The sequence below is a fragment of the Saccharopolyspora sp. ASAGF58 genome (assembly GCF_012277335.1).
Lineage (GTDB): Bacteria > Actinomycetota > Actinomycetes > Mycobacteriales > Pseudonocardiaceae > Saccharopolyspora > Saccharopolyspora hattusasensis.
In genome coordinates this window covers 1,905,496-1,961,232 of the sequence record NZ_CP040605.1, presented here as the reverse complement: position 1 = coordinate 1,961,232, position 55,737 = coordinate 1,905,496, and the positions used below count along the sequence as shown (strand labels likewise).

The 55,737-nt window shown below is 67.9% G+C and carries 60 protein-coding genes (2 of these 60 cut by a window edge); 48 read left to right on the top strand and 12 right to left on the bottom strand.

Translation table 11 applies throughout. The features are described from left to right. A protein-coding gene (locus tag FDZ84_RS09060; RefSeq protein ID WP_168585522.1) for a helix-turn-helix transcriptional regulator crosses the window boundary here: on the bottom strand, positions 1 to 481 show its 5' portion. 404 nt of this gene lie to the left of the window's left edge; only the first 481 of its 885 coding nucleotides appear in the window; the start codon lies at positions 479 to 481; its stop codon lies off the left edge, out of view. Positions 482 to 833: 352 nt separating this feature from the next. Between FDZ84_RS09060 and FDZ84_RS09055 the strand changes: the two genes are divergently transcribed. From FDZ84_RS09055 to FDZ84_RS09045, 3 genes are all read left to right on the top strand, one after another. Then, complete coding sequence (locus tag FDZ84_RS09055) at positions 834 to 1,052, top strand: zinc finger protein (RefSeq protein WP_168585521.1); 219 nt, start codon at positions 834 to 836, stop codon at positions 1,050 to 1,052. A gap of 31 nt (positions 1,053 to 1,083) precedes the next feature. Further along, entirely contained in the window at positions 1,084 to 1,425 is a 342-nt protein-coding gene (locus FDZ84_RS09050) for a hypothetical protein (protein WP_168585520.1), read from the top strand. A gap of 223 nt (positions 1,426 to 1,648) precedes the next feature. Next, a complete protein-coding gene (locus FDZ84_RS09045; RefSeq protein WP_168585519.1) occupies positions 1,649 to 2,422 on the top strand; it encodes a hypothetical protein in 774 nt (257 codons plus the stop codon). A 72-nt stretch (positions 2,423 to 2,494) separates the two neighbouring features. Here the strand turns inward: FDZ84_RS09045 and FDZ84_RS09040 are convergent, their stop codons facing one another. The 5 genes from FDZ84_RS09040 to FDZ84_RS09020 form a co-directional block, all read right to left on the bottom strand. Further along, a complete protein-coding gene (locus FDZ84_RS09040) occupies positions 2,495 to 3,721 on the bottom strand; it encodes a WXG100 family type VII secretion target (RefSeq protein ID WP_168585518.1) in 1,227 nt (408 codons plus the stop codon). After that, positions 3,718 to 4,071, bottom strand: a complete 354-nt coding sequence (locus tag FDZ84_RS09035) for a WXG100 family type VII secretion target (protein WP_168585517.1) — start codon at positions 4,069 to 4,071, stop codon at positions 3,718 to 3,720. Before FDZ84_RS09035 ends, FDZ84_RS09040 begins: the two co-directional genes overlap by 4 nt. Before the next feature lie 2 nt (positions 4,072 to 4,073). Further along, on the bottom strand, positions 4,074 to 4,514 hold the full coding sequence (locus FDZ84_RS09030) for a YbaB/EbfC family nucleoid-associated protein (RefSeq protein WP_168585516.1): 441 nt from the start codon (positions 4,512 to 4,514) through the stop codon (positions 4,074 to 4,076). A gap of 482 nt (positions 4,515 to 4,996) precedes the next feature. Further along, on the bottom strand, positions 4,997 to 5,488 hold the full coding sequence (locus tag FDZ84_RS09025; RefSeq protein WP_168585515.1) for a DUF6319 family protein: 492 nt from the start codon (positions 5,486 to 5,488) through the stop codon (positions 4,997 to 4,999). 102 nt (positions 5,489 to 5,590) lie between these two features. Then, positions 5,591 to 6,982: a PLP-dependent aminotransferase family protein gene (locus tag FDZ84_RS09020; RefSeq protein WP_168585514.1), complete on the bottom strand. Its 1,392-nt coding sequence runs from the start codon at positions 6,980 to 6,982 to the stop codon at positions 5,591 to 5,593. 296 nt (positions 6,983 to 7,278) lie between these two features. Between FDZ84_RS09020 and FDZ84_RS09015 the strand changes: the two genes are divergently transcribed. From FDZ84_RS09015 to map, 34 genes are all read left to right on the top strand, one after another. Beyond that, entirely contained in the window at positions 7,279 to 7,878 is a 600-nt protein-coding gene (locus tag FDZ84_RS09015) for a YbaB/EbfC family nucleoid-associated protein (protein ID WP_210435491.1), read from the top strand. Positions 7,879 to 7,911: 33 nt separating this feature from the next. Beyond that, on the top strand, positions 7,912 to 8,220 hold the full coding sequence (locus tag FDZ84_RS09010; protein WP_168585512.1) for an ESX-1 secretion-associated protein: 309 nt from the start codon (positions 7,912 to 7,914) through the stop codon (positions 8,218 to 8,220). Then, the gene (locus FDZ84_RS09005; protein ID WP_168585511.1) at positions 8,217 to 13,748 is read left to right on the top strand and encodes a hypothetical protein; all 5,532 of its coding nucleotides are present in this window, start codon (positions 8,217 to 8,219) and stop codon (positions 13,746 to 13,748) included. The genes FDZ84_RS09010 and FDZ84_RS09005 overlap by 4 nt, the downstream gene beginning before the upstream one ends. A gap of 152 nt (positions 13,749 to 13,900) precedes the next feature. Beyond that, on the top strand, positions 13,901 to 16,735 hold the full coding sequence (locus FDZ84_RS09000) for an ADP-ribosylglycohydrolase family protein (protein ID WP_246868892.1): 2,835 nt from the start codon (positions 13,901 to 13,903) through the stop codon (positions 16,733 to 16,735). A gap of 19 nt (positions 16,736 to 16,754) precedes the next feature. After that, complete coding sequence (locus FDZ84_RS08995) at positions 16,755 to 20,849, top strand: ADP-ribosylglycohydrolase family protein (RefSeq protein ID WP_168585510.1); 4,095 nt, start codon at positions 16,755 to 16,757, stop codon at positions 20,847 to 20,849. Then, on the top strand, positions 20,846 to 22,489 hold the full coding sequence (locus FDZ84_RS08990; protein WP_168585509.1) for a TNT domain-containing protein: 1,644 nt from the start codon (positions 20,846 to 20,848) through the stop codon (positions 22,487 to 22,489). Before FDZ84_RS08995 ends, FDZ84_RS08990 begins: the two co-directional genes overlap by 4 nt. Positions 22,490 to 23,102: 613 nt before the next feature. Beyond that, positions 23,103 to 23,477 (top strand): 30S ribosomal protein S12, encoded by a 375-nt coding sequence (gene rpsL / locus FDZ84_RS08985; RefSeq protein WP_009948619.1) that lies wholly within the window; start codon positions 23,103 to 23,105, stop codon positions 23,475 to 23,477. Further along, positions 23,477 to 23,947 (top strand): 30S ribosomal protein S7, encoded by a 471-nt coding sequence (gene rpsG / locus FDZ84_RS08980; protein ID WP_168585508.1) that lies wholly within the window; start codon positions 23,477 to 23,479, stop codon positions 23,945 to 23,947. Before rpsL ends, rpsG begins: the two co-directional genes overlap by 1 nt. A gap of 99 nt (positions 23,948 to 24,046) precedes the next feature. After that, positions 24,047 to 26,149: an elongation factor G gene (fusA, locus tag FDZ84_RS08975; protein ID WP_168585507.1), complete on the top strand. Its 2,103-nt coding sequence runs from the start codon at positions 24,047 to 24,049 to the stop codon at positions 26,147 to 26,149. 220 nt (positions 26,150 to 26,369) lie between these two features. Continuing rightward, a complete protein-coding gene (gene tuf, locus FDZ84_RS08970; RefSeq protein WP_168585506.1) occupies positions 26,370 to 27,563 on the top strand; it encodes an elongation factor Tu in 1,194 nt (397 codons plus the stop codon). Between the two features lie 595 nt (positions 27,564 to 28,158). Further along, positions 28,159 to 28,464 carry a 30S ribosomal protein S10 gene (rpsJ, locus tag FDZ84_RS08965; protein ID WP_009948626.1) on the top strand — a complete coding sequence of 102 codons (306 nt, stop codon included), beginning with the start codon at positions 28,159 to 28,161 and terminating at the stop codon, positions 28,462 to 28,464. A 35-nt stretch (positions 28,465 to 28,499) separates the two neighbouring features. After that, positions 28,500 to 29,150 carry a 50S ribosomal protein L3 gene (gene rplC / locus FDZ84_RS08960; protein ID WP_168585505.1) on the top strand — a complete coding sequence of 217 codons (651 nt, stop codon included), beginning with the start codon at positions 28,500 to 28,502 and terminating at the stop codon, positions 29,148 to 29,150. Next, positions 29,150 to 29,830, top strand: a complete 681-nt coding sequence (gene rplD / locus FDZ84_RS08955; RefSeq protein ID WP_168585504.1) for a 50S ribosomal protein L4 — start codon at positions 29,150 to 29,152, stop codon at positions 29,828 to 29,830. Before rplC ends, rplD begins: the two co-directional genes overlap by 1 nt. Before the next feature lie 76 nt (positions 29,831 to 29,906). Next, positions 29,907 to 30,206 carry a 50S ribosomal protein L23 gene (gene rplW, locus FDZ84_RS08950; protein ID WP_168585503.1) on the top strand — a complete coding sequence of 100 codons (300 nt, stop codon included), beginning with the start codon at positions 29,907 to 29,909 and terminating at the stop codon, positions 30,204 to 30,206. A 32-nt stretch (positions 30,207 to 30,238) separates the two neighbouring features. After that, entirely contained in the window at positions 30,239 to 31,072 is an 834-nt protein-coding gene (rplB, locus tag FDZ84_RS08945; RefSeq protein ID WP_010315421.1) for a 50S ribosomal protein L2, read from the top strand. Positions 31,073 to 31,090: 18 nt separating this feature from the next. After that, positions 31,091 to 31,372, top strand: coding sequence for a 30S ribosomal protein S19 (rpsS, locus tag FDZ84_RS08940; RefSeq protein WP_010315419.1), 282 nt, complete (start codon positions 31,091 to 31,093; stop codon positions 31,370 to 31,372). A gap of 42 nt (positions 31,373 to 31,414) precedes the next feature. Continuing rightward, positions 31,415 to 31,834, top strand: coding sequence for a 50S ribosomal protein L22 (rplV, locus tag FDZ84_RS08935; RefSeq protein WP_210435490.1), 420 nt, complete (start codon positions 31,415 to 31,417; stop codon positions 31,832 to 31,834). Then, positions 31,834 to 32,700: a 30S ribosomal protein S3 gene (gene rpsC / locus FDZ84_RS08930; RefSeq protein ID WP_168585502.1), complete on the top strand. Its 867-nt coding sequence runs from the start codon at positions 31,834 to 31,836 to the stop codon at positions 32,698 to 32,700. Before rplV ends, rpsC begins: the two co-directional genes overlap by 1 nt. 3 nt (positions 32,701 to 32,703) lie before the next feature. Next, entirely contained in the window at positions 32,704 to 33,123 is a 420-nt protein-coding gene (gene rplP, locus FDZ84_RS08925) for a 50S ribosomal protein L16 (protein ID WP_010315411.1), read from the top strand. After that, positions 33,123 to 33,365, top strand: a complete 243-nt coding sequence (rpmC, locus tag FDZ84_RS08920; protein WP_168585501.1) for a 50S ribosomal protein L29 — start codon at positions 33,123 to 33,125, stop codon at positions 33,363 to 33,365. The genes rplP and rpmC overlap by 1 nt, the downstream gene beginning before the upstream one ends. After that, the gene (gene rpsQ / locus FDZ84_RS08915) at positions 33,362 to 33,637 is read left to right on the top strand and encodes a 30S ribosomal protein S17 (RefSeq protein WP_168585500.1); all 276 of its coding nucleotides are present in this window, start codon (positions 33,362 to 33,364) and stop codon (positions 33,635 to 33,637) included. The genes rpmC and rpsQ overlap by 4 nt, the downstream gene beginning before the upstream one ends. 179 nt (positions 33,638 to 33,816) lie before the next feature. After that, the gene (gene rplN / locus FDZ84_RS08910; RefSeq protein WP_010315405.1) at positions 33,817 to 34,185 is read left to right on the top strand and encodes a 50S ribosomal protein L14; all 369 of its coding nucleotides are present in this window, start codon (positions 33,817 to 33,819) and stop codon (positions 34,183 to 34,185) included. Then, positions 34,185 to 34,499 (top strand): 50S ribosomal protein L24, encoded by a 315-nt coding sequence (gene rplX, locus FDZ84_RS08905; RefSeq protein WP_168585499.1) that lies wholly within the window; start codon positions 34,185 to 34,187, stop codon positions 34,497 to 34,499. Before rplN ends, rplX begins: the two co-directional genes overlap by 1 nt. A gap of 2 nt (positions 34,500 to 34,501) precedes the next feature. Then, the gene (rplE, locus tag FDZ84_RS08900; RefSeq protein WP_168585498.1) at positions 34,502 to 35,077 is read left to right on the top strand and encodes a 50S ribosomal protein L5; all 576 of its coding nucleotides are present in this window, start codon (positions 34,502 to 34,504) and stop codon (positions 35,075 to 35,077) included. Positions 35,078 to 35,080: 3 nt separating this feature from the next. Further along, entirely contained in the window at positions 35,081 to 35,266 is a 186-nt protein-coding gene (locus tag FDZ84_RS08895; RefSeq protein ID WP_010315398.1) for a type Z 30S ribosomal protein S14, read from the top strand. 231 nt (positions 35,267 to 35,497) lie between these two features. Then, the gene (gene rpsH / locus FDZ84_RS08890; RefSeq protein WP_010315396.1) at positions 35,498 to 35,896 is read left to right on the top strand and encodes a 30S ribosomal protein S8; all 399 of its coding nucleotides are present in this window, start codon (positions 35,498 to 35,500) and stop codon (positions 35,894 to 35,896) included. A gap of 16 nt (positions 35,897 to 35,912) precedes the next feature. After that, positions 35,913 to 36,452, top strand: a complete 540-nt coding sequence (rplF, locus tag FDZ84_RS08885; RefSeq protein WP_168585497.1) for a 50S ribosomal protein L6 — start codon at positions 35,913 to 35,915, stop codon at positions 36,450 to 36,452. Positions 36,453 to 36,454: 2 nt separating this feature from the next. Continuing rightward, positions 36,455 to 36,856: a 50S ribosomal protein L18 gene (gene rplR, locus FDZ84_RS08880; protein ID WP_168585496.1), complete on the top strand. Its 402-nt coding sequence runs from the start codon at positions 36,455 to 36,457 to the stop codon at positions 36,854 to 36,856. Positions 36,857 to 36,891: 35 nt separating this feature from the next. After that, positions 36,892 to 37,503: a 30S ribosomal protein S5 gene (rpsE, locus tag FDZ84_RS08875; protein WP_168585495.1), complete on the top strand. Its 612-nt coding sequence runs from the start codon at positions 36,892 to 36,894 to the stop codon at positions 37,501 to 37,503. 5 nt (positions 37,504 to 37,508) lie between these two features. Further along, positions 37,509 to 37,691 (top strand): 50S ribosomal protein L30, encoded by a 183-nt coding sequence (rpmD, locus tag FDZ84_RS08870; RefSeq protein ID WP_168585494.1) that lies wholly within the window; start codon positions 37,509 to 37,511, stop codon positions 37,689 to 37,691. A 1-nt stretch (position 37,692) separates the two neighbouring features. Next, positions 37,693 to 38,142: a 50S ribosomal protein L15 gene (gene rplO, locus FDZ84_RS08865; protein WP_168585493.1), complete on the top strand. Its 450-nt coding sequence runs from the start codon at positions 37,693 to 37,695 to the stop codon at positions 38,140 to 38,142. 437 nt (positions 38,143 to 38,579) lie between these two features. After that, the gene (gene secY, locus FDZ84_RS08860; RefSeq protein ID WP_168585492.1) at positions 38,580 to 39,893 is read left to right on the top strand and encodes a preprotein translocase subunit SecY; all 1,314 of its coding nucleotides are present in this window, start codon (positions 38,580 to 38,582) and stop codon (positions 39,891 to 39,893) included. A 175-nt stretch (positions 39,894 to 40,068) separates the two neighbouring features. Further along, positions 40,069 to 40,623: an adenylate kinase gene (locus FDZ84_RS08855; RefSeq protein ID WP_168585491.1), complete on the top strand. Its 555-nt coding sequence runs from the start codon at positions 40,069 to 40,071 to the stop codon at positions 40,621 to 40,623. A 70-nt stretch (positions 40,624 to 40,693) separates the two neighbouring features. Further along, entirely contained in the window at positions 40,694 to 41,485 is a 792-nt protein-coding gene (gene map, locus FDZ84_RS08850) for a type I methionyl aminopeptidase (RefSeq protein WP_168589915.1), read from the top strand. A gap of 162 nt (positions 41,486 to 41,647) precedes the next feature. On the opposite strand, the gene FDZ84_RS08845 is transcribed toward map, so the two are convergent. Together FDZ84_RS08845 and FDZ84_RS08840 are read right to left on the bottom strand one after the other, a co-directional pair. Next, the gene (locus FDZ84_RS08845) at positions 41,648 to 42,250 is read right to left on the bottom strand and encodes a class I SAM-dependent methyltransferase (RefSeq protein ID WP_168585490.1); all 603 of its coding nucleotides are present in this window, start codon (positions 42,248 to 42,250) and stop codon (positions 41,648 to 41,650) included. 255 nt (positions 42,251 to 42,505) lie between these two features. After that, positions 42,506 to 43,177: a class I SAM-dependent methyltransferase gene (locus tag FDZ84_RS08840; RefSeq protein WP_210435489.1), complete on the bottom strand. Its 672-nt coding sequence runs from the start codon at positions 43,175 to 43,177 to the stop codon at positions 42,506 to 42,508. 388 nt (positions 43,178 to 43,565) lie between these two features. Here FDZ84_RS08840 and infA point away from each other — a divergent pair, with 388 nt between their 5' ends. From infA to truA, 8 genes are all read left to right on the top strand, one after another. Then, the gene (gene infA, locus FDZ84_RS08835) at positions 43,566 to 43,787 is read left to right on the top strand and encodes a translation initiation factor IF-1 (RefSeq protein ID WP_009948665.1); all 222 of its coding nucleotides are present in this window, start codon (positions 43,566 to 43,568) and stop codon (positions 43,785 to 43,787) included. Positions 43,788 to 43,839: 52 nt separating this feature from the next. Further along, entirely contained in the window at positions 43,840 to 43,953 is a 114-nt protein-coding gene (gene rpmJ / locus FDZ84_RS08830; protein WP_010315372.1) for a 50S ribosomal protein L36, read from the top strand. Between the two features lie 152 nt (positions 43,954 to 44,105). Then, positions 44,106 to 44,486 carry a 30S ribosomal protein S13 gene (rpsM, locus tag FDZ84_RS08825; RefSeq protein ID WP_010315370.1) on the top strand — a complete coding sequence of 127 codons (381 nt, stop codon included), beginning with the start codon at positions 44,106 to 44,108 and terminating at the stop codon, positions 44,484 to 44,486. A gap of 25 nt (positions 44,487 to 44,511) precedes the next feature. Continuing rightward, positions 44,512 to 44,916: a 30S ribosomal protein S11 gene (gene rpsK / locus FDZ84_RS08820; protein ID WP_132493023.1), complete on the top strand. Its 405-nt coding sequence runs from the start codon at positions 44,512 to 44,514 to the stop codon at positions 44,914 to 44,916. A 23-nt stretch (positions 44,917 to 44,939) separates the two neighbouring features. Continuing rightward, a complete protein-coding gene (gene rpsD, locus FDZ84_RS08815; RefSeq protein ID WP_168585489.1) occupies positions 44,940 to 45,545 on the top strand; it encodes a 30S ribosomal protein S4 in 606 nt (201 codons plus the stop codon). A gap of 150 nt (positions 45,546 to 45,695) precedes the next feature. Beyond that, the gene (locus tag FDZ84_RS08810) at positions 45,696 to 46,775 is read left to right on the top strand and encodes a DNA-directed RNA polymerase subunit alpha (protein WP_010315355.1); all 1,080 of its coding nucleotides are present in this window, start codon (positions 45,696 to 45,698) and stop codon (positions 46,773 to 46,775) included. Positions 46,776 to 46,824: 49 nt separating this feature from the next. After that, positions 46,825 to 47,418, top strand: coding sequence for a 50S ribosomal protein L17 (gene rplQ, locus FDZ84_RS08805; RefSeq protein ID WP_168585488.1), 594 nt, complete (start codon positions 46,825 to 46,827; stop codon positions 47,416 to 47,418). Positions 47,419 to 47,438: 20 nt separating this feature from the next. After that, positions 47,439 to 48,320: a tRNA pseudouridine(38-40) synthase TruA gene (truA, locus tag FDZ84_RS08800; RefSeq protein WP_168585487.1), complete on the top strand. Its 882-nt coding sequence runs from the start codon at positions 47,439 to 47,441 to the stop codon at positions 48,318 to 48,320. Between the two features lie 88 nt (positions 48,321 to 48,408). On the opposite strand, the gene FDZ84_RS08795 is transcribed toward truA, so the two are convergent. The 3 genes from FDZ84_RS08795 to eccE all read right to left on the bottom strand — a co-directional run bounded on the left by FDZ84_RS08795 (position 48,409) and on the right by eccE (position 51,822). Beyond that, positions 48,409 to 49,284 (bottom strand): endonuclease domain-containing protein, encoded by an 876-nt coding sequence (locus FDZ84_RS08795; RefSeq protein ID WP_168585486.1) that lies wholly within the window; start codon positions 49,282 to 49,284, stop codon positions 48,409 to 48,411. 505 nt (positions 49,285 to 49,789) lie between these two features. After that, on the bottom strand, positions 49,790 to 50,521 hold the full coding sequence (locus tag FDZ84_RS08790; protein WP_010315349.1) for a hypothetical protein: 732 nt from the start codon (positions 50,519 to 50,521) through the stop codon (positions 49,790 to 49,792). After that, on the bottom strand, positions 50,518 to 51,822 hold the full coding sequence (gene eccE, locus FDZ84_RS08785) for a type VII secretion protein EccE (protein WP_246868891.1): 1,305 nt from the start codon (positions 51,820 to 51,822) through the stop codon (positions 50,518 to 50,520). The genes FDZ84_RS08790 and eccE overlap by 4 nt, the downstream gene beginning before the upstream one ends. A 175-nt stretch (positions 51,823 to 51,997) precedes the next feature. Between eccE and eccB the strand changes: the two genes are divergently transcribed. The 3 genes from eccB (at position 51,998) to FDZ84_RS08770 (ending at position 55,474) form a co-directional block, all read left to right on the top strand. Beyond that, positions 51,998 to 53,593, top strand: a complete 1,596-nt coding sequence (gene eccB, locus FDZ84_RS08780) for a type VII secretion protein EccB (protein ID WP_168585485.1) — start codon at positions 51,998 to 52,000, stop codon at positions 53,591 to 53,593. A 151-nt stretch (positions 53,594 to 53,744) separates the two neighbouring features. Next, positions 53,745 to 54,056 carry a hypothetical protein gene (locus FDZ84_RS08775; protein WP_168585484.1) on the top strand — a complete coding sequence of 104 codons (312 nt, stop codon included), beginning with the start codon at positions 53,745 to 53,747 and terminating at the stop codon, positions 54,054 to 54,056. A 2-nt stretch (positions 54,057 to 54,058) separates the two neighbouring features. Beyond that, the gene (locus tag FDZ84_RS08770; RefSeq protein ID WP_168585483.1) at positions 54,059 to 55,474 is read left to right on the top strand and encodes a WXG100 family type VII secretion target; all 1,416 of its coding nucleotides are present in this window, start codon (positions 54,059 to 54,061) and stop codon (positions 55,472 to 55,474) included. A gap of 241 nt (positions 55,475 to 55,715) precedes the next feature. Here FDZ84_RS08770 and FDZ84_RS08765 read toward each other — a convergent pair whose 3' ends face one another. Beyond that, positions 55,716 to 55,737, bottom strand: the 3' end of a protein-coding gene (locus FDZ84_RS08765; protein ID WP_210435488.1) for a hypothetical protein. Its footprint extends 305 nt past the window's final position; only the last 22 of its 327 coding nucleotides appear in the window; its start codon lies beyond the right edge, outside the window — the gene reads right to left on this strand; it ends in the stop codon at positions 55,716 to 55,718.

The window sequence follows — 55,737 nt, the reverse complement described above, 5'->3', positions numbered from 1 at the left end:
GCAGCTCTATCGACCGCTGCAATGTCAGCTCATCAGTGGTTGCCCCTGCTTCGAAGAACGCCTGCGCGTAGTCCGCGGTTTGCAGCAAGCCATCGACAACCAGGGGCGAGTAGTTCCACAGCTCGGCGGCGTCGGATTCCAGTCCGACGTACTTCTCGAACCAGTCGGGCATGTTGTCGGAGTACATCGCCCACCAGCCGCGTTCGTTCGACTCCTCGGCCTGGTGCACGAGGTGGTCGGACATCGGCGCCTCGACACCGTAGAACTGGCAGAGCAGGCGGACATTGCGAGGCAGGATGACCTGCTTGCCGCCTTCGATGCGATTGATCGTGGTGACGGTCAGGCCGGCGTATTTGGCTGCTTCGGCAACCTTCTTCCCGGCCTGTTCTCGCAACGCGCGCAGCTCGCGACCCAGTTCCCGGCGGCGCAGGTTCGGCCCCGGACCCTCGTCGTCCAACAGGGCATCGGTCAGGTCAGCCATCAAGTACTCCCTGGTAACGCGAATTCTTCGGTTGTTCCACACCCTGCCTGACAAGTGTTCACATTGGAGTCCCCTGATCAGGTAATTGATTACGTGTGTACACATGGATTAACTTGATCAATGTGCCGCCGGGTATGTGAGGCCTCGAATCCGGCAGCGCAGCCCGTCCCGCCGGTCTTGCAGGGACAGCAAATGGCGGGGCGGGCCTTCAAACCGGGCCGGTGTGGTGACTTTCCCCGACCTCCACCACGCCGGCCCACCCCTGGTGGCCGGGCGCGTGAACGCCCCCTCCCCCGTGCGCCCGGCCACCGGCCCCAAACAGAGCTGTGTTTTTCGGTAATGGAGGTTGTTTATGTCCGACTACCTGACTTACGTCTGGCGCCCGGTCACCGGAGGTCGTCACGCTTTCCCTATCGCAGCAACGAAAATCCCGGCAAGCGACCAGGTGGTGGCGTTTTGCGGTGCGGAAGCGAACGCGGCGGAGCTGCATGGCCGGTCCGAAGTGGACTGGATCCGCGAGGACACCTGCATAAACTGTTGGCACAGCCTCACGATTCGCCCCTGCCCTTGACGCACTCTCGCCCATCCGAAGGAGCACCACCGTGTTCTGGATCCAGTTCTGTACGTTCATCCTGTTCAGCCTGCTGATCTTCGCCATGCTCGCCCAGCACCTACCGGAATGGCGCATCGGGTTCGCGGCGGGTCAGCATGCCGGAGGCGGCGAAGGCGCCTACACCGTCTGGAATCTCATCGCCGACATCGAAGCCGAGAACGCCGAACCCAGCGTCGCCGGACAGCGCCGCGTCGACCACGAATTCCCCGAGGTACCACCGAGGTTCCCCGAATCCGACCCCGACGAATCCGCCTGTGCGGACGACCAGCCGGCCGGGCGACACCATCTCCGCGAGGAGCCTCCAGACGATCCCGTTCGCAGAATCTCGTAGCGCGGCATCAATGCCCACCAGTTCGGCGCATGTGGGAGTAGGCCCAGTTCCCTTTGGCATCCCTGCGGCTTTTCGAGGTGAGGGGGGCACCCTTGAGCGACTATGCCGTCGACTATGCCGCCCAAGGGTGCCCCCACTCACCCACCTGATCGGGCAAGGTTGTCGGGTGGTTGGATCGCGGGCGCTCGGCGGCTACGGTGTGCGACGGCGATGGGAGGCGGGGATGAACCAACCGGGACGACCGGGAGTGCCGGTCGTGGAGTGGGCACAACGGCTCGGCTGGCGGGTTGCTTGGAACGTGCCGGACAACGTGTTGAACCAGCTGCCCGGCTCGCCTTTTCACAAGTATCGGCGCAGGACCGTGCCGCTGCTGATGGCCGGGCTGTACCAGGGGATGCCCGCGTTGGCGGTGCACATCGACTACACGCGGAAGAATTCCAGTCCCGGCGATTCCTACTATTCGCCGGGCGTGGGCATGCACCTGAGCACTGCGTCGAAGACGACCAAGCGGGTGTTGACCTGCGGTGCGGTGGTCCTGGAAATGCCGTCACCGGTTCCGGAGCTGGTGCTGGACGAGAAGCGGGACAAGCTCTCCGACGTCGCCGACCTGTTCAGCTTCAACCGCTCCAAGAACGTCATCCAGGGCGACGGTGTCGACATCGGGCCGGCTGCGTTGAACATCTACCATGCCTCCGGGGCCCCGCCGGAGTACGTGCGCTCAGTGGTGACGATGGATCGCACGCGTTGGCTGTACAACGAGGGGCGCGGTCCGGGGACGAACACGGCGCTGGGCAAGGTGCACTTCCGGCTGTCCGGCCGAAAGCTCATCGTTTGGTGCGGCCGCAACTTCAAGGACGCTGCTGTGCTCAACGACCTCTTCGGAATCGCTCAGGAGATCCAACGCTGGATTCCGCCCGCCGCGTTCCAGGACCCCGCTGGCGCAGAGGCCGACCGCCAGCACGTCCCCTTGCCGCAGCTGCAACTTCCGTTCAGCTGATCTCTTCCGAGAGAAGGCACCTTTGGCATGGTCGGGCAAAGGTGCCCTTCACTCGTCACTGAATCAGCTGGTTCACCAGTTGAGGTCGCCGCTGATCGTTTCGTCCGGCGGGACGTTGGTGAAACCGCCTCCCTGGGCCTGCTTCTCCAGGGCATCAGCGGCGGAGCCGAGTCCGCTGGCCACCTGGTTGAAGCCGGACTTGGCGAAGTCCTTCGCGCCGTAGCTCGGCGAGGGTTTCTCCGACGTGACCGGGTTTCCGTCGGCATCGAGAACAGGCCTGCCGTTTTCGTCGAGCTTCGTGCGCGTTCCATCCTCCCCGACCGACGCCACGTCGCCGTCGCCGTCGACGGTGTAGCCGCGGTCTTCGGCTTCGGATTGGTAGCCCTTGCCGAGCTGGTCCACGACTTTGCGCTCGTCGGCGGTCTCCTTCGTCACGCCGCCGAGGATCTGGCTGCCGATGTCGGCCGGGCTCTTGCCGCCGTCTCCGCCCGGCTTCCCGTCGGTGATCTGCTTGACGCTCTCGTAGATGCGGATCGCGTCGAGGATCGCCTTGATAGCCGTGATCACGTCCATGATGTGGCCGATGATCTTGGTGATCTTCTGGATCTGCTGGGCGGCTCGGGCGCAGGTGATGCCCGCTTCGGCCGTGGTGACCGCGGTGGCCGCGGCGATGGAGCCGCCGAAAGTCGGGCCCGCCGAGGCCGTTGCCGTGATCCAGGTGGTGATCGCCCAGGTCAGGAAGTCGGCGAGGATGCCCTTGATGACGCCCTCGGCGGCTTCCATCATCGTGCCGCTCATCTGGAGCAGCTGCGAGAGGTTGTTGGCCTGGCCGCCGGTGGCCTTCACGCCGTCGATGAACTTGGCCATCTTCTTGCGCAGGGCGTCGGCGGCTTCGCCGTCCCAGCCGGTGAGCTCGCCGTCCAGCTTGTTCGTCAGGTTCTCGGCGAGCTTGTCGATTTCGCCCTGCACGCCGGCGAATGCTTCCGCGCCCTTGGCCAGGGCTTCGCTGTCGCCGGTGACCAGCTGGATCGCGTCCCGCACCGGGGCCACGAAGTTGATCACGAACTCGACGCCGGTGCCGATGAGGAAGCCCATCGGGTCCAGCGCGAAGCTGGTCGCGCTGGACAGGTAGCTCTCGATGTCGCCCTTGAGCGCCTCGACGTCGCCCTTGCCGGCGTCATCATTGGCCTTGATGATGTCCTTGACGAACGGCAGCTTCCCGAACGCCGAGGCGTCGACCCGCGAGGCGGCTGGGTTGAGCGCGCTGTTCTCGCTGATCGCTTCCGCGTTGCTGGTCACCAGGAACCACCTCCGCCACCGCCGCCAGCGGTCTTTCCGGTGTCACCGATGATCTTGCCGAGCATCTCCGCCATCGACTCGTCGGTGGCCTGGTAGTCCTTGCCGCACTCGGTCAGGTCCTCGCCGGCCTTGGTCAGCCCTTCGGCCATCTCGTCGAGGTGCTGCTTGAACTTGTCCAGCAGCTCGCGGTAGGAGTTGTAGGTGGTGGCCAGGCCGAGCAGGCCCCAGGAGACCTCCGGGACTTCCGCCCCGGCGGCCTTGTCCTTGATGGACTTTGCGTCGGCGTTCATCCCGCCGACATTGCCGCCGCAGCGCATGATCGCGTCGGCGGGAGCGTTGTACCCGGGCATGGTCACCGCCCGCCGTCGAGGAAGGAGTCCGGCACCTCGTCGTCGTCCACCGGCGCCTGCTGCGGCTGCTCGGCGTGGCTGCCGAACAGCTCGTCCTGGGTGCGCATCACGCGTTCGAGCACGTCGCTGTCCGGCACGTACTCCTGCACGACCTCGGCCTGCTTGCGGGCGGCTTCGGCGATCGCGAGCTGTAGGGTGCTCATGACGGTGCTGGATAGCTGCGCGGGGGACAGGCGCAGGGCGTCCTGGGTGAACTGGATGTCGGTGACGCCGCCGGGGCTGGCGGTGACGGTGACCGACCGGTCCGCGGACGTGGCAGCAGCCTGGAGCTCGCTGATCTGCTCGCGCATCCGGCTGAAGTCGCCCATCTGCTCTTCGGCTCGGCGTCCAGCTTCCTTCAGCGCGTCAAGCTTGCGTTGCAGATCGTCCAGATCCGCCGCCATGATTCGCCTCCTCGGCCCAGTGCTGATTGGTTCTGATCGGCTATCTTCGTCGATCAGTGGGCTAGGCGTGGCGAGTATTCGAAAAAACTCCGGAGTTCGCGCAGCCTTTCCGATCCAGGCGTATCGGCCGGTCATTGAGGCTGAAGATCGGTGCCTGATATGTGAAAGCTATTCACTGGCGTTGCGGCTGCCGTTTTCCGGACTGCTGCGCACAGTTCTCGGCCGACGGCACCGCATTTCGGTGCGACGGCCCACGGGCGGGCGTTCGTGCCCCGGGAGGCACCGGTCGTGGGGCGTAGCATTGGGGCCTGATCGACCGGTCGGAGCCGGAGTTGCGGCGCTTCTGCCGCGTCTGCGAGTCACCACCGCGCAGGTTACCCCGTCGTAGTTCGGTCGGCGACGGAGCCGACGAGGTCAGGGCTGCAGCGAGGCATGCCGTGTCGTCGAGGGGCCGGCACGGCATGCCCTGCTTCTCGCAGCTGTCAGGATTCGAGCTCGGCGAGGGCCTTGCGGACCCGCTCGACCTCGGCCTCGAGCTCGGCGAGCTTCGCCTCGTGCTGCTGGCGCGCCTCGTTCAGCACGCTCTCGATCGTGTCGGAGATGTCCTGGTGCAGCTCGGCGGCCGCCTTGGACACCGCGGCCGCCGAGACCGGCAGGCCCTGCACGATGCGCTTGCCCGCGTGCATCAGGTCGGCCTGCCACTCGCCATCGGCCGTGCCGGTGACCGTCAGCGTGAGCTCGACCGTGCGGGTCTTCTTGACGGTGCTCTGCTTGCGGGCGCGCGGCTTCTTCGCCGCCTCAGCGGGCGCGGCCTCGGGCTGGGCCGACTCGGGCTGCGACGGGGTCTCGGGCTGGGCCGACTCGGGCTGCGACTGGGTGTCGGGCTGCGTCGACTTGGGCTGCGTCGACTCGGCCTGGGCCTGCTCGGGCTGGACCGGCGCGGTCTGCTCGGTGCTGGTCTGCTCTTCGGTCAACTCTGTCTCCTGTGTGTCGCGGCGGGGAATCCAGAATAGAACAGGTGTTCCCCTTCCGGTGTGCGGACATGTCGGGCGACGCGGCGGTGGCGCCCGATCGGGTCACCGCTGCAGAACGGTGACCAATGCTTGCAGCGCGGGGCGGAAGGCATGCTCCGCGGGGGCGGCGTAGCCGATGACCACACCCGGCGGATGCTCACCGGGCGCGACCCAGTGCGGCCCGAGCACTTCGAGGTCCACCGAATGCTTCCGCGCCCGAGTCAGGACTTCTCGCTCAGTCGGTCCCTCCGGATCAAGCTGCAAGGTGATGTGCAGTCCGGCCGAGATCCCGGCCGGGTAAGGCCGGTGGTTCGCGCGCATACCGCTCAGCGCATCGAGGAGCTGCTCGCGTCGCCTCCGGTACACGGCGCGCGATCGGCGGACATGCTGATCGTAGGCTCCCGACCGGATCAGTTCCGCCATGGCCAGCTGTTCGAACAGCGGGGCGTGCAGCCCGCTGTGCTCTTTGAGCGTGCGCACCGGCGTCACCAGCTGCGGCGGCAGCGCCAGCCACGCGAGCCGCAGTGCGGGGGCGAGGGTCTTGCTGGCCGTGCCCGCGTAGGCGACATGGTTGGGTGCCATGCCCTGCAGCGATCCGATCGGCTGGCGGTCGAAGCGGAACTCGCCGTCGTAGTCGTCCTCGATGATCAGCCGGTCATCGGCCTTGGCGAGTTGCACGAGCTCCGTCCGCCGGGCCGAGCTCATGGTGGTGCCGAGCGGGAACTGGTGCGCCGGGGTGACCACGACGGCCCGGCTGAGCTGCTGCGCGACGTCGATGCCGTCGCTGTCGACCGGCACGCCGCGCACCGCCATGCCGAGGCCGGCCGGGATCGCGCGCAGCTGCGGCAGGGACGGGTCCTCGAAGTCGATCGAGTCCAGCCCTTGGTCGTTGAGGGCCTTGCTGAGCAGCGATAACGCCTGGGAGTAGCCGTTGCAGATGATGATCCGGTCCGGCGTGGTGGCCACCGCGCGGACCCGGACGAGGTAGTCGGTGAGGGCCGCGCGCAGCGCCGGATGGCCCTGCGGGTCGCCGTAGTCGAGGTCGCCGGCGGGGGTCGTCTGCAGGGCGCGGCGGCTGGCGGCCAGCCAGTCCCGGCGCGGGAAGGAGCTGAGGTTCGGCCGGCCGGGGCGGAAGTCCCAGTGCGACGCGGGGGTTTCCGGGCGGTGCGGGGCGGCGACGGGGTCCGGGCTCGCCAGCCGTTCGGCGACGGTGGTGGGCGCGCCCTGGCGGGACAGCAGGAAGCCCTCGGTGACCAGCTGGTCATAGGCGCGGGTGACGGTGCCGCGGGCGACGCCGAGATCGGCGGCAAGGGTGCGGGTGGAGGGGACGCGGCTGCCGGCCCGGAGGCGGCCGTCGCGGATCGCGGTGCGCAGCGCCTCGGCCAGTTTGCGGCTGTCGGGGCGGCCCACCCGATCGAGGTGCAGATCCAGCGACGTGGACCATCCGGCTGTCACAGCACCCGACCCTACCGAATCGCCGTGAGTGGTTTTGGGTGCTATAGCGCCGAAAACCGCTCACGGGCACTGACCAGCAGCGCTTCCGGAAATACGGGGCCGTGCTTCCCCGTCGTGATCGTTGTGACACGGGAATTCGGTAGATCCGGCGCTACCTCGTGCGTCCGGTTGATACGGTTCCCGCCGCAGGACGAGATCGAGAAGGAAAGCTGTGCCAGAGCTGGGGATCGCGCGCAGTCGCCGGATGGTGTCACAGCGTTCCCGCCGGTGCGCGGCGGAGCGAGTCGGGGGACGGGTTGCCTGAGGACTTCGGACGCGATATCGGCGCGGCTGAACGGATGGTTCGCGAGTGGCAGGAGCGGGCCACCGAGAAGGCCGAGAAGTTCGGCCGTATGCAGCAGGAGATCGAGCAGATCTCGGTCACGGAGACTTCTCGGGACGGCGCGATCGAGGTGACGATCAACTCCGCCGGCATCCTGCAGAACCTCCAGCTCTCCGAGAGCGCCAGCAACCGCCCGATGGCGAAGCTGGCCACCGAGATCATGCGCGCCGTCCAGACCGCGCAGGCGAAGGTTCCCGAGCTGATGCAGCAGGCAGTCGCCGGCACCGTCGGCCTCGAGGATTCCGCCGCGCAGCACGTGCTGGGGCAGGCCCGGAAATACTTCCCGGAGCCGCCGGAGGACGACGACGAGCCGCAGCAGCGCGGGTCCGGCCTGCAGGAGATGCGGTACAAGGTCGAGGACGACTACGAGGAACCGCAGCAGCGACGCCAGCCCCCGGCGCCCCCGCAGCCCCCGAAGGCCCCACAGCCCCCGGCTCCGCCGCAGCGGCCGCCGTCGCGGCGCGGCCCGGACGACTTCGACGAAGACTTCGGCAGCGGTTCCTTCCTGCGCTGACCGTGCCGTGCCTGACCTGAGGGGCCCTTTGGAATGCCGGACGAGATGAACGTCGTCATTGAGAACCTGCGCACCCATGCGTCCAAAGTGGACGGTGTGGTGGACCAGCTGAACGTCGCGGTGGACGCGTCGCAGCAGGTCTCGCTGGACAACGACGCGTACGGCATCCTGTGCCGCCCCTTCGCCTGGATGCTCGACCCGGTGGAGCAGCACGGCGTCGAGACCCTGCAGAAGGCCGTCGCGGCCATGAGGGAGGTCGCCGAGAACGTGCGCGGTGCAGCCGAGGACTACCAGGCGGCCGACGACTCGGGCAGCGACGTGATCGGCGGAATCGAGGTATGAGCAACCCGCTCGTCGCGCAGCAGAAGGAGAACCCGGACGGGCCCGGTCCGCTGACCGCGGGCACCGGTGACGCCGGGTGGGGCACCGGTATCGGCATCGCCGAGTCCATCAACGACGTCGCGTCGCTGAACGACGGTTCGAGCTGGGTCGAGTCCGGCCTGGCCTACGGCGGCCTGGTGATGGAAGCGGTCAGCATCGCCACCGACCCCATCGGCACCCTGCTGTCCTACGGCCTGTCGTGGCTGATCGAGCACGTCGAGCCGCTGAAGGAGGCGCTGGACTGGTTCGCCGGCGACCCGGACGGCGTCAAGGCATATGGGGAGACCTGGGCGAACGTCTCCAAGGCGGTGGGCGAGGCCGCCACCCAGTACAACGACGCGGTCAAGGCGGACACGGGCCAGTGGACCGGCGCGGCTGGCGACGCCTACCGGCAGCACGCCGTGGAGAAGGGCGAAGCCCTCGCCGGCGCATCGGAGCTCGCCAACACCATCAGCACCGTGGTGACCGTGATGGGTGAGGTCGTCTCGTTCGTCCGGGAATTCGTCCGCGACCTCGTCGCCGACTGCATCTCGCGGCTGATCACCTACGCGCTGGAAGCGCTGGCCCCGCCAGGAGTCTCGCTGGCCTGGGTGGTGCCGCAGGCGGTGTCCTTCATCGCCAGGACGGTCTCCAAGATCACCGAGATCGTCACCAAGCTAATCAAGACGATCAGCAACGTGGCGCCGAAGCTGGCCAAACTGGTCGAGGTCTTCGGCGACATCATGAAGGCCCTCGGCAAAATGGGGAAGCGAGCTGCCGAAGGCGTCGGCAAGGTCGCGGACAAGCTGGACGTCGCGGGCAAACTGGGCGACAAGCTGGCGGAGAAGACCTGGAAGAAGGTCGACGACGTCTTCGGCACCGACGTGGTCGGCAAGCACAATGCCAAGTTCGGCGGCCCGGACGCCCCCGGCGGCGGTTCGGACGGCCACGGCGGTTCGGGGAGCGACAGCGGCTCGGGGAGCGACGGCGGCTCCGGGAGCGGGGCCGGTAGTGGTTCCGGCTCTTCCGGCAACGGGTCGGGGACCGGTTCTTCCGGGACCGGCTCGGGTACGTCCGGCGACGGTGCGGGATCGGGGTCCGGCACGTCGGGTGACGGTGCGGGCTCGGGGTCCGGCACGTCGGGTGACGGTGCGGGCTCGTCGGGCAGCGGCTCGACTTCGGGTTCTGCGGGCGGCGGCTCGACTGGCTCAGGTTCCACGTCGACCAGCGGCAGCGGCAACGGCGGCTCTGGTTCTGGAGATTCCGGCCCCGGGGGTTCGGGTTCGCACGGCGGCTCCGGTTCCGGCGATGGTTCTGGTTCGCCGAGCAGCTCCGATTCCCCGCGGGCCAGTGCCGAATCCAGTTCGCACGCCCCGGGATCGTCCTCCGCTTCCGACCCGGGCTCGGCGGATACGGCGCGTGGCTCGTCCTCAATGGACAGTGGTTCGGCTGGCGGCTCGCAGCACGGCGGGCCGAGCGGCTCCCACGGCCCCGCTGCTCCGGAGGGCGGCCCGCGCGTCGCCTCGGCTCCGGACAGCGCTCCGGCGGGTGGTTCACATGCGGGAGGCGGACCGGCCTCCACCGGGAGTGGCTCTGCCGCGAACTTCGGTTCCGGCGGCGGATCGCCGCACGGTGGAGGCGGCTTCGGTTCGGGCAGCGGGCCGGCTCCCGGCGGTGGTGGTTTCGGCGCAGGTGGCGGACCGGCACCTACCAACGGCGGTTTCGGCGCTTCGGGTTCCCACGGCCCGGATGTTGCGAACCGTCCGCCGAGCACCCCGGCGAACACGTCGGCGGCCAGCGTCGACGCGCCGGCTCGACCGCCGGAAGCGGGCTTCGTCGCACCGCCCCCCAACGCCCCCTTGGCGCGGCCCGATCAGCCCGCGTCCGGCGGCGGAGCCGTCGGGGGCGCGGGCGCGCCAAGCGGAACCGGCGGGGCGTCCGTACCGGGAAGCGGCCGCCCGGGATCGGGTGGCGGCTGGACGGGAACCCCCGGCAGCCCCGGCGCAGCCGGGCGAAGCACGCCCAGCGGGCGCGGCCCGGAGGGCACCCCGGCGATCCGCGGACCGGCGAAGCCGGACACGCCGAGCCACCCAGGCGGAGCACGGCCCGGAGGACCGGGGAGGGTCGACGGCCCGGCAGGGCCGGCCCGTCCGGGCGGACCGGTAGGGACGCACGCGCCAGGGCATCCCAACGCCCCGGCGGGCCCGAACGGTCTCGCACGTCCCGACGCCCCGATGCGGCCGAACGGTCCAAGCGGTTCGGCGCACCCGGACGCCCCCTCCCGCCCGAACGGCCCGGTGAAGCCGGATTCCCCGAACGCCTCGGTGCGCCCGGATGCCTCGGCCCAGCCGAATGGTCCCGCTGGCCCCCACGGTTATGCGCGCCCCGATGCCCCTGGCTCGATGCGCCCGGATGGCCCAGGCCGCCCCAACGGGTCGACTCGTCCTGACAGCGCGAATGGCCCGGTCCGTCCGGATAGTCCGAACGGCCCGGCTCGTCCGGGCGCGCCGAACGCACCGGCTCACCCCGACGATCCTGTCCGAAATGGACGGTTCAACGGGTCGGAGATGCCGCGCCAACGACAGCCGGAAGCCCCGTCCCGCGTCAACGACCCGGCCAATCCGCGCCAGCACCCGACGCCGCAAGGTGTGTACCCCGGCACTCCGCACGCGCCCCGCTTCGCCGCTCCGCACGGCCTGGATGCGCCGCACGCGCCCCGCCTGGATGCGCCGCACGTGGATGCGCCGCGGGTGAACCACCCGCAAGCAGCGGTCCGGCACCCGGACACCGACCGCTACAAGTGGGCCGACGTCAAGCACGAGGATTTCGCGCACGTCAAGGGCGAGGGCTTCCGCCACTGGGGTCCGGGCTGGCAGCAGCGGGTGGCCGAGGACGCCCGGATCCGCGCGGAATCGCTCGGCTACCACCAGCCGGACCGACCGCACGCCCCGGAACCGGCCCCGGAAGCCCCGCCGCGCTCCACATCGGAGTCCATGGCAACCGAAAGGCCGCCGGAGAACCCGTTCGAGCACCGCTGGAACAACGGCATCCTCGAGCACAAGGGGGTGGACGTCTCCCCCGAGTTGCGGGAGAAACTCGGCGGGAAGTACACCGGGATCCGCAACACGGATTCCGGCCTCTCGATGATCCGGCACTCCCGCCAGGGCTACTACGGCAGCGCGGACTTCGCCCAGCGCATGCCGCGGCCGTCGGTGGACCCGAAGCGGTTCACCGTCGAGGTGCACGGCAGCCCGAACGGCGTGTCGTTCAACGGCAAGGAACTCTCGGCCAAGGAACTCGCCGAGATCATCAAGGGTGCGCCGGGCTACAAGGAAGGCGCACCGGTGCGCCTGCTGTCCTGCCAAACAGGCGCCGACCTGCCGGACGGCTCCCCAAACTTCGCCCAGCAGCTGTCGAAGGAACTGGGCGTAGAGGTCCTCGCGCCCAACAAGGACGCCTGGGTCGACAACTTCGGCAACATGTACGCGAGCGGCAGCCGAGCGGAGTTCCACCCGGACGCCTCCGGCACGCCGCAACCGCGCTTCGACGAGCCGGGCGAGTGGGTCAGCTTCAGCCCGGACGGCACGAAGGCGGTCCACGAAAGCCCGTTCCCCCCGGGCCACGAACCGGAATGGACCCGCTTCGGCCACCAAGCCGACGCAGCCCACCAACGCGGCCTCGGAGAGTTCCTCGGAAAGCTGTTCGGAGGCAAAGAAAAACCCGATTCGTTCGAGGCCGACCCGGTTACGGGCGAGACCTATGGCCCACCACACCGGGCGTACAGCCAGACGCCACAGAACTGGCAACAGCCAACCCATCAGTCGCCAGGAGGCCAACAGTCGCACTTGCCGCCCGAGTGGCGCCAGCCGCAGGCGCAGGCGACTCCGCAGTTGCAAATGCCGGGCCCACACGCCCAGCAGCCCTCCGGCTACCAACCCCACCATGCGCAGCCGCAAGGTGGTCATCCTCAGCAGCCTTCCCAACGCGGTCAGCAGCAGGGCCCGAACCACCCGCAGGGCACACCGCAACATCAGCAGGGCGGTCCCAACTACCCGCAGGGTGGGCCACAACATCCGCAGGGCGGTGGATACCCGCAGCACCCCCAGCAAGGCGGCATGCACCAGCAACCGCCCGGGCAACCACACCCTCCGGCGGCCCAACCCCCGCGTGGCCCGCAGCAGCTCGGCCCGAACCACTCACCGGCTGCTCAAACCGCACGCGGTCCGCAACAAACGCAGGGCATGCCCCACCAGGGCGGTCGCCCGACCTTTCACAGCCCAGGCCCCCAGGGGCCGCAAGCGCCACGAGCCCCGCACGCGCCTGGGCAACAGGCGCCGAGGCCGCACGACGTCTCAGGCCCACACCAAAACCCACCCGGCCCAACCCATCCGGCACCCCGGCCAAACGTCGGCGGTCCACGTCTGGACGGCCCACCACCACGCCAGGGCAACACCCCACCGCTCGACGTCAGCGGTCCGCGCCCGACGCCACCCACCGGCCGAACCGACGGCGGCTTCGGTCCAATCGGCTCCCAAGCCTTCGAACCACCGTCGCCGCGAACAAACTCGCCGGAACCAACGAGTGGGCCCGGCGCTTCACGCCAGAATGCTGAACTGCCCAGGTCGTCGCGGCGACCGCTGGATTGGGAAGTTTCGGATGACGGCGAGTTCGATTTGTTCGAACACGAGTCTCGTGGGCAGGTGCCTGGGGAACCGACGTTGTCACGTGATGCGTCACAGGATGTGGGTGATTCGACGTCGGCTTCTAATACACGTGATCCGGATCCTTCGGTGGCGGAACGTCGGCCGCATATGGATGACGTCAGCGATGCTGAGCGGTGCTTGCAAGAGAAAATTGCAGGCGAGCCATCCAAAATGGAGTCCGCGACCTTTGGAGGATCGATCGACATCGACCCGTACCACGTGGAATTCCCTAATGGCGCCGAGGGTCTGTACAAGATTTACTACGACGACCCGTATATGGACTGGCGGGATCAGCCGAGTCGTGAAATTGCCGCATCGAGACTGGCTGAGGTCTTAGGGTGGGATGATCTGGTTCCAACCGTTACTCCGTGGGAAGGTCCTAAAGGGGCGGGTTCTATCTCCGAATGGGTTAAGGACTCCCGGGATGGACACGAGAATGTTGCGGATTATGCGTTGGGCGAGCGTCAACGGGCCGCTATTTTCGATTACATTGTGGCGAATACGGACCGACACGGCGGTAACCACATTATAGCGCCAGATGGTCAGCTGAAGCTGATTGACCATGGCAACGCTTTTCCGGCTGATAATACACGCCCGATTAAATCGGAGTTCGTGTTGGAAAATCTGAACGTGGCTTTATCGGACGGTGTACTCTCTGGCTTGAGGGCGATTAATCTACAGTACGTTGCCGATCGGCTGCGTTCGGCTGGGCTCAGTGAAAAGGAGATTGGCGGTGCATTGTCGCGTCTCCTGGAGGTGCGGGACCAAGGAAAAATCACCGGAGAAACATGGGGTGGCAGGATATAGACTTGCGGCAACGGCACGTATTGCCAGCCCGCTCAGGGTGATTTGAGGAGATGATGGTGGTGCGAGACGTTCCTACTTTGGTTGCGCTGTACTCGGGCCCCCCGAGCAGGGCACTGAGAATTGCTGAGTTCCGGTGGAGCGTGGATACTGGGGTGGTTCTCAACGTGCTTGAGTCGGAACGAGGGAACGTTCCCCGCGGATTTTATAAAAAGGGTATTCAGTCGCGGGTGGAAGGACGCGACGTTTTTCCCGATGACGGACCTGTGTTTATGCAGGCGCTCCTTGAGCGCAGGCAGATGAGTTATTATAGCTTCGTTGACGAGAGTCCCGGGCGGACGGCGACTGCTGAAGGATCGACCAGTTCTGTGCCTGGAGACCTTTCTGAGACACCTCTGATCACTCCTGAGATGAGGGAAGCGGCTCGGCGGCGCGCTGGGGGATATCTTTACATTACCGACTCCGGGTTCGACGCGAGCGGCGATGTGTCGAAGCGCGCCACAAAGGGCGCTTTCAAAGTTGGCAAGGAAGGCGAGATCGGAGAGTACTACCCCAATCCGAATTACCGGCCTTCGCCGGTCGAGCGCGCGGGGCCGCCGGCGAATTGGATCGATCGAGGGATGCGCCGGGCGATGTCCGGTCGAATCGGCCAGTACAATTTCCTCCAGTTGATCGCCAAGGCGGTGTTGCCCGTCCTGGTAACGCCGGAGGGGCACCTGATGCTACTCAAAGCCCCGGATGGTCCTCGTCTGGTGGCTTACACCGCTTCCGGTCTGGTGCCCGAGGACGTGTACGCGAAGCCGATGTACCTGCCCAGGCTGTTGAAGGCGCTCCCGGCGGATGCAATCCTAGCGGTCAACGGGAGTGCTGAGTTGCAGGCGCAGTTCCCGGTTGCGGACTTGGTGGCTGCGTTGCGAGACAACGGCCTACTCGTGGACAACTCCACTGGCGGGCTCGATGTCGGCCCAGCATTTTGGGTACAGCAGAGTGCGCGGCTTGCCGAGTTGGTCGACGAGCCGACGTTCACGGCGATCGAGCAGGTGGTGGCCCAATGGGGAAAGCTCAGCGAGACCACACCCGAACGCGGTCGGGCCATTGAGCTTGGGATCACCGCCGTCGAAGTGCTGGTCAAGGGCGGGATCACCGATCCGGACGTCCTCGCGGCGGCGGCGGTTTTCAACGCCGCTGACCCCCTGTACAACGGCAGTGATCGCATCAGCATGATCATCGCGGCGGAGGCGGAAGGGACGCGGGTGCTGGCGCTCGTGCGGTCGGCGCTGAGCCCGCAGGTTCCGTCCGATGCGGACCCAGACCGTGCAGAGCTCGTGAATGGGCTCGTGTACCACCTCTATGTGGAGCACCTGCGCGCGATGCCCTTGCAGACGCGTGCGATCGTGCTCGCCAACCGAATTGCCGAAGCCATCACGCCGTGGGTGATGGCCGACCTGCGCGAGCACCGGCAGTACGACCTCCGTAGACCGCTGAGGTCGTGCGCGAGGGACTTTCCGGATGCTCTGCGAGCGCAGGTCGCCGAGCAGATCGGTATCGATCCGCGCAAGCCGTCGCCGTGGAAGCTGGATCCGGAGCCGCGGGCTTCCATCACTTCCCCGGCTCAGGCCATTGAATGCGCCCGTACCGCCATCGGCGAACTGGCCGACCCGGTTCACGCGGAGGACATCGGGCTGGCGTACCTCGTGCGCTCCGAGACCGACCCCGAGCACGTCCACTTCGTGCACAAGGTGTGGGAAACCGTCACCAGCGAGGTGGACAGCGAGTTCGCCATCGACGAATATCGCGCCAAGTACGACGTGTTCCCGTTTGAGCCGGAGCGGGAACACGTCGGGCAAGTGCCCCGGGCGCAGCAATCGCAGTCCACGTCTGGTCATCCTGCTCCGAAGCCAATCGACGCCCACGAGCGGTTCATCGGGTCGATGCTCGGTGGTGCGATGGGGGATGCGCTTGGGTATGCCATTGAGTTCAACGACATCGGAATGATTCGGCGGAATCACGGCGATTCCGGGCTCACCGCTCCGGTGCTTCGGGACGGTGTTGCGCAGATCTCCGATGACACGCAGATGATGCTCTTCACCCTCGAAGGGCTTATCCGGGCGCATGTTGCTCGGCGGATCAATCCGACCGACAACGATCCCGTTCCCGAAGTGCAGCACGCCTACCAGCGGTGGTTCCACACGCAGAACCAGCCGTGGGCGCAGGCAGGCGGCCCCTACGCGCGCCATCTGCAGCAGCCCGACGGGTGGTTGATCACGAACCCCGAGCTGTTCAGCCCGCGGGCTCCGGGTAGCACCTGCATGTCCGCCCTCGCGAAGTTCGCGCAGACTCATCAGCACGCCAACCCGCAGTTCAAGATCAACGACTCCAAGGGCTGCGGCGGTGTCATGCGCGCCGCCCCGGTCGCGGTGTGGTCCAACGATCCTGCCGAGGTCTTCTACGCCGCGGTCGGCACCGCCGCACTGACGCACAGCCACCCCAGCGGCTACCTCTCCGCCGGAGTGCTCGCGGTGATCGTTCACCAGCTCATCCGTGCCGTGCCGTTGCCGGAAAGCGTTCGGATGGCGCGGGATCTGCTGCTCCGGTGGCGGGGCCACGAGGAGCAGTTGCAGTTCCTCGACGCCGCCGTCGAGCTCGCCAAGAAGGGCGCCGTCACTCCCGAGGAGATCAAGGACACACTCGGTCAGGGCTGGGTCGGGGAAGAAGCTCTCGCGATCGGGCTCTACGCCGTGCTGGCCACGGATAACCTTCGGGACGCCTTGTTGCTGTCGGTGAACCACTCGGGGGACTCCGATTCCACGGGGATCGTGTGCGGCAACATTGCTGGGGCGCTTTACGGGGCACGGGCCGTTCCGCAGGAGTGGCTCGCGTCCCTGGAGCTGCGCGAGCTCGTCGAGACGCTGGCCAAGGATGCGCTGGTCGAGTTCAGCCCCGGGCCGCCGACCGATCCGGGGTGGACCCGGCGGTACCCCGCCTGGTGACCACGAGGGAGACATCGCGATGACCGACGCCCAATCTCCGCAGCTGTCGTGGGCCCAACGTTTCCGCGGCGCCATGCTCGGCGGGGCCGTCGGCGACGCGCTCGGGGCCGGCGTGCGGGGCACGAGCACCGCCGAGATCCAGCAGTGGTTCGGGCCGCAGGGCGTCGTCGACTACCTGCCCGTGTACGGGCGGCGCGGCGCGGTCACCGATCTGACCCAGCTCACCGTGTTCACCCTGGAAGCCCTGCTGCGCGCGAAGGCCGCCAACCCGGGCGGCAACGGGTGGTTGCCCACGGAGTTCGTCCTGACCAACTACCTGCGTTGGCTGCACACCCAGGGCGTTCCGTGGGACTACGCGATGTCGGCGTACCTGTCGGCGGAACCCGCGCCCACCAGCTGGCTGCTCGAACGGCCGGAGCTGTACTCGACCCGCAACCCGGACGGCGCGGCGATCGCCCTGCTCGGGCGGATGGCCCGGCGGTCCCCGCTGGGCGCCGACGGCCTGCTCCGGCCCCCGACCGGTGCGGACGGTTTGGCGGACTGCGTGGCCTGGGCGGCGCCGGCCATGGTGTGGTCGAACGTGCCGGAGGCCGTGTATTCGACCGGCGCTTCGACCGCGAACCTGTTCACCTCCGCGCCGAACACGATCAGCGCGGCCGGCCTGCACGGTGACGTGCTGGCTCAGTTGATCCGCGGGGTGCCGTTGTGGGACGCCGTGACCGCATCCGACCGCAACCGGCTCGGCAGCGCCTACCAGGTCCGCGAGGTTCCCGCCGACGTCCGGCGGACCGTGCACGCGGCGATGTTCGTCGGGCAGCGGGGCATTCGTCCCTCCCCATCGGACATCGACATTGAATTCGACACCGAGGACAAGCCCGGCGAACTCGGCATCGCGCTGGCCGCGGTGGGCAGCACCCGGAACTTCGCCGACGCGGTGCGGGTCGCCGTGAACCAGTCCAGCGACAGCGCCGTCACCGGTGCGCTGGCCGGGCAGCTCGCTGGAGCGATCTACGGGCCGAGCGGGATTCCCGCGCAGTGGGTGGGCGAACTCGAACTGCGCGATGTCATCGAGATCCTCTGCTCGGACGCCACCGAAGCCTTCGCGCCGCCACCGCCGCCGCAGTGGGCGCAGCGGTACTCGCCGAACCCGCGGCGGCTCGCCGGTCGCCGGGAACTCGCCGGCGGCTCGCCGAACACCGTCGAAGGCTCCGCCGAGCAGACCATGATCATGCCGGCGATCACGGCGTCGTCGGATGCCGCCGACACGCCCCCGCAGGGCATCCCGCCGCAGAGCACGCGCGCGGCGAACATCGGGGCGCCGACTTTCCCGGCGGCCCGGGCCGAAACGCCAGCGGAGCCGGTGGAATTCGCGGCGACCGACCCGTCGAGCACCGGGCCCATCCCGGTGCCGCACCTGCTGTCGGCCAAAGCGCCGGTCGAAGCCACCGCGGTATTCCCGACGATCGACGCTCCCGCAGAGGCGGTCGCCCCGGAGCAGTTCGAGGGGGAGCCGCAGATCGGGGCGTTCCCGCCGCTTGCCACCCCCAGCGCGGCGGCCGAGGTCGCGGCTCGGGCCGAGGGATTCACGGCGCCGGTCAAGCCCCGGGACGAGGCCCGCCCGGCATCGGTCGAAGAGCGGGAGCAGTCGGCTTCCGAGGAGCGGCCGCAGGCCGTTTCCGCAGCGGCTGAGCCGGATTTCAAGCCGATCCTCGTGCCTGGGGCCGACGACATCGCCGCCGCTACGGCGTTCGCGTCGCGCCCTGCCGACGACGAAGCCGAAGCAGCGCCCAGGGCGCCCGAAGACGCAGCCGCCGAACCGGGGTCTGCGGAGCGCGCTGCCGCCGGACCAGGAATCGCCGCGCCCGAGGAGTTCGCGGAGTTCGCGGAGTTCGCTGGCAGCGCGGTCGAAGAGGCCGTCGCGGAGCCGGAGATGTCCGCGCCGCTGGGACTCGTTGCGGAGGACGTCGTCCCGGCTCCCTCCGCCGAAGATCCACTCGACGCCGAGCCGCCCGCCGTTTCGCAGCCGGCGCCGGAGCGAGAGCCGGTCGATATGGAGCCGCCCGCGCGCGAACCGATCGACCTCGGACCAACCGAGTTCGAGACGGCCCCCAACGAGCTCGAAGCCGGGGCGGACCAGGTCGAATCCGACGCACCGGCAGGCATCACCGCCGAGGAGTACCGGCCGGAAGCCGCCGGATCGGTCCGGCCGGAAGCAGACGTGCTCGCCGCCTTGCAGAAGGTGAACGGAGCGGGTCTGCCGGTCGCGGAGACCGCGCCGGAGGACATCGGCGCGGCGGTCGAGCTCGCGGATGCCGCCGGGACCGAACCGGTGGCGGCGGTCGAGCGACCGAGTGCTGATGAGCCTGTGGCGGATGCGGACGCAGAGTCCGGGCTGTCGGAGGTCGATGACGACGGCGCGGGCCGCGTCGCGCGGGGGAGCGCTGACGTCGACTCGCCTGAGTCGGCCACCGCCGAAGCGGAGCCGGGGCAGGCCCCCCGGAGCACAGCGCCGTCGAACGTCGATCACATCGCTCGCCGCGTCGACCCGCTGGCGGCAGTCGCGGATGTCGAGCCGGTGCAGGCAACCGGGGCCGTCGAGTCCGGGCCCACGGGCGCTGCTGACGTCGGGGACCACATCCCGTCGAGGGCCATTGCCTCGTCAACGGCGGCCGAGCCGACTGGAACCGGAGAGATCGAGCCGGCCGAGGTCACCGGATCCGTGCAGTCGGACGCCGGGCGCCAGCAGCAGGAAGAATCCGCCGACGCAGAGCCGAAGTTTCCGGAAGCGGTGCCGGCGGTGGAAACGGTGCCGGCGGTGCCGCCGATCGTTCGCGGCGGGCACGCCAAGGCCGACCGCCCCGCCGACAGCGCTCCGTCCCTCACCGAGCGGGTGCTGGGATGCTTCCTCGGCGGGGCGCTCGGCGACGCCCTCGGCTCCGACCTGGAGTTCATCAGCGCCGAGGAGATCTCCAAGCGCTTCGGCCCCGACGGCCCGAGCGGGCTGCGCGAGGCGTACGGGGTGCACGGCGCGATCACCGACGACACCCAGATGACGCTGTTCACCGCCGAAGGCCTGATCCGCGGCAGCGTCGCCGACCGGATGCTCGGCTCCGAGGACCCGCTGCCCGAGGTGCAGCTCGCCTACCAGCGCTGGCTGCACACGCAGGGCGTCGACTGGGATGCCGCCGCCGGGCGGTTCCTCGGCGACTACCCGGCGCCGGACGGCTGGCTGATCGAGGTGCCCGGCCTGTTCAAGACCCGCGCCCCCGGCAAGACCGTGTGGCGTGCGCTGGCCCGGTTCGGCGACGGCCACCCGGCCGGCTCGTTCACCGAGAAGATCAACGATTCCAAGGGCTGCGGCGGCGTGATGCGCGCCGCCCCGGTCGCGCTGTGCTCCACCGATCCCGCCGAGGTGTTCCGGCTGGCGGCCCGCACCGCCGCGCTCACCCACAGCCACCCCGCCGGCTACCAGTCCGCCGGTGCGCTCGCGGTGATCGTCCAGCAGGCGCTGCTCGGCCGCGGCCTCGACGACGGGGTGTGGCTGGCCCTGCAGGTCCTGGAGATCTGGGAGGACCACGAAGAGACCAGTGCGATGCTGAAGGCCGCCGTGGGCCTGGCCGAGGCGGGCGTGCCGACGCCGCAGCAGGTCGCCGAAACCCTCGGCGGCGGCTGGGTCGGCGAGGAGGCGCTGGCCATCGCCGTGTGCGCGGCGCTGGCCGGCGGCGAGGACGTCGAGCTCGCGCTGCGGATCGCCGTGCACCACGACGGGGACAGCGACTCCACCGGCGCGATCTGCGGGAACATCGTCGGCGCGCTGCTCGGCGTCAGTGCGCTCCCGATCGACTGGCTGGCCGAGCTGGAACTGCGCGACGTCGTCGAGCAGATGGCGCTGGACTGCGTCGCCGAGTTCGGCCGGGGCGCGTTCCAGCCGGGCCCGGCCGCCATCGAGCCGCCGTCCGACGAGGATTGGAACGAGCGCTACCCGGTCCGTCCGCAGTGGTCGGCCGTGCCGGAACCCGCGCTGCCTGTCGCCGAGTTCCCGGCGCCCAAGCCCGCGCCCCGGCGAATCAGCGGTCGCGTCCACGCCGAAACGTTCGAGGGGGAGGACAAGTGATTCTCGGGACGCACATCTGGGGCACGTACTGCGCGGTCGGTGGCGAGCCGCGGTTGATGACCGAGTTGCTGGACGGCGCGGTGCGGGTCGACGGAAGCCCGGACCCGATCCCGGTCGAGCAGGTGACCGCGGTGTTCTTCGACCAGGAGGACGACGCCCACCCGGTGCGCCCGCAGTTCCCGGCGCCCGCCGCCTTCGGCCAGGTGCCGGACCGGGCCGCGCTGCAGCGGGACCTGGTCGGTGCGCTGCAGGACGCGGTCGCCGCCGCGCTGCCGGAAGGCTGGCGAGAGGCCCAGGTGAACTGCACGGCCCTGGGCACCCGGATCGAGATCACCGCGACGGTGACCACCGACGAACAGCACCAGTGGATCCCCGCGCAGGAGGTCGTCGACGCGCTGCGCCGGCTGCGCAACGTCGAGTACCGCCCGGAGACCGGCGCGTGGACCTCCGCGCGCCTCGCCATCAACGGCGACGGCGCCGACTACCGGACCGGGCACGACGCACCACAGTGGACTCGCGCGGGCGAGGACCGCCGCGGGTCCTACGACGAGCTGCGCTTCTTCCCTTGCACGACCGCGCCGGACTGGCTGCTCGAAGCCGCGTGGCGGCACCACGCGAACAACCGCGGCAACTCAGATCAGCCCGGCCCGGTGCGGATGGTCCAGGTCTTCGACGGCCGCGATGCCGACGACCGCCCGGTGGCGCACCGGCCCGCGCTGCCGTGGGCGGAGAAGCAGATGGTCCTCGACTATCTCTTCGGCGGCGAGATCCTCCTGTCGGCCCCCGGCACCTCGCCGGACGAGGTGGACCCGCAGCGCCCGCCGGAGGTGCCGAAGCAGTTCCACACCGACGGTGCCTGGGTGTGGCCGCTGGCGATGGCCTACTACCTGGAGGCGCACGACATCGCGCCGCCGCGCGACTTCCTCGAACACATCCGGCGCAACGGCCACCGGCCGCCGGAAGCCGTGGCCGAGCGCGCCGCGGCGGAGGCGAAGGCGCTGGTGCTGGGTGCCGACGCCGACACCCTGGAGAACGTCCCGCCGGCCGAGGCGATCGAGCTGGCCGGGGCGATCATCGGCGCGATGGGCATGAGCCGCCGGTTCTACAGCTTCGAGCAGCCCGTCGAGGGCGGCTGGGCCATGCTCCGCGAGCTCGACGGCTGGTGGTCGGTGTTCTGCGTCGACAACGGCGAGGTCAAGAACAAGTCCCGGTTCCCGGAGCCGTTCGGGGCCGCCGCGCACCTGGTCGGCGCGATGGCGCTGACCCGCGACCTGTTCCTGCGCGCGCCCGACGAGCCGCTGGCCGACTTCGAGTGCCCGATCCGGCCGCTGCCCGGCGAGCCGCCGCTGGACGCCTACGACGACAAATTCCTCGTCGACCTGCGCGCGGGCGACGAGGTCGACAGGTTCGGCGACCCGGCCGGCAACACGGTCTTCGTAGCGGGCACGACGCTGCCGCAGCGGTCGGCCCCGCCGCAGCAACCGGCCGGGGAGTACCGCCGGTACCGGGTTGTCACCGCGCTCCGGGCGGTCTCCGGGGTGGCCAAACCGGACTTCGGTCAGGTCGGTGGTGGCACCGCCTTCGTCCTCCCGGCCGACGTCCAGTCGCTGGTAGCGGAGGGCGTGCTCGCCGAGGTCTGAGAGCCTGTTGGTGAATGCCGTCCGCGCCTTTGGAAGCGGCGTAGCCGCTTGCATTCACCCTGCCACCACCCGGGGCCCGGCCGGCCGATCGGCCACGCCCCGCGCATCGTGGCGCGGCCCACCTGGGGCCACTCGATGTGATCCATCTCGCCGGGCGGGAAGGTCTTGTCGCCGTGGGTACAGTGTCAGGACGAGGAAGACGCGAGCTCGCACCCAGGGATGGGCGCCACCGCAGCGCCGGGTGATCGAGCAGGTCAAGGGGGACCCCGTTTTGACCCTCTGAGAACGGGGCAGGTATCTTTGTTTATCGGACCCGACACCCATCGGGTCGATCCGCATGCCCGTGCATGACGTGGTCGCCAGCCGCTGGTTGAGACCGCGCCAGCGCCGAGGATGTGTGGAACTCCTCTCGACAACCCTTTGGGGTCGTTCCCATTGGGGCGCATCGGCGCCGAAAGGCCGGGGAGTGGGCGACACGCCCGACCTCGTGGTGCGGGAGGAGTCCCGAAACACAGTGCCTGACAGGTGCTCGACGCCAGGGCACGCCGAAGCTCGAACGAGCGGCCGCTTGGTCGAGTACCAGAAGACGCGAACGCTGACAGAAAGCCGGTCCATGCCCACCATCCAGCAGCTGGTCCGTAAGGGCCGCCAGGACAAGGTCGCGAAGACCAAGACCGCGGCGCTCAAGGGGAGCCCGCAGCGGCGTGGCGTGTGCACCCGCGTGTACACGACCACCCCGAAGAAGCCCAACTCGGCACTGCGCAAGGTCGCTCGTGTCAAGCTGACCAGTGGCATCGAGGTCACGGCCTACATTCCGGGCGAGGGCCACAACCTGCAGGAGCACTCGATCGTGCTCGTTCGTGGCGGCCGTGTGAAGGACCTCCCCGGCGTGCGCTACAAGATCATCCGCGGTTCCGCTGACACCCAGGGTGTGAAGAACCGCAAGCAGGCTCGCAGCCGGTACGGCGCGAAGAAGGAGAAGAGCTGATGCCCCGCAAGGGTCCGGCCCCGAAGCGGCCGCTGCACGCCGATCCCGTGTACGGCGCGCCGCTGGTCACGCAGCTGGTGAACAAGGTCCTCGTGGACGGCAAGCGCTCGCTGGCCGAGCGGATCGTTTACGCGGCGCTGGAAGGCTGCCGGGAGAAGACCGGTACCGACCCGGTCGTCACGCTCAAGCGTGCCCTCGACAACGTGAAGCCGACCCTGGAGGTCCGCAGCCGCCGCGTTGGTGGCGCGACCTACCAGGTGCCGATCGAGGTGCGCGCCGGTCGCTCCACCACCCTCGCGCTGCGCTGGCTCGTCGGTTACTCCCGGCAGCGCCGCGAGAAGACCATGGTCGACCGCCTGATGAACGAGCTGCTGGACGCGAGCAACGGTCTCGGCGCGAGCGTCAAGAAGCGTGAAGACACGCACAAGATGGCGGAGTCCAACAAGGCCTTCGCGCACTACCGCTGGTGACGTCGGGTCGGCTCTTGCCCGCCTCGGCGCACCGATTCGACAGCTTTGCACCTGTCTAAGGACGTTGCACCAGCTGAACAGGGAACGGGGAAGAAACTCGTGGCACGCGACGTGCTGACAGACCTGACCAAGGTCCGCAACATCGGCATCATGGCCCACATCGATGCGGGCAAGACCACCACGACCGAGCGGATCCTCTACTACACGGGGATCACGTACAAGATCGGCGAGGTGCACGACGGCGCCGCGACGATGGACTGGATGGAAGAGGAGCAGAAGCGGGGTATCACCATTACCGCGGCTGCTACCACGACCTTCTGGGGCGACACCCAGATCAACATCATCGACACCCCGGGCCACGTCGACTTCACGGTCGAGGTGGAGCGGTCGCTGCGCGTCCTGGACGGCGCGGTCGCGGTGTTCGACGGTAAGGAAGGTGTCGAACCGCAGTCCGAGCAGGTCTGGCGTCAGGCGGACAAGTACGACGTCCCGCGTATCTGCTTCGTCAACAAGATGGACAAGCTGGGCGCGGACTTCTACTTCACGGTTCGGACGATCGAGGAACGCCTCCACGCCCGGCCGCTGGTGCTGCAGCTGCCGATCGGCGCCGAGTCCGACTTCCAGGGCGTCATCGACCTGGTCCGGATGAAGGCCCTGACCTGGCGCGGCGAGGTCCAGAAGGGTGAGGACTACGAGGTCGAGGACATCCCGGCCGACCTCGCCGAGCAGGCCGCGGAATACCGCGAGAAGCTGATCGAGGCCGTCGCGGAGTCCGACGACGCTCTGATGGAGGCCTACTTCGGTGGCGAGAAGCTGACCGAGGAGCAGATCAAGAGCGGCATCCGCAAGCTGACCAACAGCCGCGAGGCGTTCCCGGTGCTCTGCGGTACGGCGTTCAAGAACAAGGGTGTCCAGCCGATGCTGGACGCGGTGGTGGACTACCTGCCCTCGCCGCTGGACGTCCCGCCGGTGCAGGGCCTGCTGCCCGACGGTGTGACCCCGGCCGAGCGCAAGCCCAGCACCGACGAGCCGTTCGCCGCGCTGGTGTCCAAGATCGCCGTGCACCCGTTCTTCGGCAAGCTCACCTACGTCCGGGTCTACTCGGGCAAGGTCTCCGCGGGCACCCAGGTCATCAACTCGACCAAGGAGCGCAAGGAGCGCATCGGGAAGATGTTCCAGATGCACTCCAACAAGGAGAACCCGGTCGACGAGATCCAGGCGGGTCACATCTACGCGGTGATCGGCCTGAAGGACACCACCACCGGTGACACCCTCTGCGACCCGGCGAACCCGATCGTGCTGGAGTCGATGACCTTCCCGGCACCGGTGATCGAGGTGGCCATCGAGCCCAAGACGAAGGCCGACCAGGAGAAGCTGTCCACGGCGATCCAGAAGCTCGCCGAGGAAGACCCCACGTTCCAGGTCAAGCTGGACGAGGAAACCGGTCAGACCATCATCAAGGGCATGGGCGAGCTGCACCTCGAGGTGCTCGTCAACCGGATGAAGACCGACTTCAAGGTCGAGGCCAACATCGGCAAGCCGCAGGTGGCCTACCGCGAGACGATTCGCAAGTCGATCGACAAGTACGAGTACACGCACAAGAAGCAGACCGGCGGTTCCGGTCAGTTCGCGCGCGTGATCATCGGCCTGTCGCCGATCGAGCAGACGTCCGAGAGCGCGACCTACGAGTTCGCGAACAAGGTCACCGGTGGGCGCATCCCGCGGGAGTACATCCCGTCGGTGGACCAGGGCGCGCAGGACGCGATGCAGTACGGCGTGCTGGCCGGCTACCCGCTGGTCGGCGTGAAGGTGACCTTGCTCGACGGCCAGTACCACGAGGTCGACTCGTCGGAAATGGCGTTCAAGGTCGCGGGTTCGATGGCGCTGAAGGAAGCCGCTGCGAAGGCCTCCCCGGCGCTGCTCGAACCGATGATGGCGGTCGAGGTGACCACGCCCGAGGACTACATGGGCGATGTCATCGGCGACCTGAACTCCCGCCGTGGCCAGATCCAGGCCATGGAGGAGCGCAGCGGTACCCGCGTCGTCAAGGCTCTCGTGCCGCTGTCGGAGATGTTCGGGTATGTCGGCGACCTGCGGTCCAAGACCCAGGGTCGTGCCAACTACTCGATGGTGTTCGACTCCTACGCCGAGGTTCCGGCGAACGTGGCTAAGGAGATCATCGCCAAGGCAACGGGCGAGTGACCCGCTGCTCGGTCGCGGCCAGCCGGGATCGAGCGGGAGGCAACGCCTCGCGAAGGCGACCGGGGAGCAATCCCCTCCAGTTCGGCGGCGGACGGGCCGCCATCCCGTAAGGACAGTGTTCTTCCGGGATCGGGGGCCCGCTCGTCACCTACCCGACAGGACTCCGCCTGGCACAACAAGTCGTACGGCGGAAAGTTAACAAGTCCAGGAGGACAATCCAGTGGCTAAGGCGAAGTTCGAGAGGGACAAGCCGCACGTCAACATCGGGACCATCGGTCACGTTGACCACGGCAAGACCACGCTCACCGCGGCCATCACCAAGGTTCTGCACGACAAGTACCCGTCGCTGAACCCCTTCACGCCGTTCGACGAGATCGACAAGGCGCCGGAGGAGCGTGAGCGCGGCATCACGATCCAGATCGCGCACGTCGAGTACCAGACCGAGAAGCGCCACTACGCCCACGTGGACGCCCCCGGTCACGCCGACTACGTGAAGAACATGATCACCGGTGCCGCGCAGATGGACGGCGCGATCCTGGTGGTCGCGGCGACCGACGGCCCGATGCCGCAGACCCGCGAGCACGTGCTGCTGGCCCGCCAGGTCGGCGTGCCCTACATCCTGGTCGCGCTGAACAAGGCCGACATGGTCGACGACGAGGAAATCCTCGAGCTCGTCGAGATGGAGGTCCGCGAGCTGCTGTCGGCCCAGGAGTTCCCGGGTGACGACGTGCCGGTGGTCCGCGTTTCCGCGCTGAAGGCGCTGGAGGGCGACGCCGAGTGGGGCGCCAAGATCGTCGAGCTGATGGACGCGGTGGACGAGAACGTCCCGGACCCTGTCCGCGAGATCGAGAAGCCGTTCCTGATGCCGATCGAGGACGTCTTCTCCATCACCGGCCGCGGCACCGTGGTCACCGGCCGCATCGAGCGCGGTGTCGTCAAGGTGAACGAGGAGGTGGAGATGGTCGGCATCAAGGAAAAGCCGATCAAGACCACCGTCACCGGTGTCGAGATGTTCCGCAAGCTGCTCGACGAGGGCCAGGCGGGTGACAACGTCGGTCTGCTGATTCGCGGTATCAAGCGCGAAGAGGTCGAGCGGGGCATGGTCGTCGTGAAGCCCGGCACCACCACCCCGCACACCGACTTCGATGCTCAGGTGTACATCCTGTCCAAGGACGAGGGTGGCCGGCACACGCCGTTCTTCAACAACTACCGGCCGCAGTTCTACTTCCGCACCACCGACGTGACCGGTGTGGTGACCCTCCCCGAGGGCACCGAGATGGTCATGCCGGGCGACAACACCGAGATGACGGTCGCCCTGATCCAGCCGATCGCGATGGACGAAGGTCTGCGCTTCGCGATCCGCGAGGGTGGCCGCACCGTCGGCGCCGGTCGCGTCACCAAGATCATCAAGTGACGTGACGAGGGCCCGCCCCCGAACCTTCGGGGGCGGGCCCTCTTGCTTTTCAGATGACAACCTGCCGAGGGTTTCGTCCGCCGGTGGCCCGCCTCGGCGAGTGAGTCCGGCGATAGTTCTTCCCGTAACCCCACCCCCGGTTTGGGCTGGATAAACGGGTATGGCATCCTGTATGGGTTGCTCGTTCAGGGCGGCCGGGTTTTGAACCAACCGAATTCGAGAAGGTTCGAAGCTCCGGCCGCCTTGCTGCGAGGGCCTCGCGCCCTTGTTCCGGTTCAGGACTGTTCTCAGACGGTGCTGATGCCGCCGGATTCCCGGTGGCGGGCCGAACAGGGCACAAGAAGGTGTACGGGCCGCAAGGCTCACCCCGTCGGCGACGTTCGCGGGGACCGGTATGCGGTAGCTGGGCGACACGCCCGACCGCGGGTACCGGGCACCAGATACCTGAACAGGGGCGGACTGAGAGCTGTGGCGCCTCCCGGCATCGGGACGACACAAGGCTGAGGCCGCGTGGGGCACCACCGCCCGCGAGGGTGCGGTGCACCCGCACCCAAGACGAAACCGCGGCACGAGACTAGAGGAACGGCAAGCCACTATGGCGGGACAGAAGATCCGCATCCGGCTCAAGGCCTACGACCACGAGGCGATCGACGCGTCCGCGCGCAAGATCGTCGAGACCGTGACGCGCACCGGCGCTCGGGTCGTCGGGCCGGTGCCGCTGCCCACGGAGAAGAACGTCTACTGCGTCATCCGCTCCCCGCACAAGTACAAGGACTCGCGGGAGCACTTCGAGATGCGGACGCACAAGCGGCTCATCGACATCCTCGAACCGACGCCGAAGACGGTTGACGCGCTGATGCGCATCGACCTGCCGGCCAGCGTCGACGTGAACATCCAGTAAGCGCGGCGACGAGGTAGCTGGAGAGAACGAGACCTATGTCTGACAGGCAGATCAAGGGGATTCTGGGCACCAAGCTCGGCATGACCCAGGTCTTCGACGACCAGAACCGGATTGTCCCGGTGACGGTCGTGCAGGCCGGGCCGAACGTGGTAACCCAGATTCGGACCCCCGAGAAAGACGGCTACTCGGCCGTGCAGCTGGCGTTCGGCGCCATCGACCCGCGCAGGGTGAACAAGCCGCGGAGCGGCCACTTCACCAAGGCCGGCGTCACCCCGCGCCGCCACGTCGTGGAGCTGCGCACCGCGGACGCCGGTGAGTACGAGCTGGGCCAGGAGATCGGCGCGGACGTCTTCGAGGCGGGCGCGGTGGTCGACGTGGTCGGCACCAGCAGGGGCAAGGGCTTCGCGGGCACCATCAAGCGGCACGGTTTCCGCAGCCAGGGTGCCAGCCACGGTACCCAGGCGGTGCACCGCAAGCCGGGCTCCATCGGTGGCTGCGCCACCCCGGGCCGCGTGTTCAAGGGCATGCGGATGGCCGGGCGGATGGGCTCGGACCGCGTCACCACCCAGAACCTGAAGGTTCACAAGGTGGAGTCGGAGACCGGCCTGCTGCTGATCAAGGGCGCCGTCCCCGGTCCCAAGGGCGGCCTGGTCCTGGTTAAGAGTCCTGCGAAGGGTGGTGCGTGATGAGCCTGACGCTCGACGTCCGTACCCCGGACGGTAAGACCGACGGCACCGTCGAACTGCCCGCCGAGATCTTCGACGTGCAGGCGAACGTGGCCCTGATGCACCAGGTCGTGGTGGCCCAGCTGGCCGCTGCGCGCCAGGGCACCCACTCCACCAAGACGCGCGGCATGGTGTCCGGCGGCGGCAGGAAGCCGTACCGCCAGAAGGGCACCGGCAACGCCCGGCAGGGCTCCATCCGGGCCCCGCAGTTCACCGGCGGTGGCGTCGTCCACGGGCCGCAGCCGCGGGACTACTCCCAGCGGACCCCGAAGAAGATGAAGGTCGCAGCCCTGCGCGGTGCCCTCTCCGACCGGGTTCGCGCCGGCCAGCTGCACGTGGTCACCGGCGTGGTCGGCGGCGAGACGCCGTCCACCAAGTCGGCGAAGACCGCGCTGCGCAACTGGACCGAGGCCAAGAAGGTTCTGGTCGTGCTCAACCGCCACGAGGAGGAGAACTCGTGGCTGAGCCTGCGGAACCTGCAGAACGTGCACCTGATCGACCCGGGCCAGCTGAACACCTACGACGTCCTCAACAGCGATGACGTGGTGTTCACCAAGTCCGCGTTCGAGCGTTTCGTCGCGGGCCCCGTCAAGGGCCGGTCGGTCAAGGCCGCCGCGTCTTCTTCGGAGGAGGCGTCATGAGCGACACTCTGCGCCTTTGCGCTCATGTAAGCCGACCGGGTGCGGGTGTCCCGCAGAACACTGAGGAGGCACAGCAGTGAGCGCCGACCCGCGAGACATCATCCTTGCGCCGGTGATCTCCGAGAAGAGCTACGGGCTGCTCGAACAGGGGCAGTACACCTTCCTGGTGGACCCGCGCTCGAACAAGACCGAGGTCAAGATCGCGGTCGAGAAGATCTTCGGCGTCAAGGTGACCAGCGTCAACACGATCAACCGCAACGGCAAGCGCAAGCGTTCCCGGTCCGGGTTCGGCAAGCGCAAAGACACCAAGCGGGCGATCGTCACCCTGTCGCCGGAGAGCAAGCCGATCGAGATCTTCGGCGGACCGGCCGCCTGACCGGTGCTGATTAGGACGAGGTTGCGTTAACAATGGGCATTCGCAAGTACAAGCCGACGACGCCGGGCCGTCGTGGCGCGAGCGTGTCCGACTTCGCCGAGATCACCCGGTCGGAGCCGGAGAAGTCGTTGGTGCGTCCGCTGAACAAGAAGGCGGGCCGCAACGCTCAGGGCAAGATCACCACGCGGCACAAGGGTGGCGGTCACAAGCGGGCTTACCGCGTGATCGACTTCCGCCGCAACGACAAGGACGGTGTGCCGGCCAAGGTCGCGCACATCGAGTACGACCCGAACCGCAGCGCTCGGATCGCGCTCCTGCACTACGCCGATGGCGAGAAGCGCTACATCATCGCGCCGAACAACATCAAGCAGGGCGACGCCATCGAGAGCGGTGCGCGTGCGGACATCAAGCCGGGTAACAACCTGCCGCTGCGCAACATCCCGACCGGCACCGTGATCCACGCGATCGAGCTCCGCCCCGGTGGCGGCGCCAAGATCGCGCGGTCCGCCGGCGCCCGGGTGCAGCTGGTGGCCAAGGACGGCCCGTACGCCCAGCTGCGGATGCCCTCGGGCGAAATCCGCAACGTGGACGCGCGGTGCCGGGCCACCGTCGGCGAGGTCGGCAACTCCGAGCACGCCAACATCAACTGGGGCAAGGCCGGCCGCATGCGGTGGAAGGGCAAGCGCCCGACCGTCCGCGGTGTCGTGATGAACCCGGTGGACCACCCGCACGGTGGTGGTGAGGGCAAGACCTCCGGTGGTCGTCACCCGGTCAACCCGAAGGGCAAGCCGGAGGGTCGCACCCGCCGCCGCAAGCCCAGTGACAAGCTCATCGTCCGCCGTCGCCGTACTGGCAAGAAGCGCTGAGCAGGGAGGTAAGCAAACATGCCACGCAGCCTGAAGAAGGGCCCGTTCGTGGACGACCACCTGCTCAAGAAGGTGGACGTGCTTAACGAGTCGGGCAAGAAGACCGTGATCAAGACCTGGTCCCGCCGGTCGACGATCATCCCGGACATGCTGGGCCACACCTTCGCGGTGCACGACGGCCGCAAGCACGTCCCGGTGTTCGTCACCGAGTCGATGGTCGGGCACAAGCTGGGCGAATTCGCCCCGACCCGCACCTTCAAGGGCCACGTCAAGGAAGACCGGAAGTCGCGCCGCCGCTGAGCGGGTCTGTGACACGAACGAGTAAGAGCAAGGGGTAGCAGGATGACAGCCCGTTCCGACGACACTGCCGCGGAGGAAACCCCGCGCGCAGTGGCGCGGGCCCGGTTCGTCCGCGTGTCGCCGATGAAGGCGCGGCGCGTGGTCGAGCTCATCAAGGGCCGGAGCGCCAGCGATGCCCTGGCCGTGCTTCAGTTCGCGCCGCAGACCGCCAGCGGTCCGGTGTCGAAGGTGCTCGCCAGTGCGATCGCCAACGCGGAGAACAACCTTTCCCTCGACCCCGAGACGCTGTGGGTGCACCACGCGTACGTGGACGAGGGGCCGACGTTGAAGCGGTTCCGGCCGCGCGCGCAGGGCCGTGCGTACCGGATCCGGAAGCGGACAAGCCACATCACGGTCGAGATCGAGTCTCGGCCGAAGGCGGCGACCAAGTCCCGAAAGAGCCAGAAGGGGAGTGCCCGGTAGTGGGTCAGAAGATCAACCCGCACGGCTTCCGACTCGGCATCACCACGGACTGGAAGTCTCGCTGGTACGCCGACAAGCAGTACTCGGAGTACGTCGCGGAGGACGTCAAGATCCGCCGGCAACTGTCTCGCGGCATGGAGCGCGCTGGGATCTCGAAGGTTGAGATCGAGCGCACCCGCGAGCGGGTCCGCGTGGACATTCACACCGCCCGGCCGGGCATCGTCATCGGCCGCCGCGGTGCCGAGGCGGACCGCATCCGCGGTTCGCTGGAGAAGTTGACCGGCAAGCAGGTTCAGCTCAACATCCTCGAGGTCAAGAACCCCGAGGCGGACGCCCAGCTGGTCGCGCAGGGCGTGGCCGAGCAGCTGTCCAACCGCGTGTCCTTCCGGCGCGCGATGCGCAAGGCCATCCAGTCGGCCATGCGCTCGTCGCAGGTCAAGGGCATCCGGGTGCAGTGCTCGGGTCGCCTGGGCGGCGCGGAGATGTCCCGCTCGGAGTTCTACCGCGAGGGCCGGGTTCCGCTGCACACGCTGCGCGCGGACATCGACTACGGCTTCTTCGAGGCCCGCACCACCTTCGGCCGCATTGGCGTCAAGGTGTGGATCTACAAGGGCGAGCTGGTCGGTGGCCTGAAGCAGAAGCAAGAGCAGTCCGAGGTCCGTCCGCCGCGCGGTGGTGGCGACCGCGGCGACCGCGGCGACCGTGGCGAGCGCGGCGAGCGCGGTGGCCGTTCCGACCGCGGTGGTCGTCGCCGGGGTGCCGGTGGCGCGGACCGCGCTGCAGCTGACAAGTCCGCCAAGGCCGAGAAGGCCGCGGAGGGCGAGCAGCCGCAGGCTGCTGCGGCTGAAGAGAAGACGGAGGGCTGAGACGTGCTCGTCCCACGCAGGGTGAAGTGGCGTAAGAGCCACGCGCCGAAGCGTACGGGCTTCGCCAAGGGTGGCACCCGGATCAACTTCGGCGAGTACGGCATTCAGGCGATCGAGCACGGCTACGTGACCAACCGGCAGATCGAGTCGGCCCGTATCGCGATCACCCGGCACGTCAAGCGTGGCGGCAAGGTGTGGATCAACATCTTCCCGGACCGCCCGCTGACCAAGAAGCCGGCCGAAACCCGTCAGGGTTCCGGTAAGGGTTCGCCGGAGTCCTGGGTCGCCAACGTCAAGCCCGGACGGATCATGTTCGAGCTGACCTTCCCGAACGAGAAGACGGCGATCGAGGCGCTGACCCGTGCGGCGCACAAGCTCCCGATGAAGTGCAAGATCGTGTCCCGCGAGGGTGGTGACTTCTGATGGCAGCGGGTGTCACCGCATCCGAGCTCCGCGAACTCAACGAGGAGGAGCTCGCCCAGCGGCTGAAGGAGGCGAAGGAGGAGCTGTTCAACCTCCGCTTCCAGATGGCCACGGGTCAGCTGCAGAACAACCGGCGGCTGCGCGTCGTCCGCCAGGACATCGCCCGGATCTACACCATCATGCGCGAGCGCGAATTGGGCCTGACGGTTTCCCCCGAAGGCGCTGAGGAGGGCGCGGCATGAGTGAGAAAGGACAGGGCGTGGAGCGCAACCGTCGCAAGATGCGCGAGGGCTACGTCGTCTCGGACAAGATGGACAAGACGATCGTGGTCGCCCTCGAAGACCGCAAGAAGCACGCCCTCTACGGCAAGGTCATGCGGCAGACCAGCAAGGTCAAGGTGCACGACGAGGCCAACACGGCCGGTGTCGGCGACCGCGTGCTGCTGATGGAGACCCGACCGCTGTCGGCCACCAAGCGCTGGCGGCTCGTCGAGGTCGTCGAGAAGGCCAAGTAAAACTGAACGGTTGCGGCTGGCTGACCGCTGCGGGACATCGATGCCCGGGCAATGCCGGGAATTCTCCCAGCGGTCGGCCGGTTCGCGTGCCGGAAGTTGACCGCGCGCGTCAGGTCGGAAATTTGGCGCGCCAGAGTGTGCTCGGGCCAGGTCCGAGTACTTAGGGTCAGGAGTCAGACGTGATCCAGCAGGAGTCGCGACTGCGTGTCGCCGACAACACCGGGGCCAAGGAGATCCTCACGATCCGTGTCCTCGGTGGGTCGGGTCGGCGGTACGCGGGCCTCGGGGACATCATCGTGGCGACCGTCAAGGAAGCCATCCCCGGTGCCGGAGTCAAGAAGGGCGATGTGGTCAAGGCCGTCATCGTCCGCCAGAAGAAGGAAAAGCGTCGCGCGGATGGTTCCTACATCCGGTTCGACGAGAACGCCGCGGTGCTGGTCAAGCCCGGTGGCGAGCCCCGGGGTACCCGTATCTTCGGGCCGGTCGCCCGCGAGCTGCGCGACAAGAAGTTCATGAAGATCATCTCGCTCGCGCCGGAGGTTTTGTGATGAAAATCAAGAAAGGCGACACGGTCGTCGTCATCTCCGGCAAGGACAAGGGCGCCAAGGGCAAGGTCATCAAGGCCATGCCGCAGGAGCAGCGCGTGCTGGTCGAGGGTGTCAACCGGATCAAGAAGCACACCAAGGTCTCCCGGACCGAGCGTGGCGCGCAGTCCGGCGGCATCGTCACCCAGGAAGCGTCGATCCACGTGAGCAACGTGATGGTCGTGGACTCCGATGGCAAGCCCGCCCGGGTCGGCTACCGCATCGGTGAGGACGGCAAGAAGGTTCGCATCTCTCGTCGTAACGGTAAGGACATCTGATCATGACCACCTTGGAAAAAGGCGCTGAGAAGATTGTCCCGCGGCTGAAGACCCGTTACCGCGAGGAGATCCGCCAGGCGCTCAACGAGGAGTTCAACTACTCCAACGTGATGCAGACGCCCGGCGTGGTCAAGGTCGTGGTCAACATGGGTGTTGGCGACGCCGCTCGGGACAGCAAGCTGATCGAGGGTGCGGTCCGCGACCTGTCGATCATCACCGGTCAGAAGCCGGAGATCCGCAAGGCCCGCAAGTCCATCGCGCAGTTCAAGCTCCGCGAGGGCATGCCGATCGGTGCGCGGGTCACCCTGCGCGGCGACCGGATGTGGGAGTTCCTGGACCGCCTGGTCACCATCGCGCTGCCGCGAATCCGCGACTTCCGCGGGTTGTCGCCGAAGCAGTTCGACGGCAAGGGCAACTACACGTTCGGCCTCAACGAGCAGTCGATGTTCCACGAGATCAACCCGGACAACATCGACCGCCCGCGTGGCATGGACATCACCGTCGTTACCACGGCCACCAACAATGAGGAAGGCCGGGCGCTGCTGAAGCACCTGGGCTTCCCGTTCAAGGAGAACTGAGCGATGGCCAAGAAGGCGCTGGTTATCAAGGCGGCGCGCAAGCCGAAGTTCAACGTCCGCGGCTACACCCGCTGCCAGCGCTGCGGTCGGCCGCGTGCGGTGTTCCGCAAGTTCGGGCTATGCCGGGTGTGCTTCCGCGAGATGGCGCACGCGGGCGAACTGCCCGGCGTGAGCAAGTCTTCCTGGTGACTGCCCGCCTGCTGCGGGGATGCCGGCTCCCGGTACCCTCAGCAGGCCTACCAGGGCTGATGCCCACGCTCCGCGGCGAACGCCGTGCTTGCACGTGAAATGACAAGGGACCCGGCTGCTCGGCCGGGAAACCCCGAACTTCGTCCAGGCCAGGGCCCAGACGGCCACCCGGATCACGGGTGGTGCGCGGTCGGGGCCCATCGGAACCAGACGAGAAAGGTTGAGCAGGTCATGACGATGACCGATCCGATCGCAGACATGCTGACGCGTCTGCGCAACGGAAACTCGGCATACCACGACGAGGTCGTGATGCCGCACTCCAAGCTGAAGGCGAACATCGCCGAGATCCTCAAGCGGGAGGGCTACGTGTCCGGCTCCCGCGTCGAAGAGGGCGAGAACTGCAAGCAGCTCGTCGTCGAGCTCAAGTACGGCCCGAACCGCGAGCGGAGCATTGCGGGCCTGCGCCGGGTCTCGAAGCCCGGCCTGCGGGTCTACGCCAAGTCCACCAACCTTCCCAAGGTGCTGGGTGGCCTGGGCGTCGCGATCATCTCGACCTCCGGCGGTCTGCTGACCGACCGGCAGGCCATGAAGAAGGGCGTGGGCGGGGAAGTCCTCGCCTACGTCTGGTAAGGGAGGAGGAGCGGCAATGTCGCGCATTGGAAAACTGCCGATCACCGTCCCCTCCGGCGTCGAGGTGACCATCGACGGCCCGGCGGTGAACGTGAAGGGCCCCAAGGGCAGCCTGCAGCACCAGGTCGCCGAGCCGATCGTCGTCGAGCGGGACGAGGACGGTTCGATCCTGGTGAAGCGCCCCAACGACGAGCGGGAAAGCCGTTCGCTGCACGGGCTCACCCGGACGCTGGTCAACAACATGGTGATCGGTGTCAGCCAGGGTTACCAGAAGAACCTGGAGATCCACGGCGTCGGTTACCGCGTGCTGCAGAAGGGGTCGAACCTGGAGTTCTCCCTCGGCTACAGCCACCCCATCGTGATCGAACCGCCGGAAGGCATCCAGTTCGTCGTAGATGGTCCGACCAAGCTGTCGGTCAAGGGCATCGACAAGCAGCTGGTCGGCGAGATCGCGGCCAGGATTCGCAAGCTGCGCAAGCCCGACCCGTACAAGGGCAAGGGTGTCCGCTACGCAGGTGAGATCATCCGCCGCAAGGTCGGGAAGACGGGTAAGTGACCATGAGCGAGACGACAGCTACCAAGCGTAAGCCGGTGGGCAAGGACCTCTCGACCAAGCGTCGGCTTGCCCGTGCCAAGCGGCACACGCGCATCCGCAAGAAGATCGTTGGCACCGCCGAGCGTCCGCGTCTGGTCGTGACCCGGTCGCTGCGCAACATCGTCGCGCAGGTCATCGACGACACCAAGGGCCACACCCTGGTCTCGGCTTCCAGCCTGGAAACCGATGTCCGGGCCGTCGAGGGCGACAAGAAGGCCAAGGCCACCAAGGTCGGCGAGCTCGTTGCGGCCCGTGCCAAGGACGCCGGCATCGACAAGGTCGTGTTCGACCGCGGCGGTAACGCCTACCACGGTCGGGTGGCCGCGCTGGCCGACGCCGCCCGTGACGGCGGACTGGAGTTCTGACAAGTGGGTAAGAACGAGAACGGAAGGGACGCCTGATGCCTGGACGCACTCGGCGTGAGGGCGGGGAGTCCGGCGGCAAGGACCGCCGGGACCGCCGCGACGGCGGCCGTGGCGGGGCGGCCCAAGAGAAGACCCCGCAGTTCGAACGCGTCGTGACCATCAACCGCGTCGCGAAGGTCGTCAAGGGTGGCCGGCGGTTCAGCTTCACCGCGCTGGTCGTCGTCGGCGACGGGGACGGCATGGTCGGTGTCGGTTACGGCAAGGCCAAGGAAGTTCCGGCGGCGATCGCCAAGGGCGTCGAGGAGGCGAAGAAGAACTTCTTCCGCGTCCCGCGCCTGGGCGGCACCATCACCCACCCGGTGCAGGGCGAGGACGCCGCGGGCGTCGTGCTGCTGCGTCCGGCCAGCGCCGGTACCGGTGTCATCGCCGGTGGCCCGGTTCGCGCGGTGCTGGAGTGCGCCGGTGTCCACGACGTGCTGAGCAAGTCGCTGGGCAGCGACAACCCGATCAACATCGTGCACGCCACGGTCGCCGCGCTGAAGCTGCTGCAGCGTCCGGAGGAGGTCGCGGCTCGTCGCGGCCTGCCCTTGGAGGACGTCGCCCCGGCGTTCATCCTGCGTGCCCGTGCGGCGCAGCAGGGGGCCTGATCGACATGGCACAGCTGAAGATCACCCAGGTTCGCGGGCTGGTCGGCACCAAGCAGAACCAGCGCGACAGCATGCGCTCCCTCGGGCTGCGCAAGATCCGTCAGTCCGTGGTGCGTCCGGATGACTCCAACGTGCGCGGCATGATCAACGCCGTCCGTCACCTGGTGACGGTCGAGGAGGTCGACTGACATGGTCATCAAACTGCACGACTTGCGTCCCGCCCCCGGTGCGAAGCGCGACAAGGTCCGCGTCGGCCGTGGTGAGGGCTCCAAGGGCAAGACCGCCGGTCGCGGTACCAAGGGCACCAAGGCCCGCAAGAACGTCTCCCCCCGCTTCGAGGGCGGGCAGATGCCGATCCACATGCGGCTCCCGAAGCTGAAGGGCTTCAAGAACCGCTTCCGCACCGAGTACCAGGGTGTGAACATCGGTCGGCTGGCCCAGGCGTTCCCGGAGGGCGGCACCGTCGGCATCGACGAGCTGGTCGCCAAGGGCCTGGTCAAGAAGAACGAGCTGGCCAAGATCCTCGGCGACGGGGATCTGGAGGGCATCAAGCTGGAGGTGACCGCGCACGCGTTCACTGGCAGCGCCCAGGAGAAGATCACCGCTGCGGGTGGTTCGGTCACCAAACTGGACCGCTGACAACGGTTTTCCAACCGAGGGCCGGGCGACGGGAAGTCGCCCGGCCCTCGGCCTTTTCCCGATCAGGTGAAGACTGGAGGGCGCCTTCGACCGGTGCAGTCGGTCGAAGGCGCCCTCCATCCGCAACCCGATCGTTTCGGTGTACCCGGGAATTGGTGGTTCCCGGTCGGCCGCGTGATCGAATTGCCTTGGGGGACAATCTATTTCGTTTTGTCCTGGGGGCAGAGTATTTCGGTGTTCACGTTTTTCGGGGGACCTGTGAAAAATCTTGTTCGCCGATGGCGGACACTGTGATCGGCTGTGCGGCTTCGGTCGCCGTCCGTGGCTTCGTTCAGGCCTGCTAGAGTCGCCCCGGCAGTGCCGTAATGAACGGGTGCTGCGGAAATTGCCGCATTTTTCCCGGCCGGTTCCGACCGGCTCGCGTACAGGAGGTTCGCGTGCTCGGCGCCTTCCGCTCGGCTCTGGCGACGCCGGACCTGCGCCGCAAGATCCTGTTCACCCTGGGCATGGTCGTGCTCTACCGGCTCGGCGCCACGATCCCCTCTCCCGGGGTCTCGTACCCGAACATCCAGAAGTGCATCGAGCAGATCCAGGGCAGCGGTTCGCAGAGCGTGTACTCGCTGCTCAACCTCTTCAGCGGCGGTGCGCTGCTGCAGCTGTCGGTGTTGTCGCTGGGCATCATGCCCTACATCACCGCGAGCATCATCATCCAGCTGCTGCAGGTGGTCATCCCGCGCTTCGAGCAGCTGAAGAAGGAAGGCCAGTCCGGCCAGGCGAAGCTGACCCAGTACACCCGGTACCTGACCATCGCGCTGGCGATCCTGCAGGGCACCGGCATCGTGGCGCTCGCGGTCCGCGGCCAGCTCTTCCAGGGCTGCTCCGTGTCGGTCATCCCGGACGACTCGGTGCTGAACCTGATCACCATCGTCGTCGTGATGACCGCCGGTGCCGCGGTGCTGATGTGGATGGGCGAGCTGATCACCGAGCGCGGCATCGGTAACGGCATGTCGCTGCTGATCTTCGTCTCGATCGCCTCGCGGATCCCGGCCGAGGGTGGCGCGATCCTCACCTCGCACGGCGGGCTGGTCTTCGCCGTGGTGTGCGCCTTCGCCATCGTGATCATCGCGACCGTGGTCTTCATCGAGCAGGCGCAGCGCCGGATCCCGGTGCAATACGCCAAGCGCATGATCGGCCGCCGGATGTACGGCGGGACCTCCACCTACCTGCCGCTGAAGGTGAACCAGGCAGGTGTCATCCCGGTCATCTTCGGTTCCTCGCTGCTGTACCTGCCGCAGCTGCTCGGCCAGCTGGCCGGCAACCAGGACACCTGGTGGGCGCGGTTCATCCAGACCTACATCGTGTCGCCGTCCAGCTGGGTGCACATCCTGCTGTACATGTCGTTGATCATCTTCTTCGCGTACTTCTACGTGTCGATCACGTTCAACCCGGAAGAACGCGCCGACGACATGAAGAAGTTCGGCGGGTTCATCCCGGGCATCCGGCCCGGTCGGCCGACCGCGGAGTACCTGAACTTCGTGCTCTCCCGGATCACCCTGCCCGGCTCGTTGTACCTGGGCATCATCGCGATCCTGCCGAACTTCTTCCTCGGCATCACCGGCGGTCAGGGCCAGAACCAGAACTTCCCGTTCGGCGGCACCGCGGTGCTGATCATGGTCAACGTCGGCCTGGACACCGTGAAGCAAATCGAGAGCCAGCTCACGCAACGCAGGTACGAGGGTTTCCTCCGGTAAACTGGACGGTCCGGGCGCGCGGTGGCGCATGCCCGGAGACCGCCGTTGCGGGTGGGCCGGCTTGGTGCGCGTGGCCCATGCGTAGGGTTGGAGCGAGGCTGCCCGGATGCAGGCAGGGCGCCCGTGCAGCTCGTCAGCAGTTGGCGCGTGATCGGATTGATTCGGAGGCAGACCCTTGGTGCGATTGGTTCTCGTCGGCCCGCCCGGTGCGGGCAAGGGCACCCAGGCGGCCGTGCTCAGCGAGCAGCTGGACGTCCCGCACATCTCCACCGGAGATCTGTTCCGCGCGAACATCGGCAACTCCACCCCGCTCGGCCAGAAGGCCAAGAGCTACATGGATGCCGGCGAGCTGGTCCCCGACGAGGTCACCAACGAGATGGTGCGCGACCGCCTCTCCGACGAGGACGCCGCCAAGGGCTTCCTGCTGGACGGCTACCCCCGCAACACGGCGCAGGCCGGGGTGCTCCGCGAGATGCTGAGCGAGCACGGCGCGGAGCTGACTGCGGTGCTGCAGTTCGACGTGCCGGAGGAAGAGCTGGTCAAGCGGATGCTCGCCCGGGGGCGCTCGGACGACACCGAGGACGTCATCCGCCGTCGGCTGGCGGTGTACCGTTCGGAGACCGAGCCGCTGCTGCAGTACTACCGGGACCGGATCGTCAAGATCGACGCCGTCGGCTCGATCGAGGAGATCACCGCCCGAGCGCTGGAAGCGCTGCGCAACCGGGAGTGAGCCGGTCGGCCGGTCATCGGGGTGACCGGCGGGGAACGCAGTCCGAGAAAGAATCCTGAAGGTGAGTGCCTTGTTGCGTCGGGGGAAGGGCATCGAGCTCAAGTCGCGGGGCGAGATCGAGGCGATGCGCGCCGCCGGTCTGGTCGTGGCCCGCGCGCTGGCTGCGGTGACCGAGCACGCGAAGCCGGGGGCGAGCACCGGCGAGCTGGACGCGGTCGCGGAACAGGTGATCCGGGACGCCGGCGCGGTGCCCTCCTTCAAGGGCTACCACGGTTTCCCGGCGTCGATCTGCGCTTCGTTGAACGAGAAGGTGGTGCACGGGATCCCGGCCCGCACCGAGGTCCTAGCCGAGGGCGACCTGCTGTCGGTGGACTGCGGCGCGATCCTGGAGGGCTGGCATGGCGACTCCGCCGTGACGTTGGCGATCGGCGAGGTGAGCGCGAAGGACCGCGGCCTGTCGGCGGCGACCGAGGCCAGCATGTGGGCGGGCATCGAGCAGGTCCGGGCCGGGAACCGGCTGACCGACATCTCGCACGCGGTGGAGACCGCGGCGCGCTCGGCCGCGCAGGCCGATGGCGTGGAGTACGGGATTATCGCGGAGTACGGCGGTCACGGCATCGGCACCCAGATGCACATGGAGCCGTTCCTGCCGAACCTCGGCAAGCCGGGGAAGGGCCCGCGGCTGCGGGTCGGCATGGCGATCGCGGTGGAGCCGATGCTGACGCTCGGTTCGGCTGAGACCGCGGAACTCGACGACGCCTGGACGGTGGTGACGGAGGACGGCTCCCGCGCCGCGCACTGGGAGCACACGGTCGCGATCACCGAAGACGGCCCCTGGGTCCTCACCGCCGCCGCGGACTGACCAGTCCCCGACGCAATTTCAATGGAAATCGAAGGTCTGATTTCAATGGAACTTGCGGATCTGCGGCGTGTCGGGTCACGACACGCCGCAGGATGCGGACGACTTGTTCGATTTCCATTGAAATCGAAGGTCCGATTTCAATGGAAATTGCGCCGGGTGGAGTCACTTGGGGCGGCGGCAGGCGTAGATGCGGGCTGGGGGGACGTTGCGCCAGATCGCGGTCCGCGGGAGCACTTCCTCGAAGGTGTCGTGTAGCGCCTTGACGAACTGCCGGGTGGGCGGTCGCCACAGCGTGGTCAGGTACGTGACCGTGGTGAACACCCCATTCGGCGCCATCACCGACGTAGCCTGCAGGAGCAGCTCGCGCTGCTTGTCCGGCGGCAGCAGGGTCCACGGGATGCTGCTGATCACGGCGTCGACCTGGTCGACCCCGGCGTCGTCCAGCAGTTTGCGCAGGTGGGTGGCGTCGCCCTCGATGACTTCCAGCCAGGGCTTGGTGCTGCGCAGGTAGCGCACCATCTCCGGATCGATCTCCACGGCCAGGTGCCGCGCGCCCTCGGACAGCCGGCGCTGGATCGGGCCGCTGAGCGCGCCGGTGCCCGGGCCGAGCTCCAGCACGGTCGGGGTGCCGTAGCTGGGCACCACGGTGGCCACCGCGGCCGCGACGTGCCGGGAGGTCGGCAGCACGGCACCCACCCTCGACGGTCGGCGGGCCGCGCGGTTGAGGAACGTCCAGTACTCGCGCAGCTTCTTTCGCTTGCTCACGACCACTCCTGCCAAATCGGCGAACGCGGCGACGGTAGCTGGTGCTTCGATCGCAGCGTGCAGCGGATCTGTGCAGGTCGCAGCACGTGGCGATGCGTCTTCATGAGTTTGCGGCGTGTCCACCCGGACTGGTGCGCTGTTGGTCATGCGTCAAGCCTGGTGCGCGGGTGACGGAGCGTGATTCGGGGTTCACCCGGGCAGTGCCCCGAGTTTCATCCCTTCGATCCCCAGTTTCACCCCTCCGGGTTGCGCGGCCTACCGCAGCGGGCGGCGGCAGATGTAGTGCAGGACCGGCGGGAGGTTGCGCCACGTGGTGTGGGTGAGGACCTCGTCGAACGTCTGCCCCAGCCGGGTGCGGAAGCGGCGGCCGCCCGGCGTCTGGTCGGCGGGCAGGTAGGTCAGCGCGGTGAACGCACCCTGCGGGGCGAGCGCCTCGGCGGCCTGCCGCAGGATGTGGTGCTGCGCGTCGGCCGCCAGCAGCGACCACGGGATGCTGCTGATGACCGCGTCCGCTCGGTCGATGTTGTGTTTGTCCAGCAGCGTGAGCAGGTCGCCCGCGTCGCCGTGCACGATCTCCATCCAAGGCTTGTGGGTGCGCAGGTGCTCGACCATGGCCTCGCCGAGCTCGATGCCGATGTGCCGGGAGCCCTCGGGCAGCCTGCGGTGGATGCCGTTGCTCAACGAACCCGTGCCGGGGCCGAGCTCGACCACCACCGGGGCGCCGGTCGTCGGCACCACCTGGGCCACCGTGGCGGCTACCGTGGCGGAGGTCGGGGTCGCCGCGCCGACCATCTTCGGATTGCGCACCGCGGTCCGGAAGAAGGTCCGGTACTCCTCCAGCTTGCTCGCCGTGTGCTGCCCGACGCTGCCGAACTTGCGGAGCTGCGGCGCTGCGCTCCAGCCACGTTGCTCCTGCTGAGGTGTCACACTTCTCCTCGGTTGTCCCACGGTCCGGGCCCTCGACCCCGATGTCGAGCGTGTGATCGAAAGTAGTGAGATCCGAAGCGACCGCGCAAGCCGCCGCGAGGCGCGGTCGGGTACCGTCATGAGCGTCACCCCCAAGTTGCACAGCGTGTCCACAGCGCCGTTGAGCTGCCCCGATGTGGAGCGCCCAAACGACGCCGCGTACAGTGGAACATCGGCGCACTCGTAGCGCCGGTTCGTTGTGCCTGGTAACCCGCTCCATGTTCCCGGATCGGGTCGTTATCGGTGTTCCGGACCGGGCTGCGGTGTGCCCGTCGCTGGTGCCGGGGCCTCCGGTGCAAGCGGCGGGACTTAGGTCCGCAAACCGTCACCGTCACGAAACGCGGAGGACATGGGCAAGAAAGACGGGGCCATTGAGGTCGAGGGTCGGGTGATCGAACCGCTCCCCAACGCGATGTTCCGTGTCGAGTTGGAGAACGGCCACAAGGTCCTCGCACACATCAGTGGCAAGATGCGTCAGCACTACATCCGCATCCTGCCTGAGGACCGGGTCGTGGTGGAGCTCTCGCCGTACGACCTTTCCCGTGGGCGCATCGTCTACCGCTACAAGTGACCTCCACGGTGTCCGGGCGACCGGACACGCGTCCGAGCAGGAGAGCACGACCGTGAAGGTCCAGCCGAGTGTGAAGCGAATCTGCGACAAGTGCCAGGTCATCCGCCGTCACGGGCGGGTGCTGGTGATCTGCGACAACGCCCGTCACAAGCAGCGTCAGGGCTGAGCGCAGCACAGCGTCGCAAGGATTGAGAAGGAACTCCCTCGACCTGTCGGCCCTAACGCGGGCCGACTGACCCCCGGACCAGGCCGGGGCTCCGCATCAGTTGCGGGGGCGGCGAGGGAGCAGACCTGGATCAACGAAGGAGAACCGGCCAGATGGCACGGGTCGTCGGCGTCGATCTCCCGCGCGAAAAGCGCATGGAGATCGCGCTCACCTACATCTACGGGATCGGCAAGACCCGGTCGAAGGAGATCCTCTCCGCGACCGGAATCTCGCCCGACGCCCGGCCGCGCGACCTCGATGACGAGCAGCTCACCAAGCTGCGCGACTTCATCGAGAGCAGCTACCGGGTCGAGGGTGACCTCCGCCGCGAGGTCCAGGCCGACATCCGCCGGAAGATCGAGATCGGCTGCTACGCGGGGCTTCGGCACCGCCGGCACCTGCCGGTTCACGGGCAGCGGACGAAGACCAACGCCCGTACCCGCAAGGGGCCGAAGAAGACGGTCGCCGGCAAGAAGAAGGCCGGGAAGAAGTAAGCCTCGCTAGGAGTCAGCTAAAGCCATGCCACCCAAGTCTCGCGCTGGTGCCGTCAAGAAGGTGCGGCGCAAGGAAAAGAAGAACGTCGCTCACGGCCAGGCGCACATCAAGAGCACGTTCAACAACACCATCGTTTCGATCACCGACCCGACCGGTGCGGTGATCGCCTGGGCCTCGGCCGGCCACGTCGGGTTCAAGGGCTCCCGTAAGTCCACCCCGTTCGCCGCGCAGATGGCCGCCGAGAACGCGGCCCGCAAGGCCGCCGAACACGGCATGAAGAAGGTCGACGTCTTCGTCAAGGGTCCGGGTTCGGGCCGGGAGACGGCGATCCGTTCGCTGCAGGCCGCCGGTCTCGAGGTCGGCACCATTCAGGACGTGACCCCGCAGCCGCACAACGGCTGCCGGCCGCCGAAGCGGCGTCGGGTCTGAGGCGCGGGAAGGAGTAGACAGAGATGGCACGTTATACCGGTCCCGCGACCCGCAAGTCCCGCCGTCTGAAGGTTGACCTCGTCGGTGGTGACCAGGCGTTCGAGCGCCGTCCGTACCCCCCGGGGCAGCACGGCCGCGCGCGCATCAAGGAAACCGAGTACCTGCTGCAGCTCCAGGAGAAGCAGAAGGCGAAGTTCACCTACGGTGTGCTGGAGCGCCAGTTCCGCTCGTACTACGAGGACGCCAACCGGCGCCCGGGCAAGACGGGTGACAATCTCCTGCAGCTGCTGGAGTCCCGGCTGGACAACGTCGTTTACCGCGCCGGCCTGGCCCGGACCCGCCGGATGGCGCGGCAGCTGGTCAGCCACGGCCACTTCACGGTCAACGGCAAGAAGGTGAACGTCCCCAGCTTCCAGGTTTCGAAGTGGGACATCATCGACGTCAAGCCGAAGTCGGTGCCCACCACGCCGTTCATCATCGCCAAGGAAACCCTCGGCGATCGGCCGGTGCCGGCCTGGTTGCAGGTTGTGCCCTCGAACCTGCGGATCCTGGTGCACCAGCGCCCGGAGCGCGCGCAGATCGACACTCCGGTCACCGAGCAGCTCATCGTCGAGCTCTACTCGAAGTGACGCGTCCCGCCGGCGGCCCCCTCGGGGTCTGGCCGCCGGCGGCTCGCAGCCATTGGTGGCGGTGCAGGAATCCGCCACCGGCCCGCGCTTCGCGGGCAACGCCATTCCATCGGCGTCAAATAGCGGGCGTCGTGAGGAAAGGAAAACGAAGTGCTCATCTCCCAGCGACCCACACTGTCCGAAGAGGCGGTGTCGGAGACGCGCTCCCGGTTCGTCATCGAGCCGCTGGAGCCGGGCTTCGGCTACACCCTCGGCAACTCGCTGCGTCGTACCCTGCTCTCCTCGATCCCGGGTGCGGCGGTCACCAGCCTGCGCATCGACGGTGTGCTGCACGAGTTCACCACGATTCCGGGTGTGAAGGAAGACGTCACCGACGTCATCCTGAACATCAAGGAGCTGGTCGTCAGCTCCGAGGAAGACGAGCCGGTGACGATGTACCTGCGCAAGCAGGGGCCGGGTGAGGTCACCGCGGCCGACATCGTGCCGCCGGCGGGCGTCACGGTGCACAACCCCGACCTGCACATCGCCACCCTCAACGCGAAGGGCAAGCTGGAGATCGAGCTCGTCGTCGAGCGTGGTCGTGGCTATGTCCCCGCGATGCAGAACAAGCAGACCGGTGCCGAGATCGGCCGCATCCCGGTGGACTCGATCTACTCGCCGGTGCTGAAGGTGACCTACAAGGTCGAGGCGACCCGTGTCGAGCAGCGCACGGACTTCGACAAGCTGATCCTCGACGTGGAGAGCAAGCCGTCGATCACCCCGCGCGACGCGGTGGCTTCGGCGGGACGCACCCTCGTCGAGCTGTTCGGGCTCGCCCGCGAGCTCAACATCGACGCCGAAGGCATCGAGATCGGCCCGTCGCCGGCGGAAGCCGACACCATCGCGGCCTACGCGATGCCGATCGAGGACCTCGACCTGACGGTGCGCTCCTACAACTGCCTCAAGCGGGAGGGCATCCACACCGTCGGCGAGCTGGTCTCGCGTAGCGAGGCCGACCTGCTGGACATCCGCAACTTTGGTGCGAAGTCCATCGACGAGGTCAAGATGAAGCTGGCCGGCCTTGGGCTCGCGCTCAAGGACAGCCCGCCCGGATTCGACCCGTCGGCCGCGGCGGCCGAGTACCCGTCCGAAGGCTGGTCTTCCGAGGAGACCACCGTCGGCGCGATCGGGCCCGTCGAGGACAACGGCTACGACGACGGTCAGGACTACGCGGAGACAGAGCAGCTGTAGCTGTGTTGCGCGTCCGGGGTACACCGGCGCGCCCTGAGAGGAGCAACCGATGCCCACCCCGACCAAGGGTCCGCGTCTCGGCGGGTCGCCGGCGCACGAGCGGCTCATCATGGCCAACCTGGCCACCTCGCTGTTCGAGCACGGCCGGATCACCACGACCGAGGCGAAGGCGAAGCGGCTTCGGCCGATCGCCGAGCGGCTCATCACCAAGGCCAAGAAGGGTGACCTGCACAACCGTCGCGAGGTCATGAAGACCATCCGCGACAAGGACGTCGTGCACAAGCTCTTCGCCGAGATCGGCCCGCACTTCGCGGAACGCAACGGCGGTTACACCCGCATCATCAAGATGATGCCGCGCAAGGGTGACAACGCGAAGATGGCCGTCATCGCGCTGGTGACCGAGAGGCTCGTCACCACCGAGGCGGAGGCCGCTCGCGGCACGAAGTTCGCCAAGGACGAGCTGAAGGCCGAGGCTCTGGAGGCCACCGAGGCTCTGGAGGCCGCCGAGACTCCGGAGGCCGCCGAGACTCCGGAGGCCACCGAGGACGAGCCGAAGGCCGAGGAAACCCCGAAGGCCGAGACTCCGGAGGCCACCGAGGCCAAGGCCGAGGACACCGCTGCCGAGAAGAAGGACGAGTCCTGATTCCGGCACGTAGTGCTGCCGTGAACGAGCCCGCCGCTCCCGCTGGGGACGGCGGGCTCGTTCGCGTGCGCCTCGACGTTTCCTACGACGGCACGGATTTCTGCGGCTGGGCGAAGCAGCCGGGTCAGCGCACCGTGCAGGGCCTGGTGGAGGACGCGCTGGCGAAGCAGCCGCCGGGGCGGTCGGTGCCGCGACCGGTGGTGGTCGCAGGGCGGACGGATTCCGGGGTGCACGCCTCGGGGCAGGTCGTGCACTTCGACGTGGTGCCCCACGACCCCGTCGGCGGTGAGCGGATTTCCGTTAACGCCCAGGGGATCCCGGACCTGGAGCGGATGGTGCACCGGTGGAACCGGATCCTCCCGCCGGACGTGCGGGTGCTGGGGGCACGGGTGGTGCCTTCGGCGTTCGACGCGCGGTTCTCGGCGCTGCGTCGGCACTACCGGTACCAGGTGTCGGACGCACCGTGGGGCGTGGATCCGCTGCGGCGCCGGGACACACTCGCCTGGAACCGGCCGCTGGACGTGGCGGCGCTCAACGCCGCGGCGCAGGAGTTGTTGGGGCTCAACGACTTCGCGGCGTACTGCAAGCCGCGGGAGGGCGCCACGACGGTGCGCGAACTCCAGCGCTTCGAGTGGGGGCGGGTGGCGGAGCACCTGATCGTCGCACACGTCAGCGCGGACGCGTTCTGCCACTCGATGGTCCGGAGCCTGGTGGGCACGCTCCTGATGGTCGGCGACGGACGGAAAGCCCGGCCCTGGCCGGCAGAACTCCTCGAATCCACCAGCCGGACGACGGCGGTCGCCCCGGCCCACGGCCTGACCCTGACGGCCATCGACTACCCGTCAGACGAAGACCTCGAAGCGCGGGCCGCGCAAACCCGGGCGATGCGCACCCTCCCCTGACGCGGAGTGGGGACAATTTCGCGAGAAATTGACCGTCACCAGGGTGAACGTCAATTTCTCGCGAAATTGCGCAACAGCTCGCGCTCAGTCACCTTCGGCGGCCGAGGGCGTGCTTGACTTCGGCGACTACTCCTTTCGGGTCGCCGTAGAGGCTGTCGGCTGTCACGACGACAACGGTCCAGCCGCATTCCCGAAGGCGTCTCCGTCGTTGCCGATCACGTTGCTGTTGTCCGGGATCGGCGTGCCAGGCGCCGTCGTACTCCACGGCGAGTTTCGATTCCTCGAAGGCGAGATCGACCCTGGCCACGAATCCGCGTTCGTCGTACACCTCGACCTGCGGCGTTGGCACGAGGCCACCTTCGACGAGGGTCACCCTCAGCACGGACTCGGGTATCGATTCCGCCCGACCGTCCAAGAGTTCGAACGCACGCTGTGCCTTGCGAACTCCGTAGTAGCGGCGGGTCGACATGAAGCGTGCCAGGTCGTCCTCGTCGACCAGCCCGGCGTGCAGCATGGCATCGCAGTTGGCGATGCCAAAGCTCGGTGCGTTTCGAGCGAGGACGTCAAAGGCTGCTCTGGTGGGCGTTGCCCGTCGGATGCTGCTCCACGCGACGTGCTCGTCGACGCTGCTTTTCCTGGCCCAGGCTCGTAGGCCGAATCGGCGGTTCATGTAGCTGTGACCACTGACTAGTACTTCTACGGGGTCGTTCGGTCCGGCTAGCGGGACTCCGAGCAAGGTTGCAGCGGAGCGGCCGGTGAGGATGGCGTCGTCAGGCAGGGTTATGGAGGCGGCGCGACATCGGAGCTCGTGCGTGATCTCGACGTCTCTCGTCGTGTAGATCCCGTGGATGACCTTGCGGAAGTTGGTGCGCAGTTCGCGGTCTTTGATGCCGTGTGCGATCGCCTCGCCGCGGGTGAACAGCGGGGCTTCAGTCTTGTGCGGAAGAACGGTTGAAGTGTCCATGTAGGACAGCGTGGCGGACCGGAAACGCTACTGTCACGCATCTTTTTAAATCTGTGGATGACTCGGGCCGCTGTGGATAACTTCGTGACCCCGAACGGGGGGTGATGTGCAATTTCGCGAGAAATTGACCGTCACCAGGGTGAACGTCAATTTCTCGCGAAATTGCGCAACAGCCGGTGACGGTTGGCGGGTTGCTGGCCGTGGTGGCGGCCGTCCCGTCGAGTGCGCCGTGTCGACTCTGGGTGGAAGCCGTGCGGAAGGGGACCTCGAGTGCTCCGCCGTCGAGGCGGCCGGAGGCTGGGCGAAGTCGTTTGGTGGAAGATCTCCATCCAGTTCGCCCCGCAACTTCGCAGACCTGCGCAAGGGCTTCGGCGTGGTCAGCTCAACACCGCGGATCTGGCATCATTTCCGGTTATGGGCAGTTAATATCACTCGCTGCTCAGGGGACCGAAAACGAAAAGCCCCGACCGTCGTGGCCAGGGCTTTCGCGGTGTTGCCGGAGGAGTCAGTCGCCGCGGCGGATCGGGCCGAGGATCTCCTTCTCCTTCTGGTTCGTCACCAGGCGGATCATCGTCCAGGTCATGTTGCCGAGGGCGATCACCTGGTCGTCCTTGAGCTGGGTCAGCTGCTGGACCTGGTGGCCGCGGAGGCTCCAGATGCGCTGGGCGAGCTGTGCCTGGTTCAGCGGGAGGCGCTGCAGCAGCACCAGGTCCGCCGTGTTCGCCGCCGTGCCGCTGCTGACCTGCGGGTGCAGGTAGGGCAGCACGTACATGGTGGTCTGCCACGGTGCGCGCGGCGGGAACAGTTCCTGCGGCACCGCGCCGCCGTCGTGGATCACCAGCAGCGGGGTGTCCTCGGTGGACCTCGGGAGGTCGAACGGCGCCAACCGCCGGATCTGCGCCAGCGGCACCGGCTTCCCGTCCGGGGTCTGCCCGGCCGCGCGCTCCAGCATCTTCCACGCCGCCGGTCGACCGGTGGCGACGATCACCCAGGCACCGGTGGCCATCGCGCGCAGCGCGAGCTGCCGGGCGAGGTACAGGCCGCCGACGGTGACCATCCGGGTCGGGTGCGGCCGCAGCATCGACGCGGCCTGCGCCTCGCCCTGCGGGTCTGAGCCGATGATCACGCCGCCGCGGTCGCCGGACGGGCTGATGGCGTCCAGGGTTTCCGCGGTGACCAGGAATTCCGGTGCCGCGCCGCGGCTGCCCGGCACATCGATCGTTCTGCTTCGGCTCATGCCGCACCTCCGAGCGGCAGCGTCGCCGCGTAGCCGGCCAGTTGCGAGCCGCGCAGCGGGGTCAGGGTCAACCCGAGACGGTTGCTGATCGCCTTCAGCCGCTCGTCGGCGGCGTCCAGCTCGGTGGGCGTGCGGGCGCTGACCCGGACCAGGCCGCGCAGCCCGACCTCGCCTTCCTCGCCGACCGGCGAGATGGACAGCGCGATGCTGGTGGACAGCGCGCGGATCCCGGTGAGCGCGTTGAGGCTGTCGTTCATCTGGTTCGGCCAACCGGTGATGGCGTAGCTGGAGTGCCCGACGCCACCGGCGGTCACGCCGTCCCACCGCTCCTTGAGGCCCACCGGCCGTTGTGAACCGAGCACGCCGTGCAATTCCGCCGATGAGATCCCGGCCTGCAGCAGCTCGTCGGGGTCCAGCGGACGGGTCGGCACGCCCTGCCGCTCCAGCGCATTGCGGACTCGGGACAAGGCCCCGATGAGCGCCCGCTGCGCGCCGATGATGCCGCCGCCGCGCTCGCCGATGGCCTTGGCGCAGCGCTGCGGGTCGAGGCGGACCGCGATCCAGGTGGTGCGCCGGGCGGCCGCGGGCAGTCGGCCCAGGACTTCGAGGTAGGAGTTCAGCGCGGGCGAATTCGACGGCAGCGCCGCGCTTCCCGGGTAGCAGTGCCAGATGACCTGCACCGCGTCGAGCACCACGCCGCGGTCTTCCAGGCACGGAACCAGCACGCCCAGCGGCAGGTTCGGCGCGCTGTCGACCGGATTCAGCAGTGACGGGGCTGGCTCGACCATCAGCACCGCGGTCCACTTGCCCTTGTGCCACGACATTCCGACCGGGTTGCGGTCGTGGTCCTGGGTGCGGGCGATCACCAGGTCCTCGACGACCAGCCGCAGCAGCGCGACGCGGTGGTTCTCGTCCGGGCCGATGATGCCGTCGCCGTCCTTGTCCTCAGCCGGCTCCATCGCATCGACGTTGGCCGGGTGCGAAGCCCGGGTGTGGTTGCGGCCGCGGTATTCGAGCACCAGCCCGAACCACTGGGTGAACCACCGGCCGCGCCGCCGCAGCAGCGCGATGATGATCGCCAGCGCCGCCACACCGGCACCGACCGGCAGCGGCATGTTGTTGATCTGGGTGAGGATCAGGCCGATGGCGAGGCCGACCTCGATGAGCACGATGTTGGCCGCAGGGATGCCGCCGAGCGTCACGCCGTTGATCCGCCGCCGGCGCGCGCGAATTCGGGCGCGGGGCGGGTTGGCGGGCCCGGGAGCTTTCGGCTGGGCCGGATGTTGTGTGGTCACGGACATCCGTTCGGTCTCTCCCCCTCGCAGGTAAGTGCGGCACACGGCGCGCTGGGACGCGTTGTCGGAGTCAGCCGCGTGATGAGAATACTGACGGACTCGGTCGAACCGCACCCATTCGGTATATCTCTGCGACTATCCTGCGAAACCGTACCTCGGACGGGAGAGCTGTAGGCGAAGAATGGCATCAACACCCACAACGAAGTCACAGGTTCAGGCGTATCGGTTCGTGCTGCGCCGCATGGAGTCGGCGCTGGTGCGGAAAGACGCGGTGATGCTCCACGATCCGATGGGTTCGCACAAGCGGGCCACGGTCGCGGGTGCGGTACTCGCCGCTGTCGGCATGATCGGGTTCCTTGTTTGGGGCCTTTTCGGTGGTAAGGGCAACGTCCCGGAGCCGGGTTCGATAGTCATCGCCCAGGAAACCGGCAACGTTTTCGTCGTAACTTCAGACCAGCAGGCCCAGAAGCGGCTCATTCCGATGCTGAACATGGCCTCGGCGAAGTTGCTGGTCATGGCGCAGGGGGGAGGCCAGGGTGGCGGCCCGGTGGAGCCGACCAGGGTGAAGCAGGCCGCTCTGGCGGACTTCCCGCGCGGTGCGCTCACCGGCATGGTCAACGCGCCGACCTTCCTGCCTGACGCCAAGAATCCCGCGGAGCCGTCCTGGGCGATCTGCGATGTCGGCCAGGTCCGGGACACCCTCAGCGATGCCAAGGTGGAGGCCGCGACGAAGGTGGAGACGACGGTCATCGGCGGTGACGGCAACCACGGCACCGAGATCGCGCCGAACCAGTCGCTCTACGTCAAAGACCAGACCTCCAAGGAGGAATACCTCATCTACCGTGTGAAGGACCTGCCGGGTCGGCAGCACACGCACGCGGTGAAGTCGAAGATCAGCATGACGGAAACCACTGTCATGGACGTCTTCCGGCTTCGGGGCGCCACGCCGCGGACGATCAGCACGAACATGCTGAACGCGATCCCGGAGGTCCCGGCGCTGCAGGTGCCCACCATCCCGGGTGATGGTCAGCAGCTGCAGAGCTACATGACCCGCTACAAGGTCGGCGATGTGGTCAAGCGCACCCTGCCGGGGCAGCCGGACCAGTTCTTCCTGTTGCTGCAGAACGGGAAGCAGGAGATCAACGAGGGCGCGGCGGCGGTGCTGCACGCGTCGAAGACCAACAGCCAGGACATCCCGAACGCGACGGGTGCGGTCACCGACGCTCCGCAGGCCGACCCCAGCGAGCAGATCAACCTCTCCAGCTTCCCGACGGCGGTGCCCACGCCGGTCACCTTCCAGCAGTCCGACACTTCCTGCCTGAGCTGGAAGAACGTCAACGGTGATCAGAACATCACGGTGACCCTGCACAAGGGCTCGCCGGCGGCGAAGGCGCCGGTCAAGCTGGCCCAGTACGACGGTGCCGACCTGAACGTCGACTACTTCTACATGCCGCCGGGCAAGGCGGCCGTGGTGCGCGGGGCCTCGAATGAGGCCGGTGCGGACAGCGGCCCGATTTTCCTGGTTTCGGACCAGGGCGTGCAGTACGGCATCAAGGACGTCGCGACCGCGCAGGGACTCGGCGTGATCGGCGGTGCCGGCGACATCAAGGCGGGGCCGTCCTGGCTGATGCGGACGCTGCCGAACGGCGACTTCCTCGACCCGGCGAACGCGAGCCTGACCTACGACTCGGTCCCGGTCGGGCCGGGCGGAGTGAACCGCCCGCCGCAGAACCCGCAACAGCAGCAGCAAGCCGGAGCCGCCCAATCAGGTAGCTGACGGTTCGGGTCGCGGGAGCGGCCGAACCCACGCGCCGAACCGGGAACCGAACTGGTCGGCTCCAACGTCCGAGGAACAAGCGATCCGCCCGCAGCCCACGGTGAGCTGCGGGCGGATCGTCGTAAGAGCGACCGAACGTGGGAGGTACCGGATGTCGGGGATCCGGATCGACATCGAATGGCTGGCGAGCTGCGCGCGCGAGGTGCGCGCCGCCGGCGAGGAGATCACGGCGGCGCAGCCGGCGCTGACGGCCGCGGAACTCGCGCCGGAAACCTTCGGCGCGCTCGGCCGCGAGGCCGGTGCAGCCGAGGCCTACCAGCGCCTGTACGCCCTGCTGCTGGACCAGAACCGCCGCGCCGGGGAGACCTTGACCCGAGCCGGGGACGAGCTGCGTGAGGTCGTGGACTTCCACGCCGGGGGCGACGATGACAGCGCCGTCGCGATGCGAAAGCAGGAGGCATGAGCATGGCGCGCAACAGCTCCGAAGTGGCCGAGCACCTCGACTACCTGTCCCGCATCGCCGACGAACTAGAGGTCGCGAACTCGATCCCCGCGGATCTCGCCGACCTGGTCGGCCGCCACGAGGAACTGCGCGAGGCGGCCCGGGTCTGGCGCGAGGGCGCGGAAAACCTGGAGAACGCCGCAGCGCACGTGCAGGGCAGGCTCGGTGGAATCGATTCTGCTTGGCAGGGCCAGGACGCCGATGCCTTCCTCGCGCATGTCCAGGACGTCGGCCTGGCAGGCAACGACCTGGTCGACACGATGCGCGCGCTGGCGGATGTGCTGGACCACACGGTGGAAGCCCTGCAGGCGCAGTTGGACGACTTGGGCGGACTGGTCGCGGAAGCGGCGGATTCGGTGTCCGCGGCGCTGCTGGCACCCGAAGGAGGGGCGAAGCGGGCGCGCCAGCACCTGGCGGAATTGGCGCAGCCCGCCAGCGAGCTGGCGGAGTCCATTTCGGACACTTATCGCGCGTTCGCGCGGTTCTGCGACGACGTGGAGGCGGGCCGGTCGGCGGGATCGGTGCAGTTCGACCACCGGATGCCCGCCCAGGCATGGGACTTCAACGCCCCAACCCCGGCACACCCCCTGGCACAACCGGCGCTCGCTGAGCCGGCGGGGGCTGAATCGGCTGGCGGCGGTGCCGGAGGTGTCGGTGCTGTCGGTGGAGGTGCCGCTGCGGCGGGGGTTTCCGGGGCGCCCGGAGGAGGTGCCGCTGCGGCCGGGGTCTCCGGGGGACCCGGAGGAGGTGCGGAACACCCCCTCTCCCCAGGCGACACCACGCGAGCCGGGGAGCCTTCGGCGGTGCCACCCGCTGCCGCTGCCGCTGGTGGCGCGGTCGCCGGTGCGGCGGGCGGTGTTGCCGCCGGCGGCATGATGGGCGGCATGATGCCGATGGGCATGATGGGCGGAATGATGGGTGGCGCGCAGGGTGCCGGCCAGGACCGGAAGAACCAGTCCCGGCTGAAGAGTAAGCCGGAGGAACTGTTCGGCACGCCGCCGGATGCGGCCCCGGCGGTACTCGGCGAGTCGTCGCGAGACCGCGACCAGGACCAGGAACGGCCGGCCGCGACGACCCGGCAGTCGACGCGGAGGCTCGGTGTCCCGTCAATCATCGAGCCGCCCACCCCCCGCTCCTCGATCGCGGACGCCCTCCACCCCAAGCAGACGGCGGAAGACACCCCAAAGCCGAAGACGGGTACGGCATCGGTGGGTGATGCGCCACCGCCGAAGCCGAAGACGGGTACGGCATCGGTGGGTGATGCGCCACCGCCGAAGCCGAAGACGGGTACGGCATCGGTGGGTGATGCGCCACCGCCGAAGCCGAAGACGGGTACGGCATCGGTCGGCGACGCGCCACCGCCGAAGCGCCGGAACTAGGCCTCACGCCAACAAGATCCGCACATGAAACGCGTTCCATCCTGGGCCGGCACCGTTGAGCCCGCTTCGGCTGCTGGGGACCCGTGAGTGCTATCGGGTGCGATAGAGGCTGCTTGGGATGTGTTGGTTGAGGCGAACGGACCCGTTCGTGCCGTCTACCGAGGCGAACAGGCCGTTCGCTTCACACCGATTGGCGAGGCAGCAGCACGCCCTCCCACTAGACGAATAAGTCCGAATACGATCAGTGATCGTAGGCGGTGAGT

What these genes read in the sequence shown, in the direction of transcription:
- FDZ84_RS09055 (WP_168585521.1), top strand. Translation starts at nt 834, where the DNA reads ATGTCCGACTACCTGACTTACGTCTGGCGCCCGGTCACCGGAGGTCGT.
- FDZ84_RS09045 (WP_168585519.1), top strand. Translation starts at nt 1,649, where the DNA reads ATGAACCAACCGGGACGACCGGGAGTGCCGGTCGTGGAGTGGGCACAA.
- FDZ84_RS09035 (WP_168585517.1), bottom strand. Translation starts at nt 4,071, where the DNA reads ATGCCCGGGTACAACGCTCCCGCCGACGCGATCATGCGCTGCGGCGGC.
- FDZ84_RS09030 (WP_168585516.1), bottom strand. Translation starts at nt 4,514, where the DNA reads ATGGCGGCGGATCTGGACGATCTGCAACGCAAGCTTGACGCGCTGAAG.
- FDZ84_RS09010 (WP_168585512.1), top strand. Translation starts at nt 7,912, where the DNA reads ATGCCGGACGAGATGAACGTCGTCATTGAGAACCTGCGCACCCATGCG.
- FDZ84_RS09005 (WP_168585511.1), top strand. Translation starts at nt 8,217, where the DNA reads ATGAGCAACCCGCTCGTCGCGCAGCAGAAGGAGAACCCGGACGGGCCC.
- FDZ84_RS08995 (WP_168585510.1), top strand. Translation starts at nt 16,755, where the DNA reads ATGACCGACGCCCAATCTCCGCAGCTGTCGTGGGCCCAACGTTTCCGC.
- rpsL (WP_009948619.1), top strand. Translation starts at nt 23,103, where the DNA reads ATGCCCACCATCCAGCAGCTGGTCCGTAAGGGCCGCCAGGACAAGGTC.
- rpsG (WP_168585508.1), top strand. Translation starts at nt 23,477, where the DNA reads ATGCCCCGCAAGGGTCCGGCCCCGAAGCGGCCGCTGCACGCCGATCCC.
- rpsJ (WP_009948626.1), top strand. Translation starts at nt 28,159, where the DNA reads ATGGCGGGACAGAAGATCCGCATCCGGCTCAAGGCCTACGACCACGAG.
- rplC (WP_168585505.1), top strand. Translation starts at nt 28,500, where the DNA reads ATGTCTGACAGGCAGATCAAGGGGATTCTGGGCACCAAGCTCGGCATG.
- rplD (WP_168585504.1), top strand. Translation starts at nt 29,150, where the DNA reads ATGAGCCTGACGCTCGACGTCCGTACCCCGGACGGTAAGACCGACGGC.
- rplB (WP_010315421.1), top strand. Translation starts at nt 30,239, where the DNA reads ATGGGCATTCGCAAGTACAAGCCGACGACGCCGGGCCGTCGTGGCGCG.
- rpsS (WP_010315419.1), top strand. Translation starts at nt 31,091, where the DNA reads ATGCCACGCAGCCTGAAGAAGGGCCCGTTCGTGGACGACCACCTGCTC.
- rplV (WP_210435490.1), top strand. Translation starts at nt 31,415, where the DNA reads ATGACAGCCCGTTCCGACGACACTGCCGCGGAGGAAACCCCGCGCGCA.
- rpmC (WP_168585501.1), top strand. Translation starts at nt 33,123, where the DNA reads ATGGCAGCGGGTGTCACCGCATCCGAGCTCCGCGAACTCAACGAGGAG.
- rpsQ (WP_168585500.1), top strand. Translation starts at nt 33,362, where the DNA reads ATGAGTGAGAAAGGACAGGGCGTGGAGCGCAACCGTCGCAAGATGCGC.
- rplX (WP_168585499.1), top strand. Translation starts at nt 34,185, where the DNA reads ATGAAAATCAAGAAAGGCGACACGGTCGTCGTCATCTCCGGCAAGGAC.
- rplE (WP_168585498.1), top strand. Translation starts at nt 34,502, where the DNA reads ATGACCACCTTGGAAAAAGGCGCTGAGAAGATTGTCCCGCGGCTGAAG.
- FDZ84_RS08895 (WP_010315398.1), top strand. Translation starts at nt 35,081, where the DNA reads ATGGCCAAGAAGGCGCTGGTTATCAAGGCGGCGCGCAAGCCGAAGTTC.
- rpsH (WP_010315396.1), top strand. Translation starts at nt 35,498, where the DNA reads ATGACGATGACCGATCCGATCGCAGACATGCTGACGCGTCTGCGCAAC.
- rplF (WP_168585497.1), top strand. Translation starts at nt 35,913, where the DNA reads ATGTCGCGCATTGGAAAACTGCCGATCACCGTCCCCTCCGGCGTCGAG.
- rplR (WP_168585496.1), top strand. Translation starts at nt 36,455, where the DNA reads ATGAGCGAGACGACAGCTACCAAGCGTAAGCCGGTGGGCAAGGACCTC.
- rpsE (WP_168585495.1), top strand. Translation starts at nt 36,892, where the DNA reads ATGCCTGGACGCACTCGGCGTGAGGGCGGGGAGTCCGGCGGCAAGGAC.
- rpmD (WP_168585494.1), top strand. Translation starts at nt 37,509, where the DNA reads ATGGCACAGCTGAAGATCACCCAGGTTCGCGGGCTGGTCGGCACCAAG.
- rplO (WP_168585493.1), top strand. Translation starts at nt 37,693, where the DNA reads ATGGTCATCAAACTGCACGACTTGCGTCCCGCCCCCGGTGCGAAGCGC.
- infA (WP_009948665.1), top strand. Translation starts at nt 43,566, where the DNA reads ATGGGCAAGAAAGACGGGGCCATTGAGGTCGAGGGTCGGGTGATCGAA.
- rpsM (WP_010315370.1), top strand. Translation starts at nt 44,106, where the DNA reads ATGGCACGGGTCGTCGGCGTCGATCTCCCGCGCGAAAAGCGCATGGAG.
- rpsK (WP_132493023.1), top strand. Translation starts at nt 44,512, where the DNA reads ATGCCACCCAAGTCTCGCGCTGGTGCCGTCAAGAAGGTGCGGCGCAAG.
- rpsD (WP_168585489.1), top strand. Translation starts at nt 44,940, where the DNA reads ATGGCACGTTATACCGGTCCCGCGACCCGCAAGTCCCGCCGTCTGAAG.
- rplQ (WP_168585488.1), top strand. Translation starts at nt 46,825, where the DNA reads ATGCCCACCCCGACCAAGGGTCCGCGTCTCGGCGGGTCGCCGGCGCAC.
- FDZ84_RS08795 (WP_168585486.1), bottom strand. Translation starts at nt 49,284, where the DNA reads ATGGACACTTCAACCGTTCTTCCGCACAAGACTGAAGCCCCGCTGTTC.
- FDZ84_RS08790 (WP_010315349.1), bottom strand. Translation starts at nt 50,521, where the DNA reads ATGAGCCGAAGCAGAACGATCGATGTGCCGGGCAGCCGCGGCGCGGCA.
- eccE (WP_246868891.1), bottom strand. Translation starts at nt 51,822, where the DNA reads ATGTCCGTGACCACACAACATCCGGCCCAGCCGAAAGCTCCCGGGCCC.
- eccB (WP_168585485.1), top strand. Translation starts at nt 51,998, where the DNA reads ATGGCATCAACACCCACAACGAAGTCACAGGTTCAGGCGTATCGGTTC.
- FDZ84_RS08775 (WP_168585484.1), top strand. Translation starts at nt 53,745, where the DNA reads ATGTCGGGGATCCGGATCGACATCGAATGGCTGGCGAGCTGCGCGCGC.
- FDZ84_RS08770 (WP_168585483.1), top strand. Translation starts at nt 54,059, where the DNA reads ATGGCGCGCAACAGCTCCGAAGTGGCCGAGCACCTCGACTACCTGTCC.